Genomic DNA, 56,599 nt, shown 5'->3' with positions numbered 1-56,599 from the left:
GAGCTGTTCAGCCAGCGCCAGGCCTATGCCCCCACTGGCGCCGGTGAGGATCACCACGGACTCAGCCAAACGCATGATGCACCACTTGCTGCCCGGCACGCGGCAAGCCCTGGAACATTTCGGTGTACAAGCGGTAGACGACCTTGGCCGCGTGGAGAACGGCCTGCTGGTCACCGGCATCGTCGAGGCGGTCCATCAACTGTTTGTAGGTCACCATGTGCTCCTGGTCGAGCGCACCGTGCGAGCTGAGATAGCTGAAAGCCTGGTCAGGCAGTGCCAATGTGTTCTGGATAACGCCCGCCGCCTGGGTGGCCAGGGCGATGCTGGTGCCTTCGAGCACGTTGACCATGCCGAACAACCCGACCGGGTTGCCACGGGCGATCAGGTCGTACAGGTAGGCGACCATCAGCTCGATGGATTGCACCGGCTGGCCATCGCGCACGGCCTCCCAGTCACCGCCGCATGCTTTGATGTCGTTGAGGATCCACTGCTCGTGGCCATATTCCTCTTCAATGTATTCGCAGACCGCGCCGCGCAGCCACTCCAGCCGCAGCGGCAATCGAGCCCCACAGGCCATCATCAGCGGCACGGTATGGCGCACGTGATAATAGGCCTGAGTCAGGAAGGCAACGTAGCTGTCCAGGCTGACCTGGCCGGCCAGCGCTTCGCGGATCACCGGTACGGCGAACAGCGCCTGACGCTCTTGGGCGGTTTGTACTTGCAGGGTGTCGAAAAAGGACATTGTGAACCTCACAACGAGATGTCGGACAACAGGGTGTGGTAACGCTGCAAGATCGCCTCACGTCGCGGGCGGCCATTGGCAGTCAGGGTTTCGTCAAGCGTGCTCAGAGGCACTGGCAAGCGGCGCCAGGCGTGCACCCTGGCGTAATCGGGCAATCGCGCGTTGCATTGCTGTACGGCCTGTTCGATGCCCTCGTCGCTGATGCCGGGATCCAGCGGCCAGAGCAAGGCAAGGTTGCGTGGCAAGGCTTCGCCATGCACGAAAGCCTGGGCGATCACGCCACTTTGGCTCAGCTCGGCTTCCACCCATTCCGGGTTGACGTTGCGCCCGAAACTGGTGATGAACTGATGCTTCTTGCGGCCATCCAGGTAGAGGTAGCCCTCCTCATCGAGGTGCCCTACATCGCCTGTTGCCCACCACTGCCCGGTTACAGGCGGCTCTCCCAGGTAGCCCAGCAATGTCGAGCCGGCCACCAGGACTTCGCCATCCTCGGCGATGCGCACCTGCACATGCGGCAATGGCTTGCCGACGCTCCCAGGGCGCACAGCCCCTGTGCGGTTGAGCGCCACTACCGAGGCGCACTCGGACAAGCCGTAACCTTCGAACACCGGCAAACCGACCGCCTCGGCCCGCGCGAGCAGGCTTGGCGATACCCGAGCCCCGCCAACCGCCACCAAACGCAGTGGGCCGACTCGCATCAGCCCACGTTCGATCGCTGTCACCAACCCCATCAGCAGTTGCGGCACAAGGATCAGGCTTTGCGCACCACTGAGGGCGATTGCGCCCAGCAGGCGCTTGAAATCGACCTGGCTTGCCCCTCCCATCCCCAACTGCTGCTGCGGATAGAGCTGCACACAAGCGCCAGCCATGAGCGCGGCGTAGACGCCCAGGTTTTCCAGCAAAACGCCCAGTGGCAGTACCGCCAGGTATCGCTGCGGCTCGGTTGGGCGGCTGGCGGCCTCCAGCTCATGCGCCACGCGCAGCAGGGTTTCAGCGCTCAGGCACACGCCTTTGGGCGTGCCGGTGCTACCGGAGGTGTAAGTGATCTTGGCAGTGCCCTCAGGCAGCGCCGGGGCGACAAAACTGTCACGCTGCCACACGCCAGCTGGCGCCTGCCGGGCAAAGCCAAGCGCAATGAGCTGTTCGGCCCACTGCGCTTGGCACACGACCGCCGTGACTCCGCTTTGCTGCAAGCAGTGCTGGAACTGGGTCGCGCTGAAAAACGACGGCACTGTCACACTGGCGCGTTCGGCGAACAGCGCCGCCAAATCCCAGAATAGCGCCTCGGGCCCGTTATCCAGCACCACGGCGAAGGTTCCCGGTGATTGGCTGCGCAGGCAGCCCGCACGGGATTCGACCTCGTCGAGCAGTTGCCGGTAGGTGTAACGCTGCGCATCGCCCTGAACGGCCACGGCGTCAGGATGTTCGAAGGCGTGCTGGCGCAACAGTGTCTGAAAGGCAGTCAATTCATGCCGCATGGCCGGTCTCCAGGGCTAACGTGGGAAACCCAAGCCGCTCGAACATGCCCGCCTGCTTCAGGGCATCGAAGCCAAAGCCTATGTTGCCGGCAAATACCTGAGGTCGCTGGTCGTAGTAGGTCCCCCACTGGTCCACTTGGCCCTTCAGGCGCGCAGGATCCGCTGAGGCCAGAACAGTAGGCACCAGCCCCAGTCGCCGGAAACTGTTGAACAGTGTCGCGGCGCCCGTGAATGCGACCCACTCCAAACCGCGCATCGCCAGCAACCACGTCACGGCGATGATCATTATTCGAGCGCTGCCGGCGCTGAGTGAGGCCAAGTTGCCTACTTCCACCATGCAGCTACGATCCGGTGAGGCACCGGTTACCCGTGAAACAGCAGATTCCAGAGGCTCGTCCAGGTACCGCTCGAGAAAGAGCGGCCCTTCGCTGGCCGGTCGCATGCCCGCCGCCGCGATCAGTCGACAGTGGCTACCCTGCAAGGCAAGCAGTTCCGGCAGGTAATGCTGCACATCCGCCTGGTGCACGCTGGCAAAGCGTTCGTGTATGAAGTGCTCCAGCTCGCCGCGCCCTTGATCGCCGCTGAGGTGAAGAGAAAGGTGCGCCTGATGATCGGCATGGCTACCGATGGGTAACGGAAGCAAACCGTGCCATTGATGAGACTGAGTCATGAAGTTTCCCCCGCCTGGGTGCGACGGAGGGAATTATCGGGGCCGAATCTGAATGCAATCTGAAGTCGCTACTGTCGGAGCGTCTCAGCCCGGCGCTGGTTCATGTGCTGAACTGACTATGACCGAGCACGACGCGTACCCAGCTCGATCCAGACGGGCGCATGGTCGCTGGCCTTGGCCTCGTTGCGCACCCATGCATCGACACCCGCCCGTTTCAGATAAGGCGCAAGCTCGTGGTTGAGCAACAGGTGATCGATTCGCAACCCGGCATTGCGGGCCCAGTGGTTACGGAAGTAGTCCCAGAAGGTGTAGACACGCTCGTCCGGGTACAGATGGCGTATGGCATCGAGCCAGCCCTGGTCAAGCAGTCGTTGGTAACACGCTCGCGACTCAGGCTGCAGCAGTGCGTCCTTCAGCCAGGAACGCGGGTTATAGATGTCCATGTCGGTGGGCACGACATTGAAATCCCCTGCCAGCAGCGTGGGGTGGCCACTTTCATAGAGGCTGCGCGCATGCTGGATCAGGCATTCGAACCAGTGCAGCTTGTAATCGAACTTGGGCCCGGGCTGCGGGTTTCCGTTCGGCAGGTAGAGGCAAGCGACCAACACCCCGTGTGCCGCAGCTTCCAGATAGCGGCTCTGGCTGTCCTCCTCCAGGCCGGGCAAGCCGCGGCGAACCTCGAGCGGATCGCTGCCCCGCACCAGAATGGCCACGCCGTTCCATGACGGTTGCCCATGATGAAGGCTGCCATAGCCTGCTGCCTCCAGCTCCGCGCGAGGGAACTGCTGATCGGCCGCCTTCAGCTCCTGCAGGCAGGCAATGTCGGGCTGCTCCCGCTCCAGCCAGGCCAGCAGCGCCGGCAAACGGCTGCGGATGCCATTGATGTTGAAGGTGGCGATCTTCAGCGCTTTCATGCGTCCGGGTCGCTCACATGGGCCTGCACGGCATCTTCCAGCGCGCGGATATGCGCCTCATCGGCCAGCGCCTTGAGCGCCAACCAGTCGTCCCAGTCGATGGCACCGTCGTCGCGCAGGGCCTCGGCTGTGCGAAGCAGTTCATGGTGGTAGGCATCCGGTGACGCGCGCCGATAACTGATGTCGTCGTACTGGGCGTACCAGGCTTCAAGCTCGGGAATGTTGCGTTCGATGCTCATGAAAGCGTCCTCGCTGTACCCTTTGCTTGTCAGAACCCGGGCACAGCGCGACGTTCAATCAGGACGTCACTGAAAGTAATGGGGATACCGTGCCATGTCGCTCTCCAGCTTGTCCGCATCCGCTGCCCTCTTGCGCACTTCGGCATAAAACAGCTGGCACTGGTTCTGAAACCTGGTGAAATCGCGGTTGGCGGTTTCAATGGCACTGCTCAGGTCGCTGCCCTTGAGGCCTTCGACAAGCCGCTGTGACGAGGTATACGCCTGCCAGCAGGCTTCAACCTGCTGCAGCCCCTTTGCAAGGTTCTCGGTGTCGATAGTCGCCATTGCAGCACCCTCTTTGGACCGAGCCTGGTCCGTCGGTGTGAATCGCCAGAGCGACGATAACGGGATGAAGCCTGTCACGACGCGCTTCGGCTAAGAGCGTAGACTATTTCGGCGCAGACGCATGGATACCAGGTTTCACAAGTCTCAGACGCATTATCCGCAAGCTCAGGAGCGAGTGCCATGGATTGCCTTCCAACGCTGTTCACAGACCGTCTTGTTCTCACACCCCTTCAGTTGGGAGATGCAGCAACCATTCAGAAACTGTTCCCCCAGTGGGAGATCGTCCGTTATCTGGACCGTCGTGTGCCGTGGCCTTACCCGGAAGACGGCGCATTGATCTATGTGCGCGATATCGCCCTGCCGGCCATGGTGGCGGGCCGCGAATGGCACTGGATGATCCGGCTGCGCGATGCAACCGAGAACGCCATTGGCAGCATCAGCCTGTATGAACAGCCTGGAAACAACCGAGGCTTCTGGCTTGCACCGCAGTGGTGGGGGCAAGGCTATATGCGCGAAGCATGTCAGGTCATCAACGCATACTGGTTCGAGACATTGTCGCGTCCGGTCATGCAGGTTCCCAAAGCGGTTGCCAACCATGCTTCACGCAGGGTTTCGGAGTATGAGGGCATGCGCAGGGTGGCAACGCGAGACGGGCATTTTGTCGCTGGGCAGATGCAGGTAGAGGTATGGGAGATGACACGCAGTGCCTGGCTCGACAGGAGGCAAACCTGACCCTGCCTCGGCCTGCGCAGATGATGCAGGGTCAAAAGGCAGTCCAGCTTGCAGGCGCGGGCTTGCCCGCGAACACCGGCGAAGCCGGTGCCATGCACCGCCGGGCATTCTCCGCGGCAAAGGCGGCACTTGCCGGAGCGGTGGAAGCCCCGGCAAGCCCCGACAAAGGGGTCAACGCAGGTAGTCCTGAACCCACTTCACCCAACAATCAGCGCCAATCTTCACCAACGCATCATTGAAATCGTAGTGGGGGTTATGCACCGAGCACCCATGGAACTCGCCCGTGCCATTGCCCAGCATGAAGTAACAGCCAGGCCGCGCCTGCAACATGTAGGCAAAGTCTTCGGTGCCCATGACCTTCTTCGGCATCTTGTCCAGCAGCGCGCCGTCGGTGAACAACGGCCTCAGGCTGTCACGCAGCAATGCACTTTCGTGATCGCTGTTGCACAAGGCGGGCGCCAGTTGGGTGAATTGCACCTCGATCTCCACGCCATAGCTTTCGGCATGCCCCTTGGCCAGGGCGTCAATGCGGCTGTTGATCTTCTGCTGGGTCTGGGCCGTGTCAGTGCGCACGCTCAGCAACATGCAGGCCTCGTCGGGGATGATATTGTAGACGGTGCCGGCCTGGATCATGCCGATGCTGATCACGGCGTAGTCCTCGACGCTCAGGTTGCGCGACTTGATGGTCTGGATGCCACTGATCAGGCTGTTCAACGCCATCACCGGGTCTACCGACAGTTCCGGCATCGCACCATGCCCGCCTTTGCCGGTAATCCGAATGCTGACACGTTCGGAAGACGCCATGGTGGGCCCCGCCTGCACCACGCACGTGCCCACCGGCAGGCCGGGCATGTTATGCAGCGCATACACCGAGTCGCACGCAAAGCGCTCGAACAGGCCGTCGTCAATCATCGCCTTGGCCCCCGCCAGGCCTTCCTCGTCGGGCTGGAATATCACGTTCAACGTCCCGTTGAACTGGCGTGTAGCCGCCAGTTGCGCAGCGGCTGCCAGCAGGATCGCAGTATGCCCGTCATGGCCACAGGCATGCATCCGGCCGGGAATCTTGCTGGCATGCGCAAACGCATTCTTTTCGCCCATCGGCAGTGCGTCCATGTCTGCACGCAACCCGATGCTGCGCGGGCTGTCCCCCACTTTCAGCACGCCGACCACACCATGCCCACCTACATTGCGATGCACTTCATAGCCCAAAGCTTGCAGCTTGTCGGCTACCAGGGCCGCTGTATCGGGGGTGTCGCCGCCAATTTCCGGCGCAGCGTGGATCTGCCGGCGCAGCATGACGAACTCATCCAGCTCGGCAGCTGAGCCCCGTGTTTGATTGCTCTGCAAAATACCCATATCACTCGCATCCTTTGTTTTCGGGGAAGTACCTGAGGCAGGCCAGGCTGACGATGCCGCCGGCCAGCAGGAAGTAGGCTGGCGCCAACGGCGTGCCCAGCGCTGCAATCAGCCAGGTGGCCACCAATGGCGAGAAACCACCGAACAGGGTCACACCCAGGCTGTAGCTGACCGAGGTGCCGAACGAGCGCCTGGCCTTCGGGAAGCCCTCCATGATCAGCGCGAAGAACGCACCGGCACCGATACAGGTCGGCAAGATCAGGATCGCCACGCCCATCATGGCCAGGCCCATGTGCTGCACTTGCCCAAGCAGATGGAACACCGGCAGGGTCAACACCACCGGTGCGGCGACCGTCCACACCAGCAGGCGTTTTCTGAGCTGATACTTGTCGGCGAATTTGCCGGCCAACGGGCAGATGACTGCCATGCAGCCGCTACTGATGCAGGCAATCGCCATCGCGCTGCCGGGTGGGTAATGCAAGGCGGTGGTCAGGTAGGTCGGCATGTAGAACACGAACAGGTACATGCCAATGGTCGAGCTGGCCATCAGGCCGATGCCTTGGGCGATGCGTTTGAGCAGTTCGGCATCCAGCCCCTGCTCTGTCTTCTGCGCCGGTGCGGCCTCATGGGTTTCCGGCAACCGCGTGCGTATATACCAACCGACCGGCCCGATCAGCAGGCCGAAGATGAACGGTATGCGCCATCCCCAGCTTTCCAACGCCGTGGGATCGAGCAACTGGCTGAGGGCCAGGCCAAAGCCGGCCCCCACCAAGGCGGCATAGCCTTGGCTGGCAGCCTGCCAGCTGACGCTCTGGCAGCGGCTGCCAACCGCACTGGATTCCATCAGGAACACCGACGCGGTACCGACCTCCCCGCCTGCCGACATGCCCTGGATGAGCCGGCCTGTCACCAGTAGCAAGGTGGCGAAAATCCCGATCTGTGAATACGTGGGCGCAAAGGCAATCATTGCGGTGCCCAGGGTCATCAGCCCGATGGTCAGGCTCAAAGCGGCCTTGCGTCCATGCCGGTCAGCATAGCGGCCGATGACCATCGCCCCGACCGGGCGCATCAGGAAACCGACGCCAAAGGTGGCCAGCGACATCAACAACGACGCCATGGCCGAGTCAGAGGGGAAGAAGTGCTTGCCGATCAGTACAGCGAAGAAGCTGTAGATCGTGAAGTCGTACATTTCCAGCGCATTGCCCAACGAGCAGGCGACCAAGGTTTTACGGGAGGACGATACCTGCGCGGCTGAATGCGCACCTTTTTGCAGGCTCGCCGATGTGGGTAGCGGTCTGATCATTGTTGTCTCCGTTGGCAAATCGCGGCGTGCAGCGAATATCAGCCAATCGGGCACTCAATACACTTGCAGTTTCGGCATAGGGATAACCAATGATTAATTAGCCGGCGCGATCGTTGGCCAAATTGCCCTGAGCTGGCGCACAGTCCGCCCTCGCTCCGCGCGCGGCCCCAATAACGCCCACAGATCAGCATCCGTAGCGCAGCGTTGACGCGGGTACGAAGCCTGTCTAAAGCGGAGGTGCCCGCCAATCCACACGCCGTGCCAGCCCCTGATTAACCAAACGGCATGAGCTGACCGAATAAGCAATCACGCTGCAACGTTCTGTTCACCGACGCTAAAGCCACCACATCACCGTGCTGGCCTGGAGTCGTGAATGAACACTCGCATTACGTCGTTGCTGTTGATGATCCAAGGGGCTTGCCTTGCTTTGCAGGCACAGGCAGAGGGTTTTCCGACGCTCGCGCGGATTGCGCCGGGTTTTGGTTATTACGGGCTGGATTACGGCTTCGATGACACGCTCAAGGTGTACGGCACCGTGGATGCATTCGCCAGCTACCACGACTCACAGCACCACTCGGGTTTCAGGCTGGCTGGTGGCGGCGCCTGGACCAACAAGCTCGGGCTGTACGCACGCAAGGCGCTTACCCCCGATACCGTCGTGGAGCTTGACGTCGAGGAGGGTTTCAACCTCAATGGCGAGGCCCTGGAGGGCACCTGGGATACCGTCGGTACCCTGCGCCTGGCGACAGTCGCCCTGCGCTCGCGCACCCTGGGCAAGCTCGAGTTCGGCAAGACCTACGGCATGGCCACGCCCACCTACGCCGACCCGTTCCTGGCCACCTATGGCTCGCCCTACACCTACCTGGCCCTGCCTGCCGCCGGCAAGGGCGCCTTTTACCTTGACCTGCGCCCCAAGCACACCCTGGCCTACACCAGCCCGACCTTCAGTGGCTTCAGCCTCGGTACCGCGCTGAGCTTCGGCTTCGACGATGCCGCCAGCGCTGGGCGCACCGTGCGTGGCGGTGGCGCCCGGCTGCAATACCGCAACAGCCGGGTGATGTTGCTGGCCTCCTACAACCGGTACTACAGCGACCCATGGGACGACGGCGGCGTTTCACGCCAGACCGCCAACGATTTCAAGAGCCTGTCGGCGTTCTACGATTTCGGCCCGCTGGCCACCAGCCTCACCTGGCAACGTCAGGACGTGGCCCAGGCCGGCACGCCCAGCACCACGCTCTACACCTTCGGCATGATGGCGCCGGTGGCCGAGCTGGACGTGCTGCGCCTGGCGGTGATGCAACGCCAGGTCAGCGCCCGCGACAAGGACGCGTGGGGTGTGATGATCGGCTATGACCACTTCATCAACCCCCGCTGGGCCCTTTATGGACGCCTCGGCATGATCGCCAACCAGCGCGCCTCGTCGGTCACCTACGCCGGGACCCCGGTGGACCAGGCGGGCGATAACCCAAGCAACGTCTCGCTAGGCATGTACTACCACTTCTGACCCCACGGGGCGGGTCTGCTTGAGCACCTGCCCGCGCAAGCTGTGGAACAGCTCCTGGGCAGGCGCCGTGAGGCTGTGGCGGTCAATGCAGACCAGGTTGATGGGGTAATCCGGAATCAACTCCTGCACCGCCATGGCTACGAACTCGCAATCGATACCGTAGGTAAACCCTTGGTCCACCGCCAGTTCGCTGATGGTCATCAACGATTCCGTGTTCTTCAACAGCTTCAGCGCCATCATCACTGAAGTGCATTCAACGGTGTTCTGTGGCACCCGAAGGCCGTTGGCTTCGAACAGTTGGTGAAACTGCGAAGCCTGGTCGGACAACTCGTCCAGGCTGATCCAGGGGGCGTATTGCAAGGTGCGCAGTGACTGGCTGAACTTCTGCCGATTCGAGGCGTGGCAAATCACCCTGCCTTTGATACTGCCCAGTGCCTCCCAATCCAGGCTCAGCCGACTCAGCGGTTGCTGCGAAGTAATGGCAAAGTCCAGGCTGCCATCGCGCAAGCGCTGCAGGATCTGGCTGGGACGCAGGTCGGTGATGGTAATCTTCACCCGCGGGTACTTGCGCCGAAAGGCCAGGATACTTTCATCGACGCCATCGAGCATCGCCGTCAACGACGTCACCCCGATCGACACGGCGCCCAGCGCCGCATCCTGAATGCTCGCCGCTTCGATCTGCAGGCGGCGTATGCTCTCTACCACGAGGTTGGCATGGCGGATGACACGCTTGCCTTCCTCGGTAAGGGCCATGCCTTTGTGCGACCGCTGCAACAGGGTAAACCCCACCTCCCGCTCCAGCTCCTTGATCGAACGGCTCAGCGCGGGCTGAGTAATGTGCATGAGCTTGGAGGCTTCGAGGATGCTGCCTGCGTTATGAATGGCGACCAGCGCCCTGAGTTGGTGAAGTTTCAACCGTCTGTACCTTGTTGTTAGCGGCCGGTTCGAAAGGTGTTCTGGCAGCCCTGACAGCCGTTGTCGGCAAGGCCTGAAAGGTATGGCTAGCGCAACACAGCCAGCATGCTGGCCGCATCGCTGACCTCGAACTTGCCGGGGCTTTCAACCGCAATGTACTGGACTACCTGGTCGTCGACCAACATCGCATACCGTTGCGAGCGCCGCCCCAAACCGCCTGCCGAAAGGTCCTGGGTCAGGCCCAGCGCCTCGCTGAATTCGCCATTGCCATCGCCGATCATCTTGACCGCATCCCCGACCTGCAAGCTGTTGCCCCAGGCGTTCATGACAAAGGCATCGTTCACCGAGACGCACAGGATTTCGTCAATGCCAGCCGCAAACAACGCAGGGGCCGCCGCGACATAACCGGGAACATGACGTTCAGAGCACGTCGGCGTGAACGCGCCCGGCAACGCGAAGATCAGCACCTTCTTGTGCTTGCAACGCTCGCGAATGGAAAAGGCCTTGGGGCCGATCGCGCAGGCACCTGCGTCGTTGTTGTATTGATAAAGGGTAACGTCGGGCAGTTGATCGCCGGTTTTGATCATCGCTGTCTCCTGGGTGAGGTGAAGGCCAGGCAGCCATGATGCCGCAGTCGACCAGGCAACGCATCATGAGCAGGGCTAAAAAACCTGTGAAATAACTTCAATATCATTCATGCAGCGCCCCGCCTAGGATACGCCTCAATCAAACACATCAAGATTACGGTGTGAACGATTCAGCCTACGCAACTGACCAGCACTGGATCGCTCACACTCAGGCACCTGGAAGTCATAACCATGGATAAAGCGCCAACATTCACCGTCAAGCGCATTGCGTTCGACGAACATTATCTCCCTGCCGAAAATACCCGCATCACGACCAACTTCGCCAATTTGGCACGGGGTGCAAACCGCCAGCAGAACCTGCGCAATACCCTGACGATGATCAATAACCGTTTCAATGCGCTGGCGCAATGGGACAACCCCGAACATGATCGTTACCGTGTAGAGCTGGACATCATATCGGTGGAAATGAACCTTGAAAGCGCGCAGTACGGCAATGCCCTGCCGCTGATCGAAATATTGAAAACTTATATTGTCGACCGCAAAAACAATACTCGCCTCGAAGGCATGGTAGGCAACAACTTCTCCTCGTACGTGCGCGATTACGACTTCAGCGTACTGTTACTGGAGCATAACAAGCATCGGTCGACCTTCAGCATTCCCGATCATTTCGGCGAGCTGCACGGCAACCTGTTCAAGTGTTTCGTCAACTCGCCAACCTACCAGGAGCACTTCAGCAAACCACCGGTTATCTGCCTGAGCGTATCGAGCAGCAGGACTTACCTACGCACCGAAAATCAGCACCCTGTGCTAGGGGTTGAATACCAGCAGGATGAGTACTCGCTGACGGATGAATACTTCAAGAAAATGGGCTTGAAGGTGCGCTATTTCATGCCGCCGAACAGCGTCGCCCCGTTGGCGTTTTATTTTGCCGGCGACTTGCTGGCTGACTACACCGACCTTGAACTGATCAGCACCATCAGCACCATGGACACCTTTCAGAAAATCTACCGACCCGAGATCTACAACGCCAACTCTCCTGCAGGCAAGGCCTACCAGCCCAGCCTGAAGAACCAGGACTACTCGCTCACGCGCATTGTCTACGACCGGGAAGAGCGCAGCCGCCTGGCGATCGAGCAGGGCAAGTTTGCCGAGGAGCAATTTGTCAAACCCTACCAGGCCACGCTGGCGCAATGGTCCGCTCAATACGCACGTTGAACATTCAAAGCACAAGGTCACTGTTCATGAACACATTGCTACCCACCTCCACGGCCGGCAGCCTGCCTAAACCCGCCTGGCTTGCTCAACCCGAAACACTTTGGTCACCGTGGAAGTTGCAAGACGAGCAACTGATTGAAGGCAAACAGGATGCCTTGCGCCTGGCCTTGCAAGAACAACAACACGCCGGTATCGACATCGTCAGTGACGGCGAGCAAACCCGGCAGCACTTTGTCACCACGTTTATCGAGCACCTCAGCGGCGTTGATTTCGAACAACGGAAAACCGTCAGAATCCGTGATCGCTATGATGCAAGCGTACCGACGGTTATGGGTGCTGTCGCTCGACAAAAGCCGGTGTTTGTCGAAGATGCCAAGTTCCTCCGCCAGCACACCACACAGCCGATAAAGTGGGCGCTGCCCGGCCCCATGACCATGATCGACACACTGTATGACAACCACTACAAAAGCCGCGAGAAACTGGCCTGGGAGTTCGCCAAGATTCTCAACCAGGAAGCCAGAGAGCTGGAAGCCGCGGGCGTGGACATCATTCAGTTCGACGAACCGGCATTCAATGTTTTCTTTGACGATGTGAATGACTGGGGCGTGGCTACCCTCGAAAGGGCCATCGAGGGCCTAAAGTGCGAAACGGCCGTCCATATTTGCTATGGCTATGGCATCAAAGCCAACACCGACTGGAAAAAGACCCTCGGTTCAGAATGGCGGCAATATGAACAGGCCTTCCCCAAACTGCAGCAGTCCAGCATCGATATCATTTCGCTGGAATGCCATAACTCGCATGTTCCGATGGACCTGCTCGAGCTGATTCGCGGCAAGAAGGTCATGGTCGGCGCCATCGATGTGGCCACCCATGCCATTGAAACACCCGAAGAGGTCGCCGCCACCCTGCGCAAGGCACTGCAATTCGTCGATGCCGACAAGCTCTACCCTTGCACCAACTGCGGCATGGCACCCCTGCCTCGCCAGGTAGCCAGCGGCAAGCTCAAGGCGTTGAGTGCAGGCGCGGCAATTGTCCGCCAGGAACTCGCTAACGCACGCTGAAATGAATGCAGCCACAGGACCTACCATGTTGCTTTCCGGTACGGCGATCGAGCCGTCGACTTTTCGCCAGGCACTCGGGCACTACGCATCCGGCATCACGGTGATTACATCGCATCTTGAGAGCGAGCCGATCGGTTTCACCTGCCAGTCGTTCTATAGCGTGTCGATGAGCCCGCCGCTGGTGTCATTCAGTGTGATGTCCAGTTCGGCCAGCTACCCGAAGATTCGCCAGGCTGGCCGCTTCACGGTCAACATCCTGTCAGGTGAACAGGTCAGCATTTCCAACCAGTTTGCCCGGCGCGGCGCCAACAAGTGGCAGGGCGTCGAATGGCAAGCATCGCCGTTGGGCAACCCGATCATTGCCGGCAGCCTGCATTGGCTTGATTGCGAAATTCACGCCGAACATGCCGCCGGGGACCACCTGATCGTGATTGGCGAAGTCAAAGCGTTGAACCTGCAGGCAACTGCTGCCACGCAGCCGCTGCTGTATTTCAAGGGGCAGTATTGCAACCTCGCCGCGCATGACGCGGCTTGAGCCTCACTCCACTCACGGAAAACCCAGCAAAGGAATTGCCAGGATCACGCGGCAGTGAAGAAAGCCCGCCATTACTGCGTTGATCCGCCATTTTACTCATGATCGATTTACGCCACCTGCGAACCCTCCACGCGCTGCGTGAAACCGACAGCCTGCAGGAGGCCGCCGAGCGCCTGCACCTGACACAATCAGCCCTGTCGCACCAGTTCCGCGATATGGAAGAGCGCATCGGCATGCCACTGTTCGTGCGCAAATCCAGGCCGGTGCGCTTCACCAGCGCCGGGCTGAAGCTGCTGCAACTGGCCGATCAGGTGCTGCCTCAGATCCGCAATACCGAACGGGACCTGGGCAAACTGGCCGGGGGCTGCGCCGGACGGCTGCACATCGCCATCGAGTGCCACAGCTGCTACCAGTGGTTGATGCCTTCAGTGGATGAGTTCCGCGGCGCCTGGCCTGAGGTGGAACTGGACCTCGCCTCCGGTTTTTCCTTCGCACCACTGCCAGCCCTGGAGCGCGGCGACCTGGACCTGGTGGTGACCTCCGACCCGGTGACACTGCCAGGTATCAGCTACGTGCCGTTGTTCAGCTACGAGGCGCTGCTGGCCATCGACAACCACCACGCCATGCGCCACAAGCCGTATCTGGAGCCCGCCGATATCGCCAGCCAGACACTGATCACCTACCCGATCGAACGCACCCGTCTGGACATCTTCACCCGCTTCCTCGACCTCGCCGACATCGAGCCCGCACAGGTACGTACTTCAGAACTGACCGTGATGATGATGCAACTGGTTGCGTCCGGGCGAGGCGTGTGCTGCCTGCCCAACTGGGCCGTGCACGAATACAGTTCGCGCGGCTATGTAACCGCCAAGCGCCTTGGCGAGCACGGCCTACAGGCAAACCTCTATGCTGCGCTGCGCAGTGACATGCTGGAGGTGCCGTACGTGCGTGATTTCTTGCTCACGGCCAAGGACATCTCGTTCACCACGCTGGCAGGTGTCAGCGTGGCGTCAGGCCCGGTTCTCTGAAAGCCGGGCGTGCGTTGGCGAACCTCAGTGCCGGCCATGGCGCGCCATGCCCCTACCGCCAACGAATCAGCCAGCCTTCGCCAACTGCACTTGCAGAAACGCCATCAGTGCCCCCGCCACAGGTGACAGGCTGCGCCCTTTGCGGGTGAGCATGCCGATATGCCGTTCTACCCTGGGCTCCTCAAGGGGTACGAACGCCAGTTTGTCGTTCTCCTGCGGAAAAGCGAGGTACGGCAAGGTACTGATCCCTACCCCCTCCTCCAGCATGGCGATCAACGAAATCATGTTGGAAATGAACAGCCGGCTATCGGCCAGCAAACCCTCGGCCTCGGTACCCGCCAGCAATTGCGAGGTACCGTTGCGGATCATCGGCACGCCCAACAACTGCGCCCAATGCAGCCGCCCCCCCGCCTGCGCCAGCGGGTGGTCGCTGCGGCACACCACGCCAACCTGATCATTCACGATGGGGGCGAAGTCGAGCTGATCATCGTCCACCCACAGGCTGCTGATGCCGAAATCCACCTGCCCTTGAGCGAGCAACTGCTGCACACGTTCGGCCGTGCCGTCCTGAATGCTGACCTGCACATTGGGGTGCGCGGCCACGAAGCGGGCCAGCGGCCCTGGCAGCATTCGGCTGGCCACAGAAGGCACGGTGGCGATGCTGACCTGGCCGATTTCATGCCGGGCAAACAGCATGGCTTCACGCGCAATACGGTCATGGTGCTCGATCAAGCCACGAAACAACGGGAGGCAATGCTCGCCAAATGGCGTCAGCTCTACCCGGCCACCGCCCTTTTCGACCAATGCCTGCCCCAGCTTCTGCTCCAGTTCACGCAGGGCCAGGGATATCGCAGGCTGGGTGCGAAAGGCCTGGCGGGCGGCCGCGTGGAAACTCTTGAGTTCGGCGACCAGTACGAAGTAACGCAACTGGGCGATTTTCAGCTCGGGCAACATGGTTAGCATTCCTTATCAAAGCATTTTTTTTATTAATTTTTATTTGCTGCATATTGCTCGCATCATGAATGCCATGCAAACGGAGGCGTTCATCCATGTCACACAAGACCTACAACAACTACATCGATGGCCAGTGGTGTGAAGGCCACGCCACTTTGGGCAACTACAGCCCCTCGGACACTGGCGACCTGATCGGCCAGTACCATCAGGCCAGCGCCGAACAGGCCCGCCAGGCCATCCAGGCCGCGCGCGCCGCTCAACCCCTGTGGGCCGCCAGTGGTCTGGAAAACCGCCAGCAAGTGCTGATGGCCATCGGCGACGAGCTGATCGCCCGCAAGGAAGAGCTCGGCGAACTGCTGTCGCGAGAAGAAGGCAAACCCTTGGCCGAAGGCATCGGCGAGGTCAACCGCAGTGGCCAGTTCTTCCATTACTACGCCGCCGAAGTGCTGCGCCAGATGGGCGAGACTGCCGCCTCGGTGCGCCCTGGGGTCGACATCGAAGTGCATCGCGAACCGGTGGGTGTGGTGGGCATCATTACCCCCTGGAACTTCCCCATGGCCACCGCCGCCTGGAAAATCGCCCCGGCCCTGGCCTTCGGCAACGCCGTGGTGTTCAAGCCGGCCAACCTGGTGCCGGCCAGTGCCTGGGCGCTCACCGAGATCATCAGCCGTCAGGGCCTGCCCAGCGGCACCTTCAACCTGGTGATGGGCAGCGGTGCCGACGTCGGCGAGGCCCTGATCCAGTCCGCCGAGATCGATGCCCTGACGTTCACCGGTTCTCTGCAGACGGGCCGACGCGTAGCGGTGGCCACCGCCGGTAACCTGGTGCGCTGCCAGCTGGAAATGGGTAGCAAGAATGCCCTGGTGGTCATGGACGACGCCGACCTCGAACTGGCCGTGGAATGCGCGCTCAACGGGGCCTTCTTCGGCACCGGGCAGAAATGCACCGCGTCGTCACGGCTGATCGTCTGCGACGGCATCCACGACCGCTTCGTCGAGGCGCTGCGCCTGCGTATGCGCCAGCTCAAGGTTGGCCATGCACTGGAGGCTAGCGTACAGATCGGCCCGGTAGCTGACGCGCGCCAGCTGGAACAGAACCTGGCCTACCTGCAACTGGCCCAGGCCGAAGGCGCCACCCTGATCGAAGGTGGCGAACGCCTGCAACTGGCCTGCGATGGCTACTACATGCGCCCTGCCTTGTTCATCAACAGCCGCAACGACATGCGCATCAACCGCGAGGAAGTGTTCGGCCCCATCGCCTGCGTTATCCGCGTGCGCGATTTTGAAGAGGCGCTGACCACGCTCAACGATACCGAGTACGGCCTCACAGCCGGGATCATCACACAGTCGCTGCGCCACGCCAGCCACTTCAAGCGCCGCGCCCAGACCGGCTGCGTGATGGTCAACCTGCCCACCGCCGGCACCGACTACCACGTGCCATTCGGGGGCCGTAAAGCCTCGAGTTTCGGCCCGCGGGAACAGGGGCAATACGCTCGCGACTTCTACACCGTGGTCAAGACCACCTACCTGCGGCCCTGAAGGAATACATGCCATGCACGACCTCTTGATGATCGACGGCCTGCAGTACTCCAACTGGAGCCAGGAAATATTCCAGCAGATGCAGGCCGGTGGCCTGAGCGCGGTGCACGCCACCATCGCCTACCACGAAAACGCCCGCGAAACCCTGTCGCGCCTGGGCGAGTGGAACCGCCGCTTCGAAACATGGCCCGAGCTGATCCGCCCGGTACGCACGGCCAGCGACATCCGCCTGGCCCACGAGGAGGGCCGGGTAGGCATCTTCTTCGGCTTCCAGAACTGCTCGCCGATCGAGGACGACATTGCCCTGGTGGAGGTTTTCCGCCAGCTCGGGGTGTTCGTCATGCAACTGACCTACAACAACCAAAGCCTGCTGGCCAGCGGCTGCTATGAGCGCGAGGACAACGGCATCAGCCGCTTCGGCCGCCAGGTGATCGCCGAAATGAACCGCGTCGGCATGCTCATCGACATGTCTCACAGCGCCGAGCGAAGCACGCTTGAGGCCATCGAACTGTCCAGCCGACCGGTGATCATCTCCCACGCCAACCCTGCCAGCTTCCACGCCGCCAAGCGCAACAAGTCCGATGCGGTGCTACGCGGGATCGCAGAGTCCGGCGGGCTGCTGGGTTTCAGCACCTACCCGTTCCACCTCAAGGGTGCCTCGGACTGTAGCCTGGAAAGTTTCTGCGACATGGTCGCGCGCACCGCCGACCTGATGGGTGTGGAGCACATCGGCATCGGCACCGACCTGTGCCAGGCGCAACCCTTGTCTGTGCTGGAATGGATGCGCAACGGCCGCTGGAGCAAGGACAAGGACTACGGCGAAGGCTCCAGGGACAACGCCAACTGGCCGGCGCCCTTGCAGTGGTTCCGCGACAGCCGCGACTTCCGCAACATTGCCCAGGGCCTGCGCGCCCGCGGCTTTGCCGAGCAAGACGTGGGCAACATCATGGGGCTGAACTGGTTGCGCCTACTGGAGACCGCCACCACGGCACAGGCCTGACCCCCTTGCACGGACAGCACCAACAATAAAAACAATCGCAGGTTCCGGAGGTTTCATGAAAAACCCAACCACCTTGCAGGCCGACGGCCAAGCCATGGGCGTGCCTATGGCACGCGATATCGACTGGCCGTTGTTCCTGATCAGCGGCGGATTCCTCGGCGCCTTCCTGCTGGCGGCGCTGATCGACATCGACACCGTGTCGGCGCTGGTCAATACCCTGTTCGCCTGGTCGACAAAGGCCTTTGGCCTCTATTGGCAAGTGCTGATGCTGGCAACCTTCGCGGTCAGCCTGTTCATCGGGTTTTCCAGATGCGGGCGTGTACGCCTGGGCGGGGTCACCCAGCGCCCAGACGTCAGCACCTTCAACTGGATCGCAGTGATCATGTGCGCCTTGCTGGCAGGTGGTGGCGCCTTCTGGGCCGCTGCCGAACCCTTGATGCACTTTGCCAGCCCGCCGCCCTTCTTCGCCGGCCTGCAACCGCACAGCGAAGCGGCGGCCACCGCGGCACTGGCGCAATCGTTCGTGCACTGGGGCTTCCTGGCCTGGGCCGTGCTGGGTAGCCTGCTGGCGATCGTGCTGATGCACCTGCATTACGATAAAGGCCTTCCGCTGGCGCCGCGCACCCTGCTTTACCCCCTGTTCGGCCAGCGAGCGCTCAAGGGCCCGATCGGCACCTTGGCCGACGCTGCCTCGATCATCGCGGTAGTGGCCGGCACCATCGGTCCGATCGGTTTCCTTGGCCTGCAGATCAGCAGCGCCATGCACGCGGTGTGGGGGTTGCCCAACACTATCGTCACCCAGTCGCTGACCATTGTCCTGGTCACCGCGATGTACACTGTCTCGTGCCTGGTGGGCCTCAAAGGCATCCGCTTTGTCAGCGAGATCAACGTCTGGTTGATGATCGGCCTGGCACTGTTCATGGTGGTATTCGGACCGACGCTGTTCATCCTCGGCGGTTTCCCGGCGGCCTTTGCCCTGCACGTGGAGCACTTCATCCCCCTGACGATGTTCCGCGCCGACCCCAAATGGCTGGACTGGTGGACGGTGTTCTACTGGGGCTGGTTCATCGGCTACGCGCCCATGGTGGCACTGTACGTCGCGCGGATCTCGCGGGGCCGCACCATCCGCGAGATCATCATGACGCTGTCGATCATCGCACCGCTGGTGACCATGTTCTGGTTCACCGTGGTAGGCGGTACCGGGATCGGCCTGGAGCTGCAAACGCCAGGCAGCGTCACCGCCCATGGCGCCAAGCCTGAAGACCTGTTGCTGGGAGTGACGCAGAACCTGCCACTGGGTGGCCTTGTCAGCGCGCTGTTCCTGTTCCTGAGTTTCATCTCGGTGGCCACCAATGGCGACGCCATGGCCTTCACCGTGGCGCTGGCGATGTCCAGCGACGATAAACCGAAGAAGTGGTTGCGCGGTTTCTGGGCAATCGGCATGGGCCTGGCGGCGGTGGTGCTGATCACCATTGGCGCAGGCGGTGTGACGGCCCTGCAATCCTTCATTGTCATCACCGCGGTGCCGGTGTCGCTGGTGATCCTGCCAGCGCTGTGGGATGCCGTGCGCATCGCTCGACACATGGCCCGTGAACAAGGCGTCTGAACATGATCCATCCAGGTACAACAACAATGCCCAACAGCGTGCCTGCAATACCCGCGTTGCGCCCTGCCAGCCAAGTCATGGACCTGGCCCGGCTGGGTAGCCACTTCCAGAGCCCGCTAAGCTTCGTGCGCAGCAGCATGCGGCGGATGATGCAGCAGCGCTGGCAAATCCGGCGCAGCTGTTTCGACCTTGATGGCCAAGGCTTCGGCACTGCGATCTACCGCATCGAAACGCCAAACGGCCATTACCACTGCGTGATCTTCTCGGCCTACCTGCCGCCGGAAAAGCGCAGCGATCGGGTCATCGCCGACCAGTGGGACGTCAGCTTCGTGCTGGTGGCCGGCGATGTCGACTCGGCACAGCTGGCCGACCTGCAACGCAACGTGCCGCTGCAGGAAGCCGGCCGCTTCGATGCACGCGTGCTGGTGTTGTCGCGGGCCAACCGTAGCTTGCGCAATTTCGACCGGTTTCTGGCGGCGCTGGCAGAAGGACGCCAGCCCGATCCACAGCAACTGGCTGAAGTCGGCTACCTGTATCGCACCACAGCGGTTTACGGTAACGGCAAGTTCGGCATCGCCGATTTTGGTTGCCTGCAAGATAACCCGGACTTCAACCAGCCGTTCAGCGCACAGATGTTCACCGTCTACCTGCTGCGTCACTTCAGCATCGAGCAGATCAACCACATGGCCCGGGCACTCGCACCGCAACGGGCAGTGCAACTGGCCCCGGCGCTACAGCGCTACCTGGGGGTCGGCAACGCGACCGGACTGGGAATGGCCCCTTTTCTGATCAACCACCCTCAACTGGTGGAGCACTGGATCAGTACGCGGGAAACGGCCCTGGCCCTGGTGCTGGCGCAGTCGGCGGAGCCCGCCCCGCTGGCGCGCCTGCAGCAATTGCTGGCGCGCGCCCAGTTGCACCTGAGCCAGTCCCGGACCGAAGACCAGCGCCAGCATGAGCAGAACCTGCAAACCTTGGCCGAGCTTGCTTTACTGGCCACCTGGCTTGGCACGCAAGCCGACGGCGCGGGCCTTTGGCCGCGCCTGCTAGCCTGGGCGCAATTACATACGGGGGTGGGCTGCCAGGAGCTTCTGGTCAGCCTGCTGCTGGAGCTGTACCCCGAGCAGGTCACGCCCCTGGCCGAGCACATGGGGGTCAACGAAAGCTGGCAGCTGGACGCCCAGATGCCCCTTGGGCACCTGCGCCAGCTCATCGAGCAGCAGTATGGCTGGGCGTTGCGCTACGACTTCAGTGCTGCCGATGCGGAGCACTTCTTCTGGTACCGCTCAGCTGAAAAAGAAGAGCCGCGCCTGGGCATTCGCGCAGAGGAGCCAGGGGCCGAAAAAGAAATGCAGCTGGGTATTGCCCGCAATATCCAGCAGTGCCATAGCGCGCTGCTGGAACACCTGCAACTGCAGCCTCAGGCGTTGACCGCTCACTTCCTGATCGCCCAACCGATGTTCAAGGGTACGGTACGCCGCCTGCAAGGCATGGCAAAAACAAACTTCGGTGAAATCCGTGCCAATCTGCTGGCCCGGGACATGCTGCCGATTCACCTGCTGCGCTGCAAACTGGCATTTTTCGGCGCGGGGAAATTCGACCCCAAGTCAAGCCGCTGGGTGCGTATCACGCTGTTCCAGGGCGCGCCGCTGGTCAGCGACATCGGTCAGCCGTTCGCAGACGACTGGAATTTCGCAGTCATGCCGCAAAGGGAGTTTTGACCATGCGCGTATCGCTTAACGAAATACAGGTGATGTGCCGCAAGGCATTCGAAGGCATGGGCTTCGCCCCGGGCGACTGCGAGGATGCCGCCGAACTCGTGGGCTGGTTGCAACTGCAGGGGCTCGATGGCGTCGGTGCACTGGAAAAGGCGTTGCGTTATCTAAAAGCCGAAGCTGCACGGCCATACGCCTTGTGCCATGAGGATAACGCCCTGCTGGTGATCGACGCCAAGGGCCAGAGCGTGTTGCGCTGCGCCGCGACGGTGGTGGAACTGGCGGCAGCCAAGGCCATGCGCTGTGGTCAGGCCGAACTGCGCATACGCCACTGCCACAACCGTTTGCTGTTGCTGGGCTACCTGAGCCGGGCAGCGGTGCAGGGGCTGCACGTGCAAGCCCGCTGGGAGGACGCCCGCCAATACCACCTGGCCGATTTTACCGCCGGCATGCCGCGCCCGGAACTGAGCAGTGAAACCCGGCCCCAGGCCATTGAAGCGGCCGCGCAAGACGTAACGGTGCTGTTCACCCGAGCAGGCCAGACCGCCCAGGCAATAACCGACCCGCAGCGCACACTGCAGCAAGGTTTTACAGTCAACGAACATACCTGGCAAAGGCTCAGGCAGTTGGCCGAACACATCCTTGTCGAGAGCACCGATGCCTCACGCCGCCACGGTGCAGGCGGCGGCAGCGACGCCGACTGAACACCCTTGCCACTGAGGAAACAACCCATGAAGCATGCGATAAAGACCGAGCTGTTCGCCTCCAGGGCGCCACTGGAATGGGCGGTCGTTGGCAACGGTACGTTGTACACTGCGCAGATCCCAATCGATACGCAGGGCCAGGTGGTTGCCGGCGGCATCGAGGCCCAGGCCCGCCAGACACTGGACAACCTGCGCCACACCCTGGAAGCCGCTGGCAGCTCGCTGGATGCCGTGACCCAGGTGCTGATCTACGTGACCGACCGCCGTTATCTGGCAACTGTAAATGCCGTGTACGCCGAGTATTTCCAGGCACCCTACCCCAACCGCGCGGCCGTAGTGGTAGCTGGCCTCGCCCGGGAAGAAATGCTGGTGGAGCTGGTGGTCTACGCCTGCCCCTGACGCCCTGAAGGCGCCCGTCTCACGATATTCAGCGTTTGCGCAATCGAGTGCCGCCCACGCGGCGCTCGATGCTTGCCCCCTCCGCCCCAAATCATGCACCTTGAATATTCCCTTTTTCTCCCGCCAGGCACCGGCCTGCGCCCCATTTCGGTTCAAAACCCGCGCCCGGATCAAAAGCGCCCTTTTTTGATGCGCCGGCCCTTGCGGCCAGGCAGCTCACATCGGGTGTGCCCCTCACATTTCCCGCCCCCAGAACCGCCAGGCGTATTCGGCACTTTTATTGCACAGACTCATTGTGCTCAACGCACAGGCAATCTACCGAGACCGAGGTTAACGCGAGACACAGCTCCCACTTACCCCAGCAAGGCAGCACCCTGAAAGACGCAGATGAACCGCAATGAAGCTGCCGGCAACGGCGGCAAGGAGTGGGTATGTCCCGGGCTTTTTTCAATGAAATGTACGAAGCGAACGGCACTTGCCGCCCGCATTACCAGGAGTTCGCCCGCTGGCTGGCCAACACCCCGCTGGAGTTGCTGGAACAGCGCCGGCGCGAGGCCGACCTGCTGTTTCACCGCGCAGGCATCACCTTCACCTTGTACGGCGACAAACAGGATACCGAGCGCCTGATCCCCTTCGATATCATCCCGCGCAGCATCCGCGCCAGCGAATGGCGCACGGTCGAGCGTGGCTGCATTCAACGGGTACAGGCGCTGAACCTGTTCCTGCAAGACATCTACCACGACCAGCGCATCCTCAAGGCCGGCATCATCCCGCCAGAGCAAGTGCTGGCCAACGAGGGCTACCAGATCGCCATGCAGGGCCTGGACCTTCACCGTGGGCTGTATGCGCATATTGCCGGTGTCGACCTGGTACGTGACGGCGATGGCAGCTACTTCGTGCTGGAGGACAACCTGCGCACCCCCAGCGGCGTCAGCTACATGCTCGAAGACCGCAAGATGATGATGCGCCTGTTCCCCGAACTGTTTGCCGCCCAGCGCATCGCGCCCATCGATCACTACCCCAACCTGCTGCTGGACACGCTCAAGAGCGCCAGTCCACTGGACAACCCCACCGCGGTGCTGCTCACGCCCGGCCGTTTCAACAGCGCCTATTTCGAGCATGCTTTCCTGGCCCGGGAAATGGGCATCGAGCTGGTCGAAGGCGCCGACCTGTTCGTACGTGATGAGCATGTGTACATGCGCACCACGGCCGGCCCCCACCAGGTGGACGTGATCTATCGTCGCCTGGACGACGACTACCTCGACCCGCTGTCCTTCAATCCTGACTCCATGCTGGGCGTGCCGGGGCTGATTTCGGTTTACCGCGCCGGCAATGTGGTACTGGCCAACGCCGTCGGCACTGGCGTGGCCGATGACAAATCCATCTACCCCTTCGTCGACGACATGATCCGCTTTTACCTGAGCGAAGAACCGATCCTGAACAACGTGCCGACCTGGCAGTGCCGCAAGCCGGCGGACCTGTCCCATGTACTGGCCCACCTGCCCGAACTGGTGGTCAAGGAAACCCAAGGTTCCGGCGGCTATGGCATGTTGGTCGGGCCCGCCTCGACCAAAGCCCAGATCGAGGACTTCCGCGCGCGCATCAAAGCCCGCCCGCACGCCTATATCGCTCAACCGACGCTGTGCCTGTCAACCTGCCCGACCTTCGTCGACAGCGGCATCGCACCGCGTCACATCGACCTGCGCCCGTTCGTGTTGTCGGGCAGTGAAACCCGCCTGGTGCCCGGTGGCCTGACGCGCGTGGCGCTCAAGGAAGGCTCGCTGGTGGTCAACTCGTCGCAAGGCGGCGGTACCAAGGACACCTGGGTGGTGGAGGACTGAGCCATGCTTTCGCGAACCGCTTCCGACCTGTACTGGATGTCCCGCTACCTGGAGCGTGCAGAAAACCTCGCACGCATGCTCGAGGTCAGCTACTCGCTATCGCTGATGCCCCAGGCCGGGCGCAGCGACGGCCATGCCGAACTGGCAATGTCGCTGATGGCCTCGGGCATGCTGGATGACTACCTGCGTCGCCACAAGGAACTCGACACCGAGCGCATGCTGCACTTCTTCGCCCTCGACGCCACCAACCCCAGCAGCATCTACTGCTGCCTGCAGGCCGCCAGGACCAATGCCCATGCAGTGCGCGGCCGTATCACTGCCGACATGTGGGAGAACATCAACGCCACCTGGATCGAAATGCGCAACATCGCCAGCAATGGCCTGGGTCGCTATGGCATCAGCCAGTTCTGCGACTGGGTCAAGGAACGATCGCACCTGTTCCGCGGTGCGACCTCCGGCACCATCATGCGCAACGATGCCTACAGCTTCATTCGCCTGGGGACCTTCCTGGAGCGGGCGGACAACACCCTGCGCCTGCTCGATTCGCGCTATGAAATGTTCGGCGAGGCCTCCGAAGAGGTCAGCGACGACTCCGCCCGCGGTTATTATCAATGGAGCGCCCTGCTGCGCGCGCTGACCTCGTACGAGGCCTTCAACGAGCTCTATCGCGCCGCGCCCAGCGCCCGGCCGGTGTCCGAGCTGTTGCTGTTGCGGGTGGACGTGCCGCGCTCGCTGCATGCCTGCATCGAGGAACTCGACCTGATCCTGGCGGGCCTGCCGGGCAGTACCGGGCGGGCCGCCCAGCGTATGGCCGCCGAACTGAACGCGCGCCTGCGCTACACCGCAATCGACGAAATCCTTGATGCAGGGTTGCACCCGTGGCTGAGCGACTTCATCGGCCGCATCAACCAACTGGGCCAGGCCGTCCATCACTCCTACCTGGAGGTTGTATGAAACTGTCCATTCGCCACGACACGACCTATAGCTACGCCAGCGACGTGTGCAACAGTATCCAGTTCCTGCGCCTGACGCCGCGCAGCAGCGAACGCCAGCGTATCAATCAATGGCAACTGGACCTGCCCTGCAAGGTCAAGGGCCAGATCGACCCTTACGGCAACATCCTGCATGTGCTGACGCTGGACAAACCCCATGGCCACCTGGCGCTTACCGCACACGGCCAGGTCGAGATCGACCCGGATTGCGAACACGAAACCGAGAGCCAGTCGCCCCTGCCGTTCCTGCGCGGTAGCCACCTGACGCTGGCCGACAACACCCTGATTGCTTTCGCCGCCCGGCAATGTGGCAGTCACCGCGACCGGGCAGCACTGATCGGGCTGATGCAGGGCCTGGCCGAGCACATGCCCTACAGCCCAGGGGCCACGTCGGTGGGCACCACGGCCATCGAAGCCTTCAGCGGTGGCGCAGGCGTGTGTCAGGACCACACGCACGCCTTCCTGGCCTGCGCACGCAGCCTGGGGGTGCCGGCACGCTATGTTTCCGGCTACCTGTGCACCGAGGACGAACAACACCTGGCCAGCCACGCCTGGGCCGAAGCCTGGGTCGACGATGCCTGGTACAGCTTCGACATTACCAATCGCCTGACCCGGCCAGAGCGTCACCTGAAGCTGGCGGTGGGCCTGGACTACCTCGATGCCTGTCCGGTCAGGGGCGTACGCCGCGGCGGCGGCGCCGAATCGATGCAGGCCAGCGTCCACGTGCATCGCCAGTGACAGGCTGGCTTCAGACCGGTCTTGCCGCGCGAGTGCGGCAAGACCCTTCCACACGCAACACAAGGGAAACCGCATGACTTACTGTGTCGCCATGCACCTGGAGGACGGGCTTGTCTTCATCAGCGACTCACGCACCAACGCCGGCATCGACCAGATTTCCACGTTCACCAAGTTGTTCGTCTTCAGCGTCCCGGGCGAGCGGCTGATCGTGCTGCAGACCGCCGGCAATCTGGCGACCTCGCAGTCGGTGGTAAACCTGCTGCAGCAACGCACCCAGGGCAACGGCCCCCACCTGCTGAACGTTGCCACGCTCTACGATGCAACGGTGCTGGTCGCCGACACCCTGCGCGAGGTGGTCAAAAGAGACCGCAGCAAGCTCACGGCCGATATCGACCTTAGCAGTTCATTCATCGTCGGCGGCCAGATAGCCGGCGGCCCCATGGCCATCTACAACGTGTATGCACAAGGCAATTTCTTCCAGGCCACACCGGACACCCCGTTTCTGCAACTGGGTGAAAGCAAGTACGGCAGGCCAATACTCGACCGCAACCTGGATTACCGCACACCGCTCGATGAAGCGCTGCGCTGCGGCCTGATTTCGTTCGACTCCACCATCCGCAGCAACCTGTCGGTGGGCATGCCGCTGGACTTGCTGGTGTACCGCAATGACAGCCTGGAAAGCATGACGCGCAAGCGCATTACCAGCGACGATGCCTATTACCAACAGATTCGCAGGCAGTGGAGCGACGGCTTGAAAACCCTGCTGGCCGAACTGCCAGCGCCGCCTTATGGCTGAACAAGCAAACGGTTCAGATCCTTTGCCTGTACCGGCCCTTCGCGGGCTTGCCCGCTCCCACAGGTACTGTGCAAGCCTTGAAGGCTGTGATGTCCAGTGGGAACGGGCGAGCCCGCGAAGGGGCCGGTACAGGCAACACCTCAGTAAAGCCAATGTGTAATGTTCCAGACTCCGTGGGTTATCCTGCGCCTTCCCCCCTGTCACGATACTGTCATGTCGTGCACTGCTACACCGGTGCAAAACCACTGCGCCGAACAGACTCCCGCAATGCCGCCCCATGCCATGCATGACATGGGTTCAACTGTGGCGTGAGGAGTGATCGTTTGAGTCGATCAAATCGCTGAAATCTAATGGGTGCAAACCAACAAGAAGCTCGCACGGAAGCGATCAGCGATAGAGAAAACCACACGATGACTCCAACGTTCTCATTACTCGTCCTGGGCACCGCGATACTCCTGATCGTCGTCATGATCAGCAAACTCAAAGTACACCCGTTTCTGGCCTTGATGGCCGCAAGCCTGGTGGTCGGTGTCGGCACCGGCATGGCGCCAACGGCAATCGTGGCGGCATTCGAGAAAGGCATGGGCAGCACGCTGGGCTTTCTTGCCGGCATCATCGGCCTGGGCAGTATCCTCGGCAAACTGCTGGAGGAATCCGGAGGCGCCAGGCGCATCGCCACCACACTGTTGAACAGGCTGGGGGAACGCAATGCCTCGTGGGCAATGATGCTCGTCGGCTTCATCGCCGGCATCCCGGTATTCTTCGAAGTCGGCTTCGTCCTGCTGATTCCGTTGATCTACGTGGTTGCACGGCAAACCCGTATCAGCATGCTGTACCTCGGCGTGCCGCTGGCCACCTCGCTGATGGTGGTGCACTGCATTCTCCCGCCACACCCGGCCGCCACAGCCATCACCGGCATGCTCAATGCGGATATCGGTACTGTCATCCTGTACGGCCTGATCGTTGGCCTGCCGACCGCTATCATCGCGGGCCCGGTGTGGGTTCGCTTCACCTGTAACCGTGAAGCCGGCGAATCCCAGCAGGCCTTCCTGTCTGCGCGCACGGTGGCTCAAGCAGAAGAGCAGGCAATGCCCGCGTTCGGCATCACACTCACCACTGTACTGCTGCCACTGGTGTTGATGGTCGGCAAAACGTTGGCCGTCACGGTCCTGGACAAGGGCTCTGCGCTGTACGAGTGGGTGGCCTTCCTGGGCAGCCCACTGATTGCCCTGACGCTGTCGGTGGTGTTCGCCTACTGGGCACTGGGCTTGCGCCGCGGCCTGGATATGGCAGACCTGCTGAGCCTGACCCAGCGCTGTTTCCCTCCCCTGGCCGGCATTCTGCTGATCATCGGTGCAGGCGGTGCCTTCAATGACATGCTCGTGGGCAGCGGCATCGGCAAGGCACTGGCCGATGTGCTGAACCAGACGCAGCTCAACCCGATCATCCTCGCCTGGTTGATCGCCGGGATCATGCACTTTGCCGTCGGCTCGGCCACCGTCGCGATGATCAGCGCGGCCGGCATGGTAATGCCAATCCTTGGCCAGCACCCGGAATACAACCGGGAAATCCTGGTGATCGCCATCGGCGCCGGCGCCATCGGCTGGACCCACATCACCGACTCGGCGTTCTGGGTGGTGAAGGAGTACCTGGGCCTTTCCCTGAGTGATGCACTGAAGAAGTTCACTGCCGCTACAGTGCTGGCCTCGGTAGTCGCCTTGTGCCTGACCCTGCTCCTTTCGAAGATTGTCTGATCTACTCTGCACATACCGCACTACAGGTGAAATCATGATTCACGGAAAAACCCTGGAAGCCTGGCAACAAAGCCACCCGATCATCGCCGAGCTGATGGCCCTGAAGCCAACCAGCTGGTTCAACCCTGGCATCGCCAAGGCTGCAGAAGCCCTGCACGACGTGGGCCTGACGGCGGCCGACGTGCAAGCGGCCAGCGCGCGGCTGCAGCGGTTCGCGCCTTACCTGGCCACCGTGTTCCCCGAGACGACAGCGGCCGGCGGGGTCATCGAGTCGCACATCACCCCGCTGCCACAGCTGCGCCAGCTGCTTGTCGAGGAGGGATCGCTGCAGAACGCAGGCAGCCTGTGGCTCAAGGCGGACAGCGACTTGCCTATCTCCGGCTCGATCAAAGCCCGGGGCGGCATCCATGAGGTGCTCAAGCACGCCGAGGACCTGGCCCTGGCTGCCGGCTTGATCACGCCAACGGATGACTACACCAAACTGGCGAGCGACCAGGCCCGCGCATTCTTCAGCCAGTACAAGATCGCCGTGGGCTCGACCGGCAACCTGGGGCTGTCGATTGGCATCATGAGCGCCAAGCTGGGCTTCCAGGTGAGCGTGCACATGTCGTCTGACGCCAGGCAATGGAAGAAGGACAAGCTGCGGGCCAACGGCGTCACGGTGGTCGAACACGCCTCCGACTACAGCGTGGCGGTCGAGCAAGGCCGCCAGCAGGCGGCATCCGACCCCAGCTGTTACTTTGTCGACGACGAAAACTCCCCGCAGCTGTTTCTCGGCTATGCCGTGGCCGCCGAACGGTTGGCGCGGCAATTCGACCAGGCGGGCATCCAGGTAAACGCAGATCATCCATTGTTCGTGTACCTGCCGTGCGGCGTAGGGGGCGGCCCAGGCGGTGTTGCGTTCGGGCTGAAACTGGTATTCGGCGATGCGGTGCATTGCATCTTTGCCGAGCCTACCCATTCCCCCTGCATGCTGCTGGGTGTCTATACCGGCCTGCACGATGAAACCAGCGTGCAGGACTTCGGCATCGACAACATCACCGCCGCCGACGGCCTGGCGGTCGGGCGCCCATCAGGGTTTGTCGGCAAAGCCATGCAGCGGCTGATCGATGGTTACTACACCGTGACCGACGAAGAACTGTACCGCTTGATGGTCATCGCCCATGAGCAGGACAAGGTCAAACTGGAACCCTCTGCCCTGGCCGGCGTACCCGGTATGCTGCGGGTGCTGCAAGCAGGCGAGTACCTGGCTCGCCAGGGCTTCACCCCAACCCAGCTGCAGCAGGCTACACACCTCGTCTGGGGGACGGGTGGCAGCATGGTGCCGGACGATGAGTTCAACGCCTATCTGGCGAAAGGGCGCAGCCTGCAGGCAAACGTGTGACCGCAATCAGCTCACGGCGCAGGAAGGATTGATCAATGAAAAAGCCCGGCGGCGGCGCCGTGAAACTCAATGGCTCGCACCTGGGCAGCCTGCATGTCTTTCTGGTGGCGGCACGCCACTTGAGCTTCTCGCGCGCCGCCGATGAGCTGTGCCTGACGGCCAGTGCCGTGAGTCACCGCATCAATCGCCTGGAAGATGAGCTGGCGCTCAAGCTGTTCCACCGCATGCCGCGCAAGGTCAGCCTCACCGAAGACGGCGAGCGCCTGTTCGCGGTCATGCAACGGACCATGGATGAGTTAAGCGAGGCCGTGCAGGAACGTGCTCACGCCGAAATCGCCGGCCAGTTGACGTTGTATGTGCGCCCGTCAGTCGCACAATGCTGGCTGGTGCCGCGGCTGGCGCAGTTCACCGCCCGCTACCCTGATATCCAGCTGGATATCAGGGTGGGCAACGAGAGCATCGATTACCGCACCCGCAAGATCGACCTGGTCCTGTGTTATTCGGATGGCCATCACCCGGGGCTGCAGAGCATCCACTTGATGGACGAGCGGATCGCCCCGGTGTGCTCCCCCCGTTACGCAGAAACCCATGCGTTGACCGGTGACCTGCACCCGCTGGATCATTGCACCGCCTTGCATGACGTAGCGGCCTGGGACAACGCTGCATTCGATGCTGAATGGCAGCTCTGGGCCAACACCACAGGTGCGGGTATCAGCCTCCCGCGCCGATTCCTCACATTCGATCGCTCCGATCTGTGCACACTCGCGGCGCTGAACCACTCAGGCATCGCCATCGGCCGGGAACAACTGGTCAGGGAACGCATTGCACAGGGTGAACTGGTCCTGCCGTTCGGTGGGTTCGTCAACACCCCCAACCATGGTTATTACCTGGTCTACCCGCACCATGACCCGATGCCCAAACGCCTGCAGGTGTTGATCGACTGGCTCGTGGAATGTGCCCACTCATCCAGTGCAAGTCATTGAGCGACTCAACCTGTTCAGCAGATCAGCCAGCGCGTCAACGGATCTCAGCGTTCGCTGGGCGGGGCCGCATCAAGGCCTACCCCAGTAACTGGCTCAGCACCGCCCGTAACTTGCCCGGTTTGACCGGTTTGTTCAGCAACGGCGCGCCAAGTTTCTGCAATGATCGCCGGCACTGGTCACTGCGGTCCGCGGTGATGATCACGGCAGGAATGGGACTGGCAAAGTGTTCGCGCAAGTGCCTGACCACCTCACATCCGACCACGCCGTGGTCCAGGTGAAAATCCGCCAGGATCAGTTCCGGTGCCTGCCCCTGCAGCGCCAGCAAAGCCGCCTCCTGATCGGTGGCGGTGACCACCTCGCAGCCCCACTGCCCAAGCAGGGCACCCATGCTCTGGAGAATGCTCACTTCGTTATCCAGCACCAACAAGCGGCGGCCCGGCAATGGATTGCCGGCACTTGGCTGCAGCAATGCCTGGTGAACAGCCTGCGGCAGCTGCTCGCCAATCGGCACCTCGATGCTGAACACCGAGCCACGCCCTGGCCACGACCGCACCTCGATCCGGTAACCGAGTATCTTGGCGATCCGCTCGACGATGGCCAGCCCCAGGCCAACGCCCTTGCGATCCGCTGCACGCCCCACATCCAGCTGATTGAACTCGAGGAATATGTCCTGCAGCCGGTCCTGCGCAATGCCCCGTCCGGTATCCCACACCTCCAGCCGCACATGACCACCGCGGCGCCTCGCCCCGAGCAGGATCCGCCCCTCCTCGGTATAGCGGCAAGCGTTGCTGAGGAAGTTGCGCAGGATGCGTGTGAGTAACCGCAGGTCAGTACTGATGGCGTAGTCGGCTATGCGTGCGTGCAGCTTCAAGCCCGCCGCCTCGGCCACCGGGCTGAACTCCGAAACCAGCGGCGCGAACAACTCATCCAGACGGTACACGGCCACATCCGGCTTTACCGCCGCCTGGTCGAGCCGGGAAATGTCCAGCAGGTCGGTCAGCAGGTCTTCCGCGCCCTCCAGGGCCTGGTGGGTACGCTCCACCAGCACATGCTCGGCCTCTGGCAATGGCCGCTCGCGCAAGGTCGAGATCAGCAAGCGCGCGGCGTTCAACGGTTGCAGCAGGTCATGGCTGGCGGCGGCGAGGTATTTATCCTTGCTGCGGTTGGCGGCTTCGGCGGCATCACGCGCCTCCAGCAATTCATCGGTACGCGCAGCGACCCGTTGCTCCAGTTCGTCATTGAGCTGCTGCAGGCGCTGCTGGGCCAGCTTGCGTTCGGTAATGTCGGCGACAAACCCCTCCACCAGCCCTTCATGGCCGGGTTTGAGCAGCAGGTTCATCAGCACATCGAGATGGCTGCCGTCCTTGCGCCGCAGACGAGTTTCGTAGCCGTGCAGGCTGTGCTCCCGGGCGAGTACCGCGGTAATGGCCTGTAACTCCTCGGCACCGCCATCAAACAGGTTGGCGGCCAGGTCAGTCAGGGAAAAAAGCACCGCTTGCGGGTCGTCATAGCCGAGCATGCGCGCCAGCGCCGGGTTTGCGGCGCGCATGCCGTCCTGAAGGCTGGCTTGGAAAATACCGTGCACGGCGTTTTCGAACAGCCATTTGTAACGGTTGCGTTCGGCTTCCAGTTCGTCCAGGCGGGCGGACAGCTCCGGGTAATGGCTTTTGCGCGCCGAGTGGTCACCCAGCCCCAGCAGCCCGGCCAACGCCCGCTGCTGCTCGTCAGAGGGCCTCGCCATAGACCACCTCGACATCACGCTGGCTGGACGCACGGGGGTTGGTGAGGATGCACGGGTCGTCCATCGCGTGTTGCGACAGGAACGGGATATCGGAGGTGCGCACCCCGTGCAGGCCCAGGGTTTCATGGAAGCCGATAGCATGCTTCAGGGCAATCAGGTGCTCCACCAGCCGCCCGCAGATCTGCCGGTGATTGAGACCGCGGCAGTCGATACCGAACACCTCGGCGATCACCTTGAAACGCTCCGGCGCCGAGCTGTAGTTGAACGCCACCACGTGCTCCACCAGCACCGCGTTGCACAAGCCATGGGGCAAGTCGAGGAAGCCACCCAGGCTGTGCGACATGGCGTGCACTGCGCCCAGAATCGCATTGGAGAACGCCAGGCCCGCCTGCATGCTGCCGAGCATGATCTTCTCGCGCAGTGCAATATCGGTGGGGTTGGCGATCATCTCCACCAGGTTGCCATTGATCAGGCGCATGGCTTCCAGCGCATGGGGGTCGGTCAGCGGTCCGTGGCCGGTAGACACGAAGGCCTCGATGGCATGCACCAACGCATCGATGCCGGTGCAGGCCGACAGGAACGGGTCCATGCTCAGGGTAGTCTGCGGGTCGATCAGCGACACGTCCGGCACCACCGCCTTGCTGACGATGGAGAACTTCATGCGTTCCTGCTGGTTGGAAATGATCACGAACTGCGACACGTCCGCCGAGGTGCCGGCGGTGGTCGGGATCAGGATCAGCGGCGGGCTGGGCACGCGGATCATGTCCACGCCTTCGAATTCGAGGATGCTGCGCCCATGGGCCACCACGATACCGATGGCCTTGCCGCAATCCATCGGGCTGCCGCCACCGACGGCGACGATCACATCACAGTGGTTCTGCCGATAGATCTCGGCGCCCAGCATCACCTCCTCGACCCGCGGGTTGGGTGATACCGCTGTGTACAGGCAGTAGTCGATTCCCTGGGCCTGCAGGCTGGCCTCCACATCCGCCACCCAGCCGGCGGCGATCACGCCAGGGTCGCTGACCACCAGTACCTTGCGCGCACCGAAGGTTTTGGCGTAATTGGCCACATTGTGCCGGCAGCCGGCACCAAAGATGATTTCAGGCGATACGAACTTGCGAAGGGGGCTGAAACTCTGGCTCATCGGTAAGCCTGTTCTTATTGTTCTGGAAGATAACCGCCAGCGTAAAGCATCCCACCACGAAAGCAACCAGACCAAAGCGGGGCTACCGGTCATTCTATCCAGGATTTGGCGCGGGCCACCTCCAGAAACGCCAGTACGTCCTCTTCGAGCCCCGGTACATCGGGGAAGCGTTGTGCCAGGCGGTCGATGACCGTTGCCACGGTACTGTGGCCGTCCAGCAGCTCCAGGACCCAGCCGGCACTGGCATTGAGCTCGATGATGCCCCCAGCGTACAACAGCACGTGGCAAGCCTTCCGTGGCTCCCAGTCCAGGCGCAAGCCTCGCCCCAAGGCAAGGGCCTGCTGGCGATCAATCAGGTTCACAGGCACATGCTCCAGGAGGATCCGGCCACCGTGGCGATGGCCGGGCCGTCATCAACGGTTGGCGAAATACATCGTCACTTCGAAGCCAATGCGCAGGTCGGTATAGGCGGGTTTAGTCCACATAGGGCAAGTCCTCTTCTTGTGCCGGAGGATTCCGGTAGAAGCATTAATGCACGGGGGCGGAGCGGACCGAATGCTACTTTGGAACGAGCTGGCGGGGTGCGTTGGTACGGGTAGGCCGTTACGTGTGCGGGCCTCTTCGCGGGCAAACCCGCGCCCACAGGTTCTGCACCGGTTCTGGAACCAGCGGTGAACCTGTGGGAGCGGGCGAGCCCGCGAAGGGCCGCGACGCGGTTTAGAAGAAGCCCAGCGGATTGATGTCGTAGCTCACCAGCAGGTTCTTGGTCTGCTGATAATGGTCAAGCATCATCTTGTGGGTCTCACGGCCAACACCGGACTTCTTGTACCCCCCGAACGCCGCATGCGCCGGGTACAGGTGGTAGCAGTTGGTCCACACTCGCCCGGCCTTGATCCCGCGGCCCATGCGGTATGCACGGTTGATGTCGCGGGTCCACAGGCCGGCGCCCAGGCCGAATTCACTGTCGTTGGCGATCGCCAGCGCTTCGGCTTCGTCCTTGAAGGTGGTCACGCCCACCACCGGCCCGAAGATTTCTTCCTGGAACACGCGCATCTTGTTGTTGCCCTTGAGCAGGGTTGGCTGAATGTAGTAGCCGCTGGCCAGGTCACCCTGCAGGCGCTCGGCACCACCGCCGGTGAGCAGCTGCGCACCCTCCTCCCGGGCAATCTCCAGGTACGAAAGGATCTTGTCGTACTGTTGCTCGGACGCCTGGGCACCCACCATGGTTTCGGTATCCAGCGGGTTGCCGCGGGTGATCTTGGCGATCTTCTTCATCACCTCGGCCATGAACGGTTCGTAGATCGACTCCTGGATCAGCGCCCGTGACGGGCAGGTGCACACCTCGCCCTGGTTGAAGAACGCCAGCACCAGGCCTTCGGCAGCCTTCTCGATGAATGCCGGCTCGGCCTGCATGATGTCTTCGAAGAAAATGTTCGGCGACTTGCCACCCAGTTCGACGGTGGACGGGATGATGTTCTCGGCCGCGCACTTCATGATGTGCGAGCCCACCGGAGTGGACCCGGTAAAAGCGATCTTGGCAATGCGCTTGCTGGTGGCCAGCGCCTCGCCGGCCTCACGGCCAAAGCCCTGGACGATGTTCAGTACGCCTGCCGGCAACAGGTCGGCGATCAGTTCGGCAAAGACGGTAATCGACAGCGGCGTCTGCTCAGCGGGCTTGAGCACCACGCAGTTGCCAGCGGCCAAGGCCGGGGCGAGCTTCCATGCGGCCATCAGCAGCGGGAAGTTCCACGGGATGATCTGCCCCACCACGCCCAGCGGCTCGTGGATGTGATAAGCCACGGTGCCTTCGTTGATCTCGCCTACGCCACCCTCCTGGGCGCGGATGCAACCGGCAAAATAGCGGAAGTGGTCCGCTGCCAGCGGCACGTCGGCATTCAAGGTTTCGCGTATGGCCTTGCCGTTGTCCCAGCTTTCGGTAACCGCCAGCACTTCCAGGTTCTGTTCGATGCGGTCGGCAATTTTCAGCAGTACCCGCGCACGGTCTTGCACCGAGGTCTTGCCCCAGGCTTCGGCGGCGGCATGCGCGGCGTCCAGGGCGCGCTCGACGTCCTGGGCTGTGGAGCGCGGGAATTCGGCAATCGGCTGGCCATTGACCGGCGAGCTGTTGGTGAAGTACTGGCCAGCCAACGGCTGCACGAACTCGCCACCGATGAAGTTGCCATAACGGGGTTTGAAGGATACGACGGCGCCTGGAGTTCCGGGTTGTGCGTAGATCATGCTGAGCCTCTGCGGGTCGGTGCCTGTCCCACGACAGGCGATGCACCGATGGTAACAAGCCCGCGTGCCGGGCGAATGCATCGTTGGCAGCGGGGCTCTCGTCATTTGGTAGCAGGCTCTGTACGAAAAGTCTTGAGACGCAGGTCAGGCAAGGCGAAAACAGCCGAGGAACGGCCGGGGTCGCGCCCGACTGTACTGGAGTACATGAGCACTCCGAGGCGGTTTTCAACGCAGCATGAACAAGTATCAAGGCTTTTCGTCAGAGCCTAGGGCCGCTTGCTACCGATCAGCGGCAGCAAGCGGCAGTAGGCAGGCGTTATGGCTTGGCGCTTGCCGTTTGCTGCAACTGCTTGGGCAACTTGAAGGTCCAGAGCATGCCGCCCTGGTTGAAGTCCTTGACCCGTTTGGCCACTTCGCCGCCCCACAGCGGCACCGCGCCGCCCCAGCCGGATACCACCGAAACGTATTGCTCGCCGTCCATTTCCCAGGTGACGGGCGAGCCAAGCACGCCTGAGCCAGTCTGGAATTCCCAGACCTTGTCGCCGGTCTTGGCGTTGAATGCCTGCAGGAAGCCCTCTGGCGTGCCCGTGAACACCAGGTTGCCCTTGGTGGTCAGCACACCCCCCCACAGCGGCGCGTAGTTCTTGTGGCGCCACACTTCCTTGCCGCTGACCGGGTCGATGGCGCGCAGCACGCCGATGTAGTCTTCGTTGAGCGGCTTGATGGTGAAACCGGCTCCGAGGAACGCCGCACCTTTCTTGTAGGCGATGCCTTCGTTCCAGATGTCCATGCCCCACTCGTTGGACGGCACGTAGAACAGCCCTGTGTCCTTGTTGTAGGCCATCGGCATCCAGTTCTTGGCGCCGAGGAAGGCCGGCGCGACGAACACCGAGCTGCCCTTGGCCTCGCTGCCGGGGGCGCCCGGGCGGCTGGCGTCGTTGTAGATCGGCCGGCCGTCCTTGTCCAGGCCAGTGGCCCAGGTGATCTTGTCCACGAAGGGGAAGCCGCGGATGAACTTGCCGTTGGTGCGATCGAGCACGTAGAAGAAACCGTTGCGGTCGGCCGTGGCGGCAGCCTTGACCTCCTTGCCGCCGTCCTTGTAGTTGAACGAGATCAGCTCGTTGACGCCGTCGAAGTCCCAGCCGTCATGCGGCGTGCTCTGGAAGTGCCACTTGATGGTGCCGTCGTCCGGGTTCAGTGCCAGGCGTGAGGAGGAGTACAGGTTGTCACCGGGGCGCAGGTGCGAGTTCCACGGTGCCGGGTTACCGGTACCAAACAGGATCAGGTTGGTTTCCGGGTCGTAGTAACCACCCAGCCAAGGGGCGGCACCGCCGGTCTTCCACAGGTCGCCAGGCCAGGTCTTGCCCGCCTCACCGCCGGAAATACCGTTCTCGATCGCCTTGCCGTCCTTGTACACATAGCCCATGTGCCCTTCCACGGTGGGGCGCATCCACAGCAGCTCGCCGTTCTCCGGGTTGTACGCCTGGATCTTGCCCACCACGCCGAACTCGCCGCCGGCAACGCCTGTAATCAGCTTGCCATTGACGATCATCGGCGCGGCGCTGATGGAGTAGCCTTCTTTGTGGTCGGCGACCTTCTTGCTCCAGACCACCTTGCCGGTGTCCTTGTTCAGAGCCACCAGCTTGGCGTCCAGCGTGCCGAAGAACACCAGGTTGCCGTACAGCGCGACGCCGCGGTTGATCACGTCGCAGCAGGGGCGGATGTCATCCGGCAGACGTGCATCGTATTGCCACAGTTTCTTGCCGGTGCGGGCGTCCACGGCGAACACCCGCGAGTAGGAGCCGGTCAGGTACATCACCCCGTCCTTGATCAGCGGCTGGGCCTGCTGGCCGCGCTGCTTCTCCCCGCCAAAGGAGAATGCCCAGACCGGGCGCAGTTCCTTGACGTTATTGACATTGAGCAGGTCCAGCGGGCTGTAGCGCTGGCCCTGGACGCCCAGGCCATTGGTCACGATCTGCTGCGGGTTCTTCGGGTCCTGGAGGATTTCTTCATTGCTGACAGCGGCGTGAGCGGCGCCGGCAAGCAGCATGGCGCTGAGCACCAGGCTCACGGCGAACAAGGGGCGACGTGGGGATCGGGTCATGACGGCTACCTTTGGTTTTTTTGTTGTGCCCGGGAAAATTTCCCGGTGTGTCGGGAATTCTTGGTCCCGACCCGATTGCCAACAATTGCTCGCAGTGCGGAGTTTTCTAGTTCCTTGGTAGGGGCCTGCGCGATGGATGGGTGCAGCCATAGAGCGCTGCGCGGGCGGTGCGGGGGCTCACAGGCACCGTAAATGTCATGGCAAGCGCTGCAACTGCTGGCGCTCGTAACGCGGGTACAGGTGGCTGACACTGCGGATCAGCTCATAACGCGTCAGGCTGATCCCGGCAAACCGTTCGGGAATGGGGCTGCGGATCATCTCGGCCATGTCGTCGCCGCGCGCCGCGCCATCACGCATCAGGCCATCGAGCCAGCCCAGGTAGTCACGCATCTGCACGAACGGCTGCGCATCACTGGCCAACGGGCCATGCCCGGGTACAAGCTGTTTCCAGGGCAGTGCCTGCAGGGTATCCAGGTCCTTGAGCCACACATCCAGCCCCGGGCTGTTGGGCGTGGTCAGGGCGCGTTGGTAGAACACCAGGTCGCCGGCAAACAGCACGCCGGTCTTTTCATCGAAAATCGCCAGGTCGGCACCCGTATGCCCGCCCAGCCCCAGCAACCTCAGGCGGTGCCCACCCACCTCATGCACACCCGGCTGCAGCACCCGGGTCGGCAGCACCACCTCGGTACCGCGCATCCAGTCGCCGACCAGGCGATACATGTTTTCGGCCATGGCATCGCCCTGCTGGCGCAGCAGGTCGCGGGTGCCGGCCAGGGCACCGATCGGCACATCGGCAAAGGCTTGGTTGCCCAGCACATGGTCAGGATGATGATGGGTCAGCAGCACCTCCACTACCGGCTTGTCGGTGAGGGTGGAAATTGCCTTGCGCAATGCCTCGCCATAGCCCTTCGATGGCCCGCTGTCGATCACCACCACACCGATGTCGGTCACGATGAACGCGGTGTTGACCACATTACCGCCATTGGCCTTGGCGAAATTGTCGGTGCTGCCTTCCAGCAACCAGGTGCCCTCGGCGATCTGCCGGGGGGTAAGCCGGTACGCCAGATCAGCCTGGGCCGGCAGTCCCAGGCACAGCAGCAACAGCAGGATCCAACGCATGACGGTGCCTCTGGTCAGGGTGAAATCAGACAACGCGCTCAGGGCAGCGCCGCCTCGAACTGGTTGCCGCTGTTGTCCCGCAACAGCAGCCGTGTTGGCCCAGGGCCCTGAATGTCAAAGCCCAGGTTGGGGTTTTCGCTGACCGCCGGGTACAGCTCCAGGCTGGCCAGGCGCTGGCCATCTGCACCTTGCAACTCGGCATGGTTGAGAAAGAATTCAGGAATGCCGCTGACCAGGCCGTTATCCATCGGGTGGGCCACCTGCAGGCGCAGGCGGCTACTGTCGCCACGCGGGTAGCGCCCGCCCAGTACCTCACCGAGGTGCTCCTCCCAGCCGGGCTGGGTGCGCACCACGCTGGGTGCGGTACAACCGCCGCCGGCAGCATCGATCAGGGTCGAACCGACGTGCCACAGGCCATCGCGTGTCAGTACGGCGGCGCGCAACGGTGTGGCCTGTTCGATGCGGATGCGGATCGACAACCAGGGCAACACGCGCTCGCCAGGCTGAAAGTCGACGATACGCGGCAGAGGGTTCAGTTCTGCCCAAGCGATAATCCGCACGACATCGCCCGTGAACGCCCGGGCGTCGATCTCCAGCGGTACCTGCCGTGCATCCTCGGCAAAGGGCGGCGCCAGAAGCTTCACACGGTCATCGAACACGAACGCCGCCTGCCCCAGCAACTGCTTGTGGTAGAAGTCCCACATCACAGAAGGCACCGGGTCTGTGTGGGTGCCTTGTGTCGCAGCCTGGGCGGCCCAGGGCATCCAGCAAGCCAGCAGGAAAGTTGCTCGCCAGTTCATGGGCACTCCTATTGATACATCTCCGGGACCTCGTAACGCAGGCCGTAGGCGGCATACATCGCCTTGAGCCGGCCATCGCGAATCATCGCTTCCATGGCCTCCTCCACGGCATAAGCCAACTGCCGGTTGCTTTCATGCACGGCCATGCCGATTTCCCAGGCCTGTTTACCGAGGTTCGGGTAGGCGTTCTCTGCCAAGGCCAGTTGCGCATCGGCGGCCTGGTGCAGCTGCCAGTCAACCTCGCCGCGCATCGCCATCACAGCGTCTACCTGGCCGGCCTGCATCGCAGCAAATGCCTGCTGCACGCTGGGGTAATGGTGGGTCCTGGCGCTGAGCATGCCGTTGAACACCGACGTCAGGTAGAACGATGGCACGCTGTCCACCTCTACCCCGATAGGGTGCTGCTGGAATACCGCGACACTGGCCACCGAGGCCAGGCGACGGCGATCGTAGGCCACCTGCCAACGCTCCTGCTGATAGGGGCCGAACATCACCACCTGGGCGTTTTCCAGCTCCCCCAGCTCATTGCGCCGCTGCGCGTAGGCGCGATCGTAAGGCACCCGCATCATCAGGTCGGCCAATTGCTGATGACGCAGCGGGCTGCCACGCCAGATGTAGTCGCGCAGGTCATCGTCGAGCTTTTCTCCGGGTGGCGCCCAGATCAGTTGCAGGCGTACCCCCAAGGCGGTGGCCAGGGCCTGCGCCAGCTCCACATCGACACCACGCGGCTGGCCGTGGTCCTGGAAACTGTAGGGGGCGAAATCCTTGTACACAGCCACCTTGAGCTCGCCGGCAGCGATGATCGCGTCATAGTTGCGCACCTGCGCCTGGGCCGCCGCGCAACACAGCAGCAGGCCACTCAACAGCACCGCCCACAGACGCATGGCCGTCACTCCTCGACGTGCACGCTGTCGAGGTAGGTGCGCACCGCCCACAGGGCTTCCTGGCTGAGGTAATCGGCCATCTTCGGCATGTACACGCGGCCGTCGCGAACCGCGCCGTGGCGTACCCGCTCGACGAACCATTCATCACCGGCATCACCCGCGTCGAGCATGCGCAAGTCAGGCGCGATACCACCCGACTTGGCCTCCAGGCCATGACAGGCAGCGCAGTTCTGGTTGTAGGCCGAGGCGCCGATTTCCACGGCCTTGTCGTGCTCGGGCGAGCTGCGGTACGGGTTGACCGCGGCCCAGCCGTCGCCGTCCAGGCTCACGCCAGTGTCCTTGATCGGGGTCAGGCCCTTGGTCTCCACTGCCTGGGGCACCACGTTGCCATGGGCCCAGGCTGTACCGGTCAGCACGGCTGCGGCCAGCAACCCAGCAGCAAGCAACACATTGCATTTTGTTGTCATTGTTATGCCCTCACCATTGCACACAAAGCCTCAACCACAGAGGCCGTGCCGCCATCTTAGAAACAGCCCGCGGGCGGCCGAATGCTGCTTTGGTGGCCGGGCCTTAATCCCTTGGTAGTAGGGCTTGTGGCGAAAGGCCAATTGAGGTGCCGTGCGGGAACTATTCCCGGCAAGGGCGGGACTTTTTCCGTATCCCGCGACAGCCGCTGCGCCCCACCCTGTGCTGGCCAAAACCTCCACTGGGAACTGCAACCATGACAATAAGATCGCTACCCGCCCTTTCCCCTCTGGCCCTGAGCGTGCGCGTCCTGCTGATGGCCGGTAGCCTGGCCCTGGGCAATGTGGCAACAGCGGCCAGCACACCCGCTGCACCTGCCGGCAAGAACGTCACCTGGGAAGACATCGCCAATGACCACCTGACCACCCGGGACGTGCTGCAGTACGGCATGGGCACCAATGCCCAGCGCTGGAGCCCGCTGGCCCAGGTCAATGACAAGAACGTGTTCAAGCTGACCCCGGCCTGGTCCTACTCCTTCGGCGACGAGAAGCAGCGCGGCCAGGAATCCCAGGCCATCGTCAGCGATGGCGTGGTCTACGTCACCGGCTCGTACTCGCGGGTATTCGCCCTTGATGCCAAGACCGGCAAACGCCTGTGGACCTACAACCACCGCCTGCCCGACAACATTCGTCCCTGCTGCGACGTGGTCAACCGCGGGGCGGCGATCTACGGTGACAAGATCTACTTCGGCACCCTCGACGCGCGTGTCATCGCCCTCGACAAGCGCACCGGCAAAGTGGTGTGGAACAAGAAGTTCGGCGACCACAGCGCCGGCTACACCATGACCGGTGCGCCAGTGCTGATCAAGGACAAGACCAGCGGCAAGGTGCTGTTGATCCACGGCAGCTCCGGCGATGAGTTCGGCGTGGTCGGCCAGCTGTTCGCGCGCGACCCGGACACCGGCGAAGAGGTGTGGATGCGGCCCTTCGTCGAGGGCCACATGGGCCGCCTGAACGGCAAGGACAGCACCCCGACCGGCGACGTCAAGGCGCCGTCCTGGCCAGACGACCCGACCACCGAAACCGGCAAGGTCGAAGCCTGGAGCCACGGCGGCGGCGCCCCTTGGCAAAGCGCCAGTTTCGACCCCGAAACCAACACCATCATTGTCGGCGCCGGCAATCCCGGCCCTTGGAATACCTGGGCGCGCACGTCGAAAGACGGCAACCCGCATGACTTCGACAGCCTGTACACCTCCGGCCAGGTCGGCGTCGACCCGAGCACCGGCGAGGTCAAATGGTTCTACCAGCACACCCCCAACGATGCCTGGGACTTCTCCGGCAACAACGAGCTGGTGCTGTTCGACTACAAGGACAAGAACGGCAACGTGGTCAAGGCCACCGCGCACGCCGACCGCAACGGCTTCTTCTATGTGGTCGACCGCAACAACGGCAAACTGCAGAACGCCTTCCCCTTCGTCGACAACATCACCTGGGCCAGCCATATCGACCTGAAGACCGGCCGCCCGGTGGAAAACCCCGGCCAACGCCCGGCCAAGCCGCTGCCGGGTGAAACCAAGGGCAAGCCGGTGGAAGTCTCGCCACCGTTCCTGGGCGGCAAGAACTGGAACCCCATGGCCTACAGCCAGGACACCGGGCTGTTCTACATCCCCGGCAACCAGTGGAAAGAGGAATACTGGACCGAGGAAGTGAACTACAAGAAGGGCTCGGCTTACCTGGGCATGGGCTTCCGGATCAAGCGCATGTACGACGACCATGTCGGCACGTTGCGCGCCATGGATCCGACCACCGGCAAGCTGGTCTGGGAGCACAAGGAACACCTGCCGTTATGGGCCGGTGTGTTGGCGACCAAGGGCAACCTGGTATTCACCGGCACCGGCGACGGCTTCTTCAAGGCCTTCGACGCCAAGACGGGCAAAGAGCTGTGGAAGTTCCAGACCGGCAGCGGCATCGTCTCGCCGCCCATCACCTGGGAACAGGACGGCGAGCAGTACATCGGCGTGACCGTGGGCTACGGCGGTGCGGTACCGCTGTGGGGCGGCGACATGGCCGAGCTGACCAAACCGGTGGCCCAGGGTGGTTCGTTCTGGGTGTTCAAGATCCCGAGCTGGGACAACAAGACTGCACAGCGTTGACCTGCAGCGGGGAGCGGCCTTCGCCCCTCCCCGTTTCTGCCCTTCTCCTGCCCAGAGGCTTTTGCCATGAATTACCTGCCCTTGACCTTGCTGCTGGCGCTATCCCCTGCCCTGGCAGTGAACGCCGACGACGCCGGCACCGATACCCCCTTGATCATCAACGGCTGCGTGATTGCCGAAGCCAGCCAGTGCCCGGGGGCCAACCTGCGCGGCGCCAACCTGGCCAACCAGGACCTGCGCAAGATGAACCTGGCCGGTGCCGACCTGCGCGATGCCGACCTGCGTCATGCTCAGCTGGACCTGGCAAATCTGGAAAAAGCCCGCCTGCAAGGTGCCAACCTGACCCGCGCCAGCCTGCAACAGAGCAATCTGCGCCTGGCTGACCTGAGCAACAGCAGGCTGGTGGCCATTCAAGGCTGGGGCTTGTTCGCCCAGGGCGCACAGTTTGAAAAGGCGGACCTGCGCGCAGCCTACCTGCAGTTCGCCAGGCTGTCCGGGGCAAAGCTGCAGCAGGCCAACTTGCAGGCGGCGGACCTGGAGATGGCCTGGTTGAGCAAGGCTGACCTGCAAGAGGCCAACCTGGGGGATGCCAACCTGCAGGAGGCCAAGTTTGGCCAGAGCAACCTGGCACGCGCCGATTTGCGCGGGGCGCGGCAGCATTACGGGAATTTTCAGGAGGCCAACATGGAGGGGTGCAAGGGGTGCCCTGAAACCTGGGACAAATGAGAGGTCTGTAGGCGCGGGTTCCCCCGCGAAGGTCCGGGCCTGCTGGCCAATTTCCACCTGCCGTTCACCGTCGCAGCCGCCACCGTATTCGCGGGTAAACCCGCTCCTACACACAGATCGGGGGTGGACACATGTCGGGGGTGGACTCATTACGTTGTGCTCGGTGGGCTGCGACGCAGCCCCAACAGGTGCAATGAAATACCTCACCCCGCCACCCGCACCACCCCCAGATCAATCCCCAAATGCACAAGCTCGGCATGCGAGCTGACCTGCAACTTGCTCTTGAGCAAGGTCAGGTGGTTGGACACGGTCTTGGCACTGATACACAACTGCTCGGCAATCACCCGCGCCGGGGTTCCCTTGGCCAGCATCGTGAATATCTCCAGTTCGCGCTGGGTCATGCGCTGCAACCGCGGGTCACTGGTACTTTGCTGTGACAGGCAAGCCAGCTGGGTGGCCAGGGGCTGCTCGATGTAGGCATGCCCAGCCAACACCCGCTGCACCGCCTCGATCAGCACCTCGGGCGCCGAGTTCTTGGTCAGGTAGCCCGAAGCCCCCGCATCCAGCGCCTGGCGCACCAGCGGCAGCTCGTCGTGCATGCTGAAAAACAGCACCCGCAATTGCGGCAGGCGCTGGCGCAGGCGGCGAGTGGTTTCCAGGCCACTGATACCAGGCAGGCCAAAATCCATGATCACCAGGTTGGGCACCTGCTCCTGTACCCTGGCCAGCGCCTCTTCACCACTGGCGGCCTCACGCACCTGCACCAATGGCAGCACCGCCCGCAGCAAGCTGGCGTAGCCCTGGCGCACCACGGCGTGGTCATCGACCAACACGATATTCATCACACCTCCTCGGGAATGTTAAGGGCCAGCGCCCAGCCACCGCCCGGGCGGCTGAAAATGCGTAACTCCCCTCCAAGGCTGCGGGCGCGCTCGGCCATCGAGTGCAGGCCTACCCCTGGGCGCTGGGGCTGGTGGGCGCCGCAGCCGTTGTCGCGAATGAACAGGCGCAAGCCCTTGGGACTGCGCTGCAGGCGCACCCGCACCTGGCTGGCACCGGCATGCCGGGCGACGTTGGTCAACGCCTCCTGCAGCAAGCGGTACAAATGCGTTCTGCTCGGCCCAGTCAGCGCCGGCAAGTGCTCGCCAACCCGCAACCGGCATTCGATGCCCTGGGTGGCCTGCCACTGGCTCACCAACAGTCCGAAGGCCTCGGCCAGCGGCATGTAGTGCAGCGCCACCGGATACAGGTTGTGCACCAGCGCGCGAAAACCTTGCTGCAGGCGCTCGCAGTTGAGTTCAAGGGCCTGCACCGTCTGGGTCACCACTTCTGGCTCCTCGGCCACCATACGCAGCAGGCATAGCTGGGCACGCATGCCTGCCAGGTATTGCCCCAGATCATCGTGCAGGGTCTGCGCCAGCTGGGTACGCTCCTGCTCCTGCACCGCCAGCAGGGCCTGGGTCAGCTGGGCATTGTCGGCCTGGGCCTGCTCCAGGGTTGCAGCCATGCGGTTGAAGTGTTTGGCCAACTGGCGCACTTCCGGCAGGCCGGCCTCGCGCAGGCGTGCCGTCAATTGCCCGCCTGAGACCTGGTGCAAGGCCCCCAGCAGCTCATCCAGCAGGCCCATGGCCCGCCGTACCGCCCAGCGGATGGTCAGCAAGCTCAGCAACAACGCCAGGCCACAAACGCCAAGCAGTTGTTGCAGGGAGTCCCAGACTTCATCGATTTCATCCCGCGCATCCACGGCAATCAACACGCGGCGGCCATCACTCAAGTCCAGCAGCCGGCTGCTGTGGTAGCGCTCGCCGAACAACTGGCGGCCGAGCCAGGCATCGATACCGGCCTCTTGCGGCAGCCTTGGCACCTCACCCGCTGCCAGCCAATGCACCCGCACATGGCGCAGGCTCTTGGTCAAGCCGGGCTGCAGGTTTGCCGGGTCGCGTTCGGCGGTGTCGCCCAGGTATGCCACCACGGCTTCGGCTGACTGCAACTCACGTTCGACGTCGGCCACCGCCTGATGCAACAGCACCCCGGCACAAGCCAGCGTCACCAAGGCGAAGCACAACGTGACCCAGAGGTTGACTCGCCACAGGGCCGACAAGTTGACAAGGCGCACAAGCGGTTCTCCTCAGGCCGTTGTGGACCATCGTAAAACTGCGGCCCCCGCACTGAATTACTACCTTGGTACCGGCCGAGCGCTACTTTCTGCATATTCCCCCCTCCCGGCGGGCTTCCTATGCTGGCGCCATCTGCCGTGGAGTGTGTTATGCGCCAGCCTGCCCACCTTGCCTTGACCTGCCTGCTGGCCTTGGCCGCAACGCTGGCTACGCCCCTGGCGCCCGCCGCTCAGGGCCAGGCCGCAGCCCAGCTGCAGATACACATCGGCTACCTGGGCTATCGCCCCGCCGCTGGCCCGCTGCTGTCCAATGTCATCCCCGAACCCGGCGATGCCGGGCTCCAAGGTGCCGAACTGGCCATTGTCGACAGCAACAGCACCGGACGCTTCCTGAAGCAGCAGTTTCAGCTGACCAGCGCCAATGTCGACAGCCCCGAGGCCCTGCTGCAAGCCGCCAGGGCCCAGCATGAACAAGGCCTGCGCCTGTTCGTGGTTAATGCCCCGGCCGCCAGCCTGCGTGCGCTGTCTGCCGCCCTGCCCGACAGCCTGTTGTTCAACGCCGGCAGCCCCGACGACAGCCTGCGCAGCAGCCAGTGCCTGGGCAATGTCCTGCACAGCCTGCCGAGCCGGGCCATGCTGGCCGACGCCTTGGCGCAGTTCCTGGTGCTGCGCAAATGGCAACGGGCATTGCTGGTGGTCGGCCAGACCCCGGACGACCAGGCTTACGCCGCTGCCCTACGCCGGTCTATGAAGCGCTTTGGCGTGCAACTGGTCGCGGAAAAAACCTGGACCTTCGACAACGACCAGCGCCGCAGCGCCCAGGCCGACATGCCGCTGTTCACCCAGACTGCCGAGTACGACGTGGTGCTGGTGGCAGACGAGCGCGGTGACTTCGGGGAGTACCTGCCCTACCAGACGTGGTATCCACGCCCGGTGGCCGGTACCCAGGGCCTGACCCCCACGGGCTGGCACAAGACGGTGGAAACCTTTGGGGCGGCGCAGTTGCAAAAACGCTTCGAGGCCCAGGCCGGGCGCTGGATGAATGACCGTGACTTCGCCGCCTGGATGGCTGTGCGCAGTGTCGCCAGTGCAGCCAGCAAGCTGCGCCTGGCCGAACCTCGCGCGGTTCAGCAACTGCTGCTCAGCGAGCAGTTGCCGCTGGACGGCTTCAAGGGGCGCAAGCTCAGTTACCGCCCGTGGAACGGCGAACTGCGCCAGCCGATCCCGTTGGTTCAGCCCCGCGCCCTGGTCAGCACCTCGCCGCAGGAAGGCTTCCTGCATCCCTTCAACGAAATGGACAGCCTGGGCTACGACAAGCCCGAAGTGACGTGTAGCTACCCCTGACCCGACAACCACAACAATAAGGAATTCGCCATGCGCCGCCCCCTCTTTCACCGGGCCCTGCTTTACCCCAGCCTGCTGTCGGGCGCCCTGGCGCTGGCCAGCAGTCACGCCATGGCTGCCACCGCCTGGGTCTCCAACGAGAAGGACAACAGCCTCAGCCTGATCGACCTGCAAACGCTGGAAGTCACCGAAACCCTGCCGGTGGGCCAGCGCCCGCGTGGCTTGCTGCTGTCACACGACAACAAGCTGCTGTACATCTGCGCCAGCGATTCGGACCGGGTGCAGGTGATGGACGTGGCCACCCGCAAGATCATCAAGGAGCTGCCTTCCGGCAAGGACCCCGAGCAGTTCGCCCTGCACCCCAACGACCGCTGGCTGTATGTGTCCAACGAGGACGATGCGCTGGTGACGGTGATCGACACCGTCACCGACAAGGTGCTCGGGCAGATCGAAGTCGGCATCGAACCCGAAGGCATGGCGGTCAGCCCCGACGGCAAGTGGGCGGTCAACACCAGCGAAACCACCAACATGCTGCACTGGATCGACACCAGCACCCAGACCCTGGCCGACAGCACGCTGGTCGACCAGCGCCCGCGCTTCGTCGAGTTCAGCAAAGACGGTTCGCGCCTGTGGGCCTCGGCAGAAATCGGCGGCACGGTGACCATACTTGACGTGGCCACGCGCCAGGTGCTGAAAACCCTGAATTTCCAGATCAAGGGCGTGCACCCGGACAAAGTCCAGCCAGTGGGCATCAAGCTCACCGCCGATGGCAAGTACGCCTTCGTCGCCTTGGGCCCGGCCAACCACGTGGCGGTGATCGATGCCAAGACCTTTGATGTGCTCGACTACCTGCTGGTCGGGCGGCGGGTCTGGCAGCTGGCATTCACCCCGGATCAGAGCCAGTTGCTGGCCACCAACGGTGTCAGCGGTGACGTTTCGGTCATCGATGCGAAGCAGCTCAAAGTGCTCAAGTCGGTGAAGGTCGGGCGCTACCCCTGGGGCGTGGTGGTGACACCATGAATGCCCTCGACGTCAGTGACGTGAGCTTTGCCTATGGCCAGCGCGAGGCACTCCGGCAGGTCGGTTTCAGCCTGGCACCCGGGCGCTTCGCCGCATTGCTGGGCCCCAATGGTGCCGGCAAGTCGACCTTGATCGCCCTGCTCACGCGCCTGTACGACCTGCAGCATGGCGACATCCGCGTGTGCGGCTGCTCGCTACGCAACGCTGCACGCCCGGCCTTGCGCCAGCTGGGTGTGGTGTTTCAGCAAAGCACCCTGGACCTGGACCTGAGCGTTGAGCAGAACCTGCGCTACCACGCCGCCTTGCATGGCCTGTCGCGGCGCCAGAGCAACCTGCGGGTCGAAGCCGAACTGGCCCGCCAAGGCCTTGGCGAACGCCGGCGCGATCGTGTGCGTGAGCTGAACATCGGCCATCGGCGGCGGGTGGAAATTGCCCGCGCGCTGCTGCATGAACCGCGCCTGCTGCTGCTGGACGAAGCCAGCGTCGGCCTCGATCCGGCCAGCCGCCTGGCGCTTAACCAGCACCTGCGCCGGTTGTGCCGCGAGCAGCAGCTCAGTGTGCTGTGGGCCACTCACCTGCTGGACGAAGTGCAGCCCAGCGATGACCTGTTGATTCTGCATCAGGGGCGCCTGGTGGCCAGTGGCACGGCCGATGCGCTGAGCCTTGAGCACGGCGGCGACCTCGATAACGCCTTTGCCCGCTTGACCAACGCCCCCTCAGGAGCCCACGCCCGATGAACGCTTACTGGCAATGTTTCAACGGCATCATGCTGCGCGAATGGCTGCGCTTCGTGCTGCAGCGTACACGCCTGCTCAGCGCGCTGGTGCGCCCGCTGCTGTGGTTGCTGGTGTTCGCTGCCGGCTTTCGCGCAGCGCTGGGCATTGCCATCATCGAGCCCTACGACACTTACATCCCCTACGAGGTGTACATCATCCCCGGCCTGGCCTGCATGATTCTGCTGTTCAACGGCATGCAGGGCTCGCTGTCGATGGTCTACGACCGCGAGATGGGCAGCATGCGCGTGTTGCTGACCAGCCCGCTGCCACGCCCGTTCCTGCTAGGCAGCAAACTGCTGGCAACTTCATTGATTTCCCTGCTGCAAGTCTATGCCTTCCTCGCCATCGCCTGGTTATACGGGGTACAGCCACCGGCTGCAGGCTTGCTGATGGCGCTGCCAGCGTTGCTGCTGGTGGCCTTCATGCTCAGTGCCCTGGGGCTATTGCTGTCGAACGCCATCCGCCAGCTGGAGAACTTTGCCGGGGTGATGAACTTCGTGATCTTCCCGCTGTTCTTCCTGTCGTCGGCGCTGTACCCGTTGTGGAAAATGCGCGAGGCCAGCCAGTGGTTGTACTGGATGTGTGCTGTGAACCCGTTCACTCATGCCGTAGAGCTGGTGCGGTTTGCACTTTATGAGCGGTTGAACCTGCTGGCGCTGGCGGTGTGCCTGGGGTTGACCGCATTGTTCACCCTGCTGGCGATCCTCACCTTCAACCCCCAGCATGCAGCGCTGCGCAAGCCGCGCTGAAAACCTGGCGTGCAACGCGGATAGTGTGTGGGAGCGGCCTTGTGTCGCGATTGGGCCGCAAAGCGGCCCCTAGATTTCAGCTGCACCGCACACATTGCCGGGGCTGCTGCGCAGCCCTTTCGCGACACAAGGCCGCTCCCACACCTAGGGCGTCTCCATGCCTTCAGGCGCCTGGCCATCTACTACTTTAGTACTGCATTTACTGTCTATCGTCGCATTCACAAAGCACCGCCACTGGCATGTAATGAGTCCATAACAAAAAGGAAAAACCGCCATGCCACGTGCCCTGCCCCGGCTGCCACGCCCTTTGATGGCGGTACTTTCGCTGAGCCTGACGCTAGGTATCGCCCAGGCTGACACGGCGCCGCTGTTCTCCGCCGACGGCTATCGCACCACGCACTACCGCAGCCCGCCCCCGCAACAGGTCGAAGGCGGCCAGGTCATCGACACCGCCACTTTGCAAGGCCTGCTGAGCCAGACGCCCCGGCCGGTGCTGATCGACGTCTATCGCCGTCAATGGCTGCAAGGTCGCTTCATAGAAGACGAACCGCACAGCAACCTCCCCGGCAGCCTGTGGCTGGCCAACACCGGCGACGGCGAACTGAACCCGGCATGGCAGGACTACTTCGTGCGTAACCTGCAAAAAGCCACGGCCGGGCACCCGGACCAACCACTGGTCTTTTACTGCCGCTCCGATTGCTGGTTAAGCTGGAACGCGGTAAAACGCGCGAAAGCCTTGGGCTATAACAACCTGTATTGGTACCGCGACGGCCTGGATGCCTGGCAGCAAGCCAACCTGCCATTGCAGCCGGCACAACCGGTGCCGTTCCCCTGAAATGCCTGCGTATGCGTGCCCCGCTCCATCCAATAAAAACAAGGTGAAAAGGCCATGTACAAAATTCTGATTGCCGACGATCACCCCCTGTTTCGCGAAGCCATCCACAACGTCATCAGCGATGGCTTCCAGGGCAGCGAGGTCATGGAGACCGCCGACCTTGAAAGCGCCCTGGCCCTGACCCAGGCGCATGACGACCTCGACCTGATCCTGCTCGACCTGAACATGCCCGGCATGCACGGCCTCAATGGCTTGATCACCCTGCGCAACGAGGCGCCGACCACGCCGGTGGTCATCGTTTCGGCCGAGCAGGAAAAACAGATCGTGCTGCAGGCCATTACCTACGGTGCCGTGGGTTTCATCACCAAGTCGTCGCCACGCTCACAGATGATCGAAGCGATCGAGCAGATCCTCAATGGCAATGTCTACCTGCCACCAGACATCATCCGCGCGCAGAAAAGCAGTACCAGCCGGCGCCATAACGATGCTCCGAGCTTCCCGCCGGAAATGCTCCAGGCCCTGACCCGCAAGCAACTGCTGGTGCTCGAGCGCATGACCAAAGGCGAATCGAACAAGCAGATCGCCTACACGCTGGACATCGCCGAAACCACCGTCAAGGCCCACGTTTCGGCGATCTTGCGCAAGCTCAATGTGCACAACCGGGTACAAGCCATCCTCAGTGCCGGCGATATCGATTTTGCTGATTATCTGCGCCGTTGACCTGTTCCAGCCGCTTCGCGGGTCAACCCGCGAAGCGGCCAACCGCTATGCCACGCCACTGGCCAGTAGATGGCTCATCGCCGTCTTGAGCTTCATCGGCCGTACGGGCTTGTGCATCAGTGTGTGACCCAGCTCGCGGATCTGCTGCTTGAGATCATTGCTGTAGTTGGCAGTGATCATCAGCGCCGGTAGCGGCTGGGCACGGCGGGCATTGATCCGCGCTACGGCGTCGACACCATTGCAGTCGTTGTCCAGGTGGTAGTCGGCAATCAGCAGGTCGGCCTCGGCGTGGTAGTTGTCCACCTGGCGCGCCAGGTCTTCCTCCGACAGCGCAGTGACCACCCGGCAGCCCCAACCTTCCAGCAAGGTGCGCATGCCCGCGCAAATCGCCGCATCGTTATCCAGCACCCACACCCGCGCCCCACGCAGGCGTTCGAGCATCGGCTCGCAGATCACCTGGCTCGCCTGGGCCTTGGGTGCAGTGGCGCTCAGCGGCACCTCGACAGCGAACACCGAGCCTTTGCCCAGCCATGAACGCACGCGGATCCGGTGGCCGAGGATGCCGGCGATCTTCTCCACGATTGCCAGGCCCAGGCCCAGCCCACGGTCCTGGTCCGGGCGCTGCACATCACCCCGCTTGAACTCCAGGAACATGTCTTCCAGGTGTTCTTCGGCAATGCCGATGCCGCTGTCCCATACTTCAATCCGCACGCCACCGCGCTGGCGCCGGCACCCCAGCACCACGCGCCCGCTGCGGGTGTAGCGGATGGCATTGCTGAGCAGGTTGCGCAGGATGCGTGCCAGCAGCTGGATGTCACTGCGCACGACGGCAGAACACCCCACAAAATGCAGCTCTAACCCTTCGCTACGCGCTACCTGGGCGTATTCGGCAGCCAGGTTGTCCATCAGTTCGTGGAGGGCAAACGGGGCGACATCGGCCTTGATCACCCCGGCATCGAGCTTGGAAATATCCACCAGGGTGCCCAACAGGTTTTCCACATCCTCCAGCGAATTGCTGACATTTCGCACCAGGTGGGCAGCGTTTTGCGGCTCGTCGCGCTCGAGCAACGCACTGGTGAACAGCCGCGCCGCGTTCAGCGGTTGCAGCAGGTCATGGCTGACCGCAGCCAGGAACTTGGTTTTCGACAGGTTGGCCTGCTCGGCCTCGCGCTTGGCCTCGCGCAGACGCGACTCGGCCTGGCTGCGCTCTTCGATTTCGCGCAACAACTGGTCGTTGAGACTGGTCAGTTCGGCAGTGCGCTCGCGCACCCGTTGCTCCAGGTGCTGATACGCCTGGTGCAACGCCTGTGCGGTGTTGCGCCGCTCGGTGATGTCGCGGATCAGCACGAAGATGCCCACCACTTCGCCACTGGCCAGGCGGTTCGGCACGTAGGAGCGCAGCATATAGCGCTCCTGGCCGTTGATATTGGTCTCGGCAAATTCAAACGTTACGCTCTCCCCCGCCAGCGCCCGCGCCACATAGCCTTCCAGGCGCCGGTAATGCTGCTCGCTGTGGGCCTCGCGCAGGCTCTGGCCCAGCATCACACCATGCGGCCAGCAATACCACTCTTCGTAAACCTTGTTGGTGAATTCGTAGACCAGATCGGCGTTCAGGTAGGCGATCAACGCCGGGACGTTGTCGGTAATCAGACGAATCTGGTGCTGGTGGGCAGTCTCGGCCCGCTGCCGGGCCTCGCTGAGCAGCCGGTTGACCGCCTTGAGTTCGGCCATGGCCTGGTTCAGCGCATCGGTGCGTTCGCGCACCTGCTCGGCCAGCACCACCGAATGCTGGAACGCGGCGTATGGGTCGTTGCCCCGGGTCACGCCCGACTCGATGCGCTCGATCAGTGCGTCATTGATGCGCTGCAGCTTGTGGTTCTGATGCTGCAGCCGGGTCAGCTCGGCCTGCAGTTCAGCGACCGACAGGAGGCCGGTTGCGGGCAATGGCGACCCCGGTGAAGGTCTGGTTGATGTGCATGCCATTGAACTGTTCTCCGTAGGTGTTGAAGCCAATCACCCGTTGCTCGCGCAGGAACGCGCCGACCGGCTCCAGGCCGTGATGGGCCTCCAGTTCCAGCCGCCGCAGGAAACAATCACAACCGATGGTCAGCAGCAATGGTCCGAGACGCTGGTGCAAGCCATCGAACAGCTGGTGCAGGTTCGGCAACAGCGGGCCCGGGGTCATGGCCGTGAGCACGATGCCGTTCTCCACCGCGCAGTAGAAGCTCAAGCTGAGGTCAGGGTGCATTTGCTGGATCGCCCGCACGTAGTACTGATCATGAATGCGCACGGCCAGCGGGTGGGCGGCGAACACCCGGTGATCGAGCGCAGCCACGGGCACACCGATGTGGCGGGCATATTCCTCGGCCGCCGGCTCGGCATTCAGTTCGAAAACCCGGCGCTGGGCGCTGTCGGCACCGGTTACCACCAGCTTTTCCTGGCGCGGCAGGATGTGATGCGTGGTGAACACTTCGAAGTCGAGCCAGGTGTTGACCAGCACCACCACGGCTGCGCCGTTGTGGAATGCACCGCCGTAATACACATGGGTGCGGTTCAGGTAATTGTCGTCACCGGCCGAGCCGCCGAAGTGCGGGATATCCCCCAGTGCTGCGCTGAGTGCGGCAAGCACCATCTCCTCGCGGCTGGACAAGCCATCGAGCAGCGTGAGTGCAAAGCTGTGGCCCTTGATTGGCGCCAGGGTATTGCTGCGGCAGGTGCCGACCAGCCGCTCGACCATCTGCTGCGCGTCGATCAGGCTGAAGCGCTCCATCTCATCGATCAACGCGGTGGCGATCGAAAAGTGCCGGTGATCGAAGCCCACCGCCGTCACGCAATTGCGGCCGTAGCCCAGCGGGGTGATTTCACCGGCGCTGGTGCAGCCGACCAGGCGTATGCCGCCAAAGTCCTGTTCCAATGCTTCGCCCAAAGCCTGCAAGTCGTATTCGGCGGAGCAGAAGAACAACACGAAACCCAGGTGCGGGTGCAGCAACTGCCGCGCCAGGTCCTGAGCGGCCAGCCGTGCGTCGGTAGCCTGAGACATGGCACTGACCACACCGTCGTTATGAGCCTGCTGCATCGTGGTCTCCGGCACGGGGTGGCTGAGTGATCAGTTTAAGGAGCGGGTGGCGGGTGACGAATGCTACTTGGGTAGCGGGTGGGCGGTTCCATGGGCGTAAAAGACCGCGTCATTCGGGGCCGCGTTGCGGCCCCGGCCACTTACCAGGTCAACACCGCGCCCACCGCAAAGGTATCGGTGTCTTCGTTCTGCGCACTGGTGTCATGCCCGTCGATGGAAAACTGGTTGTACTCGGCAACCAGTTTCAGGTTGTCGTTGATGTCATGGAACAGCGCCACACCCCGGGTCTCGTAGTCCGCGCCGCTGCCAACCGCACCGTTGCCATCGTCCTTGGTCTTGCCATAGGACAGCGCCACGCGGTTCTTGCCGAACTTGTACGAGCCCTGCAGCAGGTAGCCATCACTGTCGACATTGCGCAAAACCGGTTCGCCGGCATTGTTGGTGAAGAACGGGTTGATGCCTTTGGCCTGGAACCCCGAGCCGGTCAGCGACCAGCCGCCCATCTTTGCCTGCACCCCGTAACCCACCCCCTTGGAAGTGATCGTTTCTACCGTGGAGTCAGTATTGTCCGAGGTCTGGTAACTGCCGTTGACCCAGCTGTAGATCTGCGCGCCACCGAGGTCGAACTGGTAGGTGATCTCGCTCTCGGTGCGTGGGTTTTCCTGGTAGGCCTTTCCGGTCGGGCTGCTGTCGTTGGTGTCCACCGGGTCCATGATGCCCACCGCCACCCGTAGGCCCTCCATCACTGGCGTACGGTAGGTGATCTGTGAGGTAGGGAACGGGTATGGGTAACCGCTGCCAATGTTGCCGAACGACACCCCGCCGCCGTCCACCAGCCCCAGGGTGTCGCTGACCTGGCCATAGCCGGCCAGCAGTTCGTCGAGCAGGATGTTGGAACGGGCGAACAGCCCGAAGTCCTTGCCGATCAGCACCTCGCCCCACTCGGGGTTGGCCACCGTGCCATAGAACTGGCGCACGTCGATGGCGGTGTCGGTGCCGTTGGTTTCACTGTCGTTGATGGTTACCCAGAACGAGGCACGCGCGCCGAGCTTCAGGTCATCCACCTGCTTGCCCATGTTGAAGCCGAGGTAGTTGGGCAAGAAGCCCATCTTCACCCGCGACTGGCGGCGGTCAAACTGCTCGCCCTCACGGTCGACCTCGCTGTTGACGTAGAAGGCGTTGATATAGCCATCGGTGGAAAACGTCGTCTGATCCTTGTCGTACAGCATGATCTCGGCTTCGGCGACGCTGCTCAGGCCAAGCGCAGAAAAGCTGGCGATGGCGGCTGCGAGAAAACGAGGCGGCAGGTGCTTATTGTTGTTGTGCATGGCGCGCTCCAAACGGGGACGGGATGTCGGAGGCGATTATCAGAAGGGGGCAAACTGCCAGAAACGCTGCTTTGGCGTGGGGTGGCGAGTGCTTTGGGGCGGGAGGGTGTGGCCCGGTGATTTGGTCCCGGTACCTGCTTGGGTCCTGGTTCGAGACTTATGGCTCAGGCAGGAGTGGCAGGCGGGTATCAATACGATTGAATGAACCGGGGCCGCCTTGCGGCCCTTCGCGGGCTCGCCCGCTCCCACAAT

Annotated in this window: 54 protein-coding genes (1 of these 54 cut by a window edge); 27 read left to right on the top strand and 27 right to left on the bottom strand. The window is 62.6% G+C overall.

The annotated features are described in order from the left end of the window. The 7 genes from ACF8FG_RS05935 to ACF8FG_RS05905 all read right to left on the bottom strand — a co-directional run. On the bottom strand, positions 1–75 hold the beginning of the coding sequence (locus tag ACF8FG_RS05935; protein ID WP_014591351.1) for an SDR family oxidoreductase. Its footprint begins 732 nt before the window's first position; 75 of the gene's 807 nt are visible here — the first part of the coding sequence; the start codon lies at positions 73–75; the stop codon falls past the left edge of the window. After that, the gene (locus ACF8FG_RS05930; RefSeq protein WP_019436677.1) at positions 62–742 is read right to left on the bottom strand and encodes a TenA family transcriptional regulator; all 681 of its coding nucleotides are present in this window, start codon (positions 740–742) and stop codon (positions 62–64) included. The genes ACF8FG_RS05935 and ACF8FG_RS05930 overlap by 14 nt, the downstream gene beginning before the upstream one ends. Before the next feature lie 8 nt (positions 743–750). After that, the gene (locus ACF8FG_RS05925; protein WP_019436678.1) at positions 751–2,220 is read right to left on the bottom strand and encodes an AMP-binding protein; all 1,470 of its coding nucleotides are present in this window, start codon (positions 2,218–2,220) and stop codon (positions 751–753) included. Further along, positions 2,210–2,890 (bottom strand): thermostable hemolysin, encoded by a 681-nt coding sequence (locus ACF8FG_RS05920; protein WP_023389988.1) that lies wholly within the window; start codon positions 2,888–2,890, stop codon positions 2,210–2,212. The genes ACF8FG_RS05925 and ACF8FG_RS05920 overlap by 11 nt, the downstream gene beginning before the upstream one ends. A 116-nt stretch (positions 2,891–3,006) precedes the next feature. Next, positions 3,007–3,804 carry an exodeoxyribonuclease III gene (xth, locus tag ACF8FG_RS05915; RefSeq protein WP_014591355.1) on the bottom strand — a complete coding sequence of 266 codons (798 nt, stop codon included), beginning with the start codon at positions 3,802–3,804 and terminating at the stop codon, positions 3,007–3,009. Further along, positions 3,801–4,043, bottom strand: coding sequence for a hypothetical protein (locus tag ACF8FG_RS05910; protein WP_003254042.1), 243 nt, complete (start codon positions 4,041–4,043; stop codon positions 3,801–3,803). Before ACF8FG_RS05910 ends, xth begins: the two co-directional genes overlap by 4 nt. A 66-nt stretch (positions 4,044–4,109) precedes the next feature. Further along, positions 4,110–4,367: a hypothetical protein gene (locus tag ACF8FG_RS05905; protein ID WP_019436681.1), complete on the bottom strand. Its 258-nt coding sequence runs from the start codon at positions 4,365–4,367 to the stop codon at positions 4,110–4,112. Between the two features lie 180 nt (positions 4,368–4,547). Between ACF8FG_RS05905 and ACF8FG_RS05900 the strand changes: the two genes are divergently transcribed. Next, a complete protein-coding gene (locus ACF8FG_RS05900; protein WP_019436682.1) occupies positions 4,548–5,099 on the top strand; it encodes a GNAT family N-acetyltransferase in 552 nt (183 codons plus the stop codon). Between the two features lie 171 nt (positions 5,100–5,270). Here the strand turns inward: ACF8FG_RS05900 and ACF8FG_RS05895 are convergent, their stop codons facing one another. Next, complete coding sequence (locus ACF8FG_RS05895; protein WP_318078583.1) at positions 5,271–6,455, bottom strand: M20 aminoacylase family protein; 1,185 nt, start codon at positions 6,453–6,455, stop codon at positions 5,271–5,273. A gap of 1 nt (position 6,456) precedes the next feature. Beyond that, on the bottom strand, positions 6,457–7,758 hold the full coding sequence (locus tag ACF8FG_RS05890; RefSeq protein WP_318078581.1) for an MFS transporter: 1,302 nt from the start codon (positions 7,756–7,758) through the stop codon (positions 6,457–6,459). Between the two features lie 373 nt (positions 7,759–8,131). Here ACF8FG_RS05890 and ACF8FG_RS05885 point away from each other — a divergent pair, with 373 nt between their 5' ends. After that, positions 8,132–9,262 (top strand): porin, encoded by a 1,131-nt coding sequence (locus ACF8FG_RS05885; protein WP_318078579.1) that lies wholly within the window; start codon positions 8,132–8,134, stop codon positions 9,260–9,262. Here the strand turns inward: ACF8FG_RS05885 and ACF8FG_RS05880 are convergent. After that, on the bottom strand, positions 9,239–10,177 hold the full coding sequence (locus tag ACF8FG_RS05880) for a LysR family transcriptional regulator (protein WP_010953617.1): 939 nt from the start codon (positions 10,175–10,177) through the stop codon (positions 9,239–9,241). The genes ACF8FG_RS05885 and ACF8FG_RS05880 overlap by 24 nt on opposite strands. 86 nt (positions 10,178–10,263) lie before the next feature. After that, the gene (locus ACF8FG_RS05875) at positions 10,264–10,764 is read right to left on the bottom strand and encodes a peroxiredoxin (RefSeq protein ID WP_318078575.1); all 501 of its coding nucleotides are present in this window, start codon (positions 10,762–10,764) and stop codon (positions 10,264–10,266) included. 231 nt (positions 10,765–10,995) lie between these two features. Here ACF8FG_RS05875 and ACF8FG_RS05870 point away from each other — a divergent pair, with 231 nt between their 5' ends. The 4 genes from ACF8FG_RS05870 (at position 10,996) to ACF8FG_RS05855 (ending at position 14,603) form a co-directional block, all read left to right on the top strand. Further along, positions 10,996–11,979, top strand: coding sequence for a DUF1852 domain-containing protein (locus ACF8FG_RS05870; RefSeq protein ID WP_014591363.1), 984 nt, complete (start codon positions 10,996–10,998; stop codon positions 11,977–11,979). Positions 11,980–12,005: 26 nt separating this feature from the next. Continuing rightward, complete coding sequence (locus ACF8FG_RS05865; RefSeq protein WP_041167017.1) at positions 12,006–13,040, top strand: methionine synthase; 1,035 nt, start codon at positions 12,006–12,008, stop codon at positions 13,038–13,040. Between the two features lie 25 nt (positions 13,041–13,065). Continuing rightward, the gene (locus ACF8FG_RS05860) at positions 13,066–13,575 is read left to right on the top strand and encodes a flavin reductase family protein (protein WP_014591365.1); all 510 of its coding nucleotides are present in this window, start codon (positions 13,066–13,068) and stop codon (positions 13,573–13,575) included. Positions 13,576–13,673: 98 nt separating this feature from the next. Next, the gene (locus tag ACF8FG_RS05855) at positions 13,674–14,603 is read left to right on the top strand and encodes a LysR family transcriptional regulator (RefSeq protein WP_014591366.1); all 930 of its coding nucleotides are present in this window, start codon (positions 13,674–13,676) and stop codon (positions 14,601–14,603) included. A 66-nt stretch (positions 14,604–14,669) separates the two neighbouring features. On the opposite strand, the gene ACF8FG_RS05850 is transcribed toward ACF8FG_RS05855, so the two are convergent. Next, on the bottom strand, positions 14,670–15,557 hold the full coding sequence (locus ACF8FG_RS05850) for a LysR family transcriptional regulator (protein ID WP_014591367.1): 888 nt from the start codon (positions 15,555–15,557) through the stop codon (positions 14,670–14,672). Between the two features lie 95 nt (positions 15,558–15,652). Between ACF8FG_RS05850 and ACF8FG_RS05845 the strand changes: the two genes are divergently transcribed. The 13 genes from ACF8FG_RS05845 to dsdC all read left to right on the top strand — a co-directional run bounded on the left by ACF8FG_RS05845 (position 15,653) and on the right by dsdC (position 31,007). Next, positions 15,653–17,095, top strand: a complete 1,443-nt coding sequence (locus ACF8FG_RS05845; RefSeq protein WP_119713872.1) for an aldehyde dehydrogenase family protein — start codon at positions 15,653–15,655, stop codon at positions 17,093–17,095. A 13-nt stretch (positions 17,096–17,108) separates the two neighbouring features. Continuing rightward, on the top strand, positions 17,109–18,095 hold the full coding sequence (locus tag ACF8FG_RS05840; RefSeq protein ID WP_019436691.1) for a dipeptidase: 987 nt from the start codon (positions 17,109–17,111) through the stop codon (positions 18,093–18,095). A 55-nt stretch (positions 18,096–18,150) separates the two neighbouring features. Then, positions 18,151–19,701: a BCCT family transporter gene (locus tag ACF8FG_RS05835; RefSeq protein WP_070383836.1), complete on the top strand. Its 1,551-nt coding sequence runs from the start codon at positions 18,151–18,153 to the stop codon at positions 19,699–19,701. A 26-nt stretch (positions 19,702–19,727) separates the two neighbouring features. Further along, positions 19,728–21,422: a hypothetical protein gene (locus ACF8FG_RS05830; RefSeq protein ID WP_119713874.1), complete on the top strand. Its 1,695-nt coding sequence runs from the start codon at positions 19,728–19,730 to the stop codon at positions 21,420–21,422. A gap of 2 nt (positions 21,423–21,424) precedes the next feature. After that, positions 21,425–22,120: a DUF3726 domain-containing protein gene (locus tag ACF8FG_RS05825; RefSeq protein WP_014591372.1), complete on the top strand. Its 696-nt coding sequence runs from the start codon at positions 21,425–21,427 to the stop codon at positions 22,118–22,120. A 27-nt stretch (positions 22,121–22,147) separates the two neighbouring features. Continuing rightward, positions 22,148–22,519 carry a RidA family protein gene (locus tag ACF8FG_RS05820; protein ID WP_014591373.1) on the top strand — a complete coding sequence of 124 codons (372 nt, stop codon included), beginning with the start codon at positions 22,148–22,150 and terminating at the stop codon, positions 22,517–22,519. 431 nt (positions 22,520–22,950) lie between these two features. Beyond that, on the top strand, positions 22,951–24,360 hold the full coding sequence (locus tag ACF8FG_RS05815; RefSeq protein ID WP_004576482.1) for a circularly permuted type 2 ATP-grasp protein: 1,410 nt from the start codon (positions 22,951–22,953) through the stop codon (positions 24,358–24,360). Between the two features lie 3 nt (positions 24,361–24,363). Further along, positions 24,364–25,314: an alpha-E domain-containing protein gene (locus ACF8FG_RS05810; protein ID WP_003254074.1), complete on the top strand. Its 951-nt coding sequence runs from the start codon at positions 24,364–24,366 to the stop codon at positions 25,312–25,314. After that, the gene (locus ACF8FG_RS05805; protein WP_014591374.1) at positions 25,311–26,090 is read left to right on the top strand and encodes a transglutaminase family protein; all 780 of its coding nucleotides are present in this window, start codon (positions 25,311–25,313) and stop codon (positions 26,088–26,090) included. Before ACF8FG_RS05810 ends, ACF8FG_RS05805 begins: the two co-directional genes overlap by 4 nt. A 73-nt stretch (positions 26,091–26,163) precedes the next feature. Then, the gene (locus ACF8FG_RS05800) at positions 26,164–26,886 is read left to right on the top strand and encodes a proteasome-type protease (RefSeq protein WP_014591375.1); all 723 of its coding nucleotides are present in this window, start codon (positions 26,164–26,166) and stop codon (positions 26,884–26,886) included. Positions 26,887–27,296: 410 nt separating this feature from the next. Then, on the top strand, positions 27,297–28,640 hold the full coding sequence (locus tag ACF8FG_RS05795; RefSeq protein WP_041167018.1) for a gluconate:H+ symporter: 1,344 nt from the start codon (positions 27,297–27,299) through the stop codon (positions 28,638–28,640). Between the two features lie 34 nt (positions 28,641–28,674). Continuing rightward, a complete protein-coding gene (locus ACF8FG_RS05790; RefSeq protein ID WP_019436697.1) occupies positions 28,675–30,024 on the top strand; it encodes a D-serine ammonia-lyase in 1,350 nt (449 codons plus the stop codon). A gap of 35 nt (positions 30,025–30,059) precedes the next feature. Continuing rightward, entirely contained in the window at positions 30,060–31,007 is a 948-nt protein-coding gene (gene dsdC, locus ACF8FG_RS05785) for a DNA-binding transcriptional regulator DsdC (protein WP_014591378.1), read from the top strand. A 76-nt stretch (positions 31,008–31,083) separates the two neighbouring features. On the opposite strand, the gene ACF8FG_RS05780 is transcribed toward dsdC, so the two are convergent. The 10 genes from ACF8FG_RS05780 to pedF form a co-directional block, all read right to left on the bottom strand. After that, a complete protein-coding gene (locus ACF8FG_RS05780; RefSeq protein ID WP_318078557.1) occupies positions 31,084–32,748 on the bottom strand; it encodes a NahK/ErcS family hybrid sensor histidine kinase/response regulator in 1,665 nt (554 codons plus the stop codon). Beyond that, the gene (gene ercA, locus ACF8FG_RS05775) at positions 32,732–33,895 is read right to left on the bottom strand and encodes an alcohol dehydrogenase-like regulatory protein ErcA (protein WP_014591380.1); all 1,164 of its coding nucleotides are present in this window, start codon (positions 33,893–33,895) and stop codon (positions 32,732–32,734) included. The genes ACF8FG_RS05780 and ercA overlap by 17 nt, the downstream gene beginning before the upstream one ends. 89 nt (positions 33,896–33,984) lie before the next feature. Next, positions 33,985–34,257, bottom strand: coding sequence for a pyrroloquinoline quinone biosynthesis peptide chaperone PqqD (pqqD, locus tag ACF8FG_RS05770; protein ID WP_014591381.1), 273 nt, complete (start codon positions 34,255–34,257; stop codon positions 33,985–33,987). A 51-nt stretch (positions 34,258–34,308) separates the two neighbouring features. Continuing rightward, positions 34,309–34,380, bottom strand: coding sequence for a pyrroloquinoline quinone precursor peptide PqqA (pqqA, locus tag ACF8FG_RS05765; protein WP_003243383.1), 72 nt, complete (start codon positions 34,378–34,380; stop codon positions 34,309–34,311). A gap of 232 nt (positions 34,381–34,612) precedes the next feature. After that, entirely contained in the window at positions 34,613–36,133 is a 1,521-nt protein-coding gene (locus ACF8FG_RS05760; protein ID WP_003254088.1) for an aldehyde dehydrogenase family protein, read from the bottom strand. A 316-nt stretch (positions 36,134–36,449) separates the two neighbouring features. Beyond that, positions 36,450–38,237: a PQQ-dependent alcohol dehydrogenase PedH gene (pedH, locus tag ACF8FG_RS05755; RefSeq protein WP_019436699.1), complete on the bottom strand. Its 1,788-nt coding sequence runs from the start codon at positions 38,235–38,237 to the stop codon at positions 36,450–36,452. 195 nt (positions 38,238–38,432) lie between these two features. Then, on the bottom strand, positions 38,433–39,356 hold the full coding sequence (locus ACF8FG_RS05750; RefSeq protein ID WP_318078552.1) for a quinoprotein relay system zinc metallohydrolase 1: 924 nt from the start codon (positions 39,354–39,356) through the stop codon (positions 38,433–38,435). Between the two features lie 38 nt (positions 39,357–39,394). Then, positions 39,395–40,156: a quinoprotein dehydrogenase-associated SoxYZ-like carrier gene (locus tag ACF8FG_RS05745; RefSeq protein WP_019436701.1), complete on the bottom strand. Its 762-nt coding sequence runs from the start codon at positions 40,154–40,156 to the stop codon at positions 39,395–39,397. 8 nt (positions 40,157–40,164) lie between these two features. After that, entirely contained in the window at positions 40,165–41,040 is an 876-nt protein-coding gene (locus tag ACF8FG_RS05740) for an ABC transporter substrate-binding protein (RefSeq protein WP_014591385.1), read from the bottom strand. Between the two features lie 5 nt (positions 41,041–41,045). After that, positions 41,046–41,507 carry a cytochrome c-550 PedF gene (gene pedF, locus ACF8FG_RS05735; RefSeq protein WP_010953594.1) on the bottom strand — a complete coding sequence of 154 codons (462 nt, stop codon included), beginning with the start codon at positions 41,505–41,507 and terminating at the stop codon, positions 41,046–41,048. 254 nt (positions 41,508–41,761) lie between these two features. Between pedF and exaA the strand changes: the two genes are divergently transcribed. Together exaA and ACF8FG_RS05725 are read left to right on the top strand one after the other, a co-directional pair. After that, positions 41,762–43,657, top strand: coding sequence for a quinoprotein ethanol dehydrogenase (exaA, locus tag ACF8FG_RS05730; RefSeq protein ID WP_014591386.1), 1,896 nt, complete (start codon positions 41,762–41,764; stop codon positions 43,655–43,657). 66 nt (positions 43,658–43,723) lie between these two features. Continuing rightward, positions 43,724–44,383, top strand: coding sequence for a pentapeptide repeat-containing protein (locus tag ACF8FG_RS05725; protein WP_014591387.1), 660 nt, complete (start codon positions 43,724–43,726; stop codon positions 44,381–44,383). A 203-nt stretch (positions 44,384–44,586) separates the two neighbouring features. On the opposite strand, the gene ACF8FG_RS05720 is transcribed toward ACF8FG_RS05725, so the two are convergent. Both ACF8FG_RS05720 and ACF8FG_RS05715 read right to left on the bottom strand, forming a co-directional pair. Continuing rightward, positions 44,587–45,225 carry a response regulator transcription factor gene (locus ACF8FG_RS05720; RefSeq protein WP_003254098.1) on the bottom strand — a complete coding sequence of 213 codons (639 nt, stop codon included), beginning with the start codon at positions 45,223–45,225 and terminating at the stop codon, positions 44,587–44,589. Further along, positions 45,225–46,499, bottom strand: coding sequence for a histidine kinase (locus ACF8FG_RS05715; protein WP_019436704.1), 1,275 nt, complete (start codon positions 46,497–46,499; stop codon positions 45,225–45,227). The genes ACF8FG_RS05720 and ACF8FG_RS05715 overlap by 1 nt, the downstream gene beginning before the upstream one ends. A 150-nt stretch (positions 46,500–46,649) precedes the next feature. Here ACF8FG_RS05715 and ACF8FG_RS05710 point away from each other — a divergent pair, with 150 nt between their 5' ends. The 6 genes from ACF8FG_RS05710 (at position 46,650) to ACF8FG_RS05685 (ending at position 51,943) form a co-directional block, all read left to right on the top strand. Then, on the top strand, positions 46,650–47,843 hold the full coding sequence (locus ACF8FG_RS05710; RefSeq protein WP_135199140.1) for an ABC transporter substrate-binding protein: 1,194 nt from the start codon (positions 46,650–46,652) through the stop codon (positions 47,841–47,843). A 30-nt stretch (positions 47,844–47,873) separates the two neighbouring features. Next, positions 47,874–48,863 (top strand): YVTN family beta-propeller repeat protein, encoded by a 990-nt coding sequence (locus ACF8FG_RS05705; protein ID WP_019436706.1) that lies wholly within the window; start codon positions 47,874–47,876, stop codon positions 48,861–48,863. Then, on the top strand, positions 48,860–49,600 hold the full coding sequence (locus tag ACF8FG_RS05700) for an ABC transporter ATP-binding protein (protein WP_318081951.1): 741 nt from the start codon (positions 48,860–48,862) through the stop codon (positions 49,598–49,600). Before ACF8FG_RS05705 ends, ACF8FG_RS05700 begins: the two co-directional genes overlap by 4 nt. Further along, a complete protein-coding gene (locus ACF8FG_RS05695; protein ID WP_267273119.1) occupies positions 49,597–50,388 on the top strand; it encodes an ABC transporter permease in 792 nt (263 codons plus the stop codon). The genes ACF8FG_RS05700 and ACF8FG_RS05695 overlap by 4 nt, the downstream gene beginning before the upstream one ends. Before the next feature lie 274 nt (positions 50,389–50,662). Beyond that, complete coding sequence (locus ACF8FG_RS05690; protein ID WP_318081949.1) at positions 50,663–51,223, top strand: PQQ-dependent catabolism-associated CXXCW motif protein; 561 nt, start codon at positions 50,663–50,665, stop codon at positions 51,221–51,223. 54 nt (positions 51,224–51,277) lie between these two features. Beyond that, positions 51,278–51,943: a response regulator transcription factor gene (locus ACF8FG_RS05685; RefSeq protein ID WP_003254108.1), complete on the top strand. Its 666-nt coding sequence runs from the start codon at positions 51,278–51,280 to the stop codon at positions 51,941–51,943. A gap of 45 nt (positions 51,944–51,988) precedes the next feature. On the opposite strand, the gene ACF8FG_RS05680 is transcribed toward ACF8FG_RS05685, so the two are convergent. From ACF8FG_RS05680 to ACF8FG_RS05670, 3 genes are all read right to left on the bottom strand, one after another. Next, positions 51,989–53,887, bottom strand: coding sequence for a NahK/ErcS family hybrid sensor histidine kinase/response regulator (locus tag ACF8FG_RS05680; protein ID WP_318081948.1), 1,899 nt, complete (start codon positions 53,885–53,887; stop codon positions 51,989–51,991). Next, positions 53,856–55,019 carry a nitric oxide-sensing protein NosP gene (gene nosP, locus ACF8FG_RS05675; RefSeq protein WP_014591394.1) on the bottom strand — a complete coding sequence of 388 codons (1,164 nt, stop codon included), beginning with the start codon at positions 55,017–55,019 and terminating at the stop codon, positions 53,856–53,858. The genes ACF8FG_RS05680 and nosP overlap by 32 nt, the downstream gene beginning before the upstream one ends. A gap of 140 nt (positions 55,020–55,159) precedes the next feature. Next, a complete protein-coding gene (locus tag ACF8FG_RS05670) occupies positions 55,160–56,347 on the bottom strand; it encodes a porin (RefSeq protein WP_010953581.1) in 1,188 nt (395 codons plus the stop codon). Positions 56,348–56,599: the final 252 nt, after the last annotated feature.

The organism is Pseudomonas sp. YQ_6, assembly GCF_043103245.1.
GTDB classification, from domain to species: domain Bacteria; phylum Pseudomonadota; class Gammaproteobacteria; order Pseudomonadales; family Pseudomonadaceae; genus Aquipseudomonas; species Aquipseudomonas alloputida.
Note: the sequence above shows the minus strand (reverse complement) of the source record. Positions and strands in the feature narration are given on the sequence as shown.

Excerpts from the sequence above, each read along its gene's own strand:
- ACF8FG_RS05745 (WP_019436701.1), bottom strand. The coding sequence starts at position 40,156 with ATGAACTGGCGAGCAACTTTCCTGCTGGCTTGCTGGATGCCCTGGGCC.
- ACF8FG_RS05900 (WP_019436682.1), top strand. The coding sequence starts at position 4,548 with ATGGATTGCCTTCCAACGCTGTTCACAGACCGTCTTGTTCTCACACCC.
- ACF8FG_RS05695 (WP_267273119.1), top strand. The coding sequence starts at position 49,597 with ATGAACGCTTACTGGCAATGTTTCAACGGCATCATGCTGCGCGAATGG.
- ACF8FG_RS05895 (WP_318078583.1), bottom strand. The coding sequence starts at position 6,455 with ATGGGTATTTTGCAGAGCAATCAAACACGGGGCTCAGCTGCCGAGCTG.
- ACF8FG_RS05925 (WP_019436678.1), bottom strand. The coding sequence starts at position 2,220 with ATGCGGCATGAATTGACTGCCTTTCAGACACTGTTGCGCCAGCACGCC.
- ACF8FG_RS05835 (WP_070383836.1), top strand. The coding sequence starts at position 18,151 with ATGAAAAACCCAACCACCTTGCAGGCCGACGGCCAAGCCATGGGCGTG.
- dsdC (WP_014591378.1), top strand. The coding sequence starts at position 30,060 with ATGAAAAAGCCCGGCGGCGGCGCCGTGAAACTCAATGGCTCGCACCTG.
- ACF8FG_RS05685 (WP_003254108.1), top strand. The coding sequence starts at position 51,278 with ATGTACAAAATTCTGATTGCCGACGATCACCCCCTGTTTCGCGAAGCC.
- xth (WP_014591355.1), bottom strand. The coding sequence starts at position 3,804 with ATGAAAGCGCTGAAGATCGCCACCTTCAACATCAATGGCATCCGCAGC.
- ACF8FG_RS05780 (WP_318078557.1), bottom strand. The coding sequence starts at position 32,748 with ATGGCGAGGCCCTCTGACGAGCAGCAGCGGGCGTTGGCCGGGCTGCTG.
- ACF8FG_RS05795 (WP_041167018.1), top strand. The coding sequence starts at position 27,297 with ATGACTCCAACGTTCTCATTACTCGTCCTGGGCACCGCGATACTCCTG.
- pedF (WP_010953594.1), bottom strand. The coding sequence starts at position 41,507 with ATGACAACAAAATGCAATGTGTTGCTTGCTGCTGGGTTGCTGGCCGCA.
- ACF8FG_RS05855 (WP_014591366.1), top strand. The coding sequence starts at position 13,674 with ATGATCGATTTACGCCACCTGCGAACCCTCCACGCGCTGCGTGAAACC.
- ACF8FG_RS05870 (WP_014591363.1), top strand. The coding sequence starts at position 10,996 with ATGGATAAAGCGCCAACATTCACCGTCAAGCGCATTGCGTTCGACGAA.
- ACF8FG_RS05720 (WP_003254098.1), bottom strand. The coding sequence starts at position 45,225 with ATGAATATCGTGTTGGTCGATGACCACGCCGTGGTGCGCCAGGGCTAC.
- ACF8FG_RS05700 (WP_318081951.1), top strand. The coding sequence starts at position 48,860 with ATGAATGCCCTCGACGTCAGTGACGTGAGCTTTGCCTATGGCCAGCGC.
- ACF8FG_RS05860 (WP_014591365.1), top strand. The coding sequence starts at position 13,066 with ATGTTGCTTTCCGGTACGGCGATCGAGCCGTCGACTTTTCGCCAGGCA.
- ACF8FG_RS05690 (WP_318081949.1), top strand. The coding sequence starts at position 50,663 with ATGCCACGTGCCCTGCCCCGGCTGCCACGCCCTTTGATGGCGGTACTT.
- ACF8FG_RS05790 (WP_019436697.1), top strand. The coding sequence starts at position 28,675 with ATGATTCACGGAAAAACCCTGGAAGCCTGGCAACAAAGCCACCCGATC.
- ACF8FG_RS05670 (WP_010953581.1), bottom strand. The coding sequence starts at position 56,347 with ATGCACAACAACAATAAGCACCTGCCGCCTCGTTTTCTCGCAGCCGCC.
- ACF8FG_RS05710 (WP_135199140.1), top strand. The coding sequence starts at position 46,650 with ATGCGCCAGCCTGCCCACCTTGCCTTGACCTGCCTGCTGGCCTTGGCC.
- ACF8FG_RS05810 (WP_003254074.1), top strand. The coding sequence starts at position 24,364 with ATGCTTTCGCGAACCGCTTCCGACCTGTACTGGATGTCCCGCTACCTG.
- ACF8FG_RS05865 (WP_041167017.1), top strand. The coding sequence starts at position 12,006 with ATGAACACATTGCTACCCACCTCCACGGCCGGCAGCCTGCCTAAACCC.
- ACF8FG_RS05930 (WP_019436677.1), bottom strand. The coding sequence starts at position 742 with ATGTCCTTTTTCGACACCCTGCAAGTACAAACCGCCCAAGAGCGTCAG.
- ercA (WP_014591380.1), bottom strand. The coding sequence starts at position 33,895 with ATGAGCCAGAGTTTCAGCCCCCTTCGCAAGTTCGTATCGCCTGAAATC.
- exaA (WP_014591386.1), top strand. The coding sequence starts at position 41,762 with ATGACAATAAGATCGCTACCCGCCCTTTCCCCTCTGGCCCTGAGCGTG.
- ACF8FG_RS05920 (WP_023389988.1), bottom strand. The coding sequence starts at position 2,890 with ATGACTCAGTCTCATCAATGGCACGGTTTGCTTCCGTTACCCATCGGT.
- ACF8FG_RS05820 (WP_014591373.1), top strand. The coding sequence starts at position 22,148 with ATGAAGCATGCGATAAAGACCGAGCTGTTCGCCTCCAGGGCGCCACTG.
- ACF8FG_RS05705 (WP_019436706.1), top strand. The coding sequence starts at position 47,874 with ATGCGCCGCCCCCTCTTTCACCGGGCCCTGCTTTACCCCAGCCTGCTG.
- ACF8FG_RS05805 (WP_014591374.1), top strand. The coding sequence starts at position 25,311 with ATGAAACTGTCCATTCGCCACGACACGACCTATAGCTACGCCAGCGAC.
- ACF8FG_RS05830 (WP_119713874.1), top strand. The coding sequence starts at position 19,728 with ATGCCCAACAGCGTGCCTGCAATACCCGCGTTGCGCCCTGCCAGCCAA.
- ACF8FG_RS05875 (WP_318078575.1), bottom strand. The coding sequence starts at position 10,764 with ATGATCAAAACCGGCGATCAACTGCCCGACGTTACCCTTTATCAATAC.
- ACF8FG_RS05885 (WP_318078579.1), top strand. The coding sequence starts at position 8,132 with ATGAACACTCGCATTACGTCGTTGCTGTTGATGATCCAAGGGGCTTGC.
- nosP (WP_014591394.1), bottom strand. The coding sequence starts at position 55,019 with ATGCAGCAGGCTCATAACGACGGTGTGGTCAGTGCCATGTCTCAGGCT.
- ACF8FG_RS05850 (WP_014591367.1), bottom strand. The coding sequence starts at position 15,557 with ATGTTGCCCGAGCTGAAAATCGCCCAGTTGCGTTACTTCGTACTGGTC.
- ACF8FG_RS05800 (WP_014591375.1), top strand. The coding sequence starts at position 26,164 with ATGACTTACTGTGTCGCCATGCACCTGGAGGACGGGCTTGTCTTCATC.
- ACF8FG_RS05725 (WP_014591387.1), top strand. The coding sequence starts at position 43,724 with ATGAATTACCTGCCCTTGACCTTGCTGCTGGCGCTATCCCCTGCCCTG.
- ACF8FG_RS05910 (WP_003254042.1), bottom strand. The coding sequence starts at position 4,043 with ATGAGCATCGAACGCAACATTCCCGAGCTTGAAGCCTGGTACGCCCAG.
- ACF8FG_RS05825 (WP_014591372.1), top strand. The coding sequence starts at position 21,425 with ATGCGCGTATCGCTTAACGAAATACAGGTGATGTGCCGCAAGGCATTC.
- ACF8FG_RS05890 (WP_318078581.1), bottom strand. The coding sequence starts at position 7,758 with ATGATCAGACCGCTACCCACATCGGCGAGCCTGCAAAAAGGTGCGCAT.
- ACF8FG_RS05815 (WP_004576482.1), top strand. The coding sequence starts at position 22,951 with ATGTCCCGGGCTTTTTTCAATGAAATGTACGAAGCGAACGGCACTTGC.
- pedH (WP_019436699.1), bottom strand. The coding sequence starts at position 38,237 with ATGACCCGATCCCCACGTCGCCCCTTGTTCGCCGTGAGCCTGGTGCTC.
- ACF8FG_RS05750 (WP_318078552.1), bottom strand. The coding sequence starts at position 39,356 with ATGCGTTGGATCCTGCTGTTGCTGCTGTGCCTGGGACTGCCGGCCCAG.
- ACF8FG_RS05845 (WP_119713872.1), top strand. The coding sequence starts at position 15,653 with ATGTCACACAAGACCTACAACAACTACATCGATGGCCAGTGGTGTGAA.
- ACF8FG_RS05760 (WP_003254088.1), bottom strand. The coding sequence starts at position 36,133 with ATGATCTACGCACAACCCGGAACTCCAGGCGCCGTCGTATCCTTCAAA.
- ACF8FG_RS05840 (WP_019436691.1), top strand. The coding sequence starts at position 17,109 with ATGCACGACCTCTTGATGATCGACGGCCTGCAGTACTCCAACTGGAGC.
- ACF8FG_RS05740 (WP_014591385.1), bottom strand. The coding sequence starts at position 41,040 with ATGCGTCTGTGGGCGGTGCTGTTGAGTGGCCTGCTGCTGTGTTGCGCG.
- ACF8FG_RS05905 (WP_019436681.1), bottom strand. The coding sequence starts at position 4,367 with ATGGCGACTATCGACACCGAGAACCTTGCAAAGGGGCTGCAGCAGGTT.